A 57075-nucleotide genomic window follows, 5' to 3' on the forward strand; every position below is an offset into this window, starting at 1 on the left:
AGGTCACCCTCGGGCACCGACCAGGCCCCGGCGCCGACCTCGTCCAGGATGCGGCGCAGGCGGACTGATCCAGCGCGTCCGCGGGCATCGACCCAGAGCTCCAGGTCATCGAGCCGAACGAGCCGTCGTTCACCGCCTCGATGGCAATGGCACGAGCTGTGCGCTCGTCCACCGCCTCGGAGGCGGCATCGACGACCGCACGCGGAAGGCAGCCGAGCCTCGGGGGGGCCGCGAGACACCACTGCCTCGCCGACCAGGGTCGTGCTCCGGATGCGGACCCACGCGATGCGGCGCGACCGCCGGGACGCCGGTACCAGCACCTGGATGGGCACCGTCACCGAGCACGCCCGGATCCCGTGCAGCGCTGCCGCAGTGGAACCTGCGAGCCAGGCGCCTTCGCCGGCCATGAGCTGCGCCGCGACGAGCCGCAGCTGCAGCGGCGAAGTCCCGGTCTGCAGCGCGTAGACGCCGGGGAGCAGCAGCCGCCAGTCGCGGCCGACCCGCCACCGGAGGGTCTCTCGCGTGACGCCCGCATCGAGCCGCTGCCGTCGGGCGAGGACGCCCCCTGCGACTCGGCAAGAGCGGTTGCTGCCGGGGTGAGTGCCATGACTCAGCCTCACAGGGTCGCCGCAGGGGGTGCCGGCCGTGGCCCGTCCCGGTGGACGACCGGCCCCTCGCCGACCGCAGGTGTGGACACGCATGCCGGGGTCTCCCGAGTGCCCTGCTCCGTGATCGGGCACCCTGGTGGGGCGATCACCCCACGGAACGCCGGATCACGTGCGAATCCATGAAGTCAGCCTTCGGGGCCGGCAACCTCAGGGGCTGGGTCACGGGGGGTAGTCGCCGGTGGGTGAGGGCACGTAGCGCCAGAGCTCGTCGGTCCACCAGTACTGGCCGCCGACGAAGACGAGGAGCAGCGGGACGAACCGCCACAGCAGGCGCCTCCACGTGTTGCCGCGGCGGTCGGCCCAGCCGGCGCCGAGCACGACGACGAGCAGCGGGAACAGCGGGATCAGGTAGCGGAAGATGCTCGTGAAGGGGTCGAGCGTGGCAATGAGGTAGAAGGTGTAGCCCAGCGTCCACGTGCGCAGGTCGGCGCCGAGGTTGCGCGCCCACGGGCCGGCGACCATGAGCAGGATGACGATCGGGCCGCCGACGAGCCACGGCCCCCAGGTGGGGTCGTGCACGCGGTCGATCCACGGCACGAAGAGCTCGACGGTGTCGTAGCTGCGCCAGGCGGCCATCGTGTCGGTGTAGGCCGAGCTCGACCCCGTGCGCCACCAGGCGATCGCCGGCCACAGCAGCCCGGCGACCCCGCAGCCGACGAGCGAGGCGAGCATCGACGCGTACGTGCCGGTCGAGATCGGCCGCTCGCGGCGCCTGCGCCAGCGCATCACGACGACGACCAGGGTCACGAGCCCCAACGGCACCGCGATCGGGCGCGACAGGCCGATGAGCAGGGCGACCGCCGTCGCGACGAGCCAGCGCTCCCGCGAGAGCGCGTGGAGGTAGCCGACGAGCAGCAGCATCGCGAGCGACTCGGTGTAGGCGAGCTGGAGCGTGACCGAGGCCGGGAAGCTGGCCCACAGGGCGACCACGAGGTATGCCGCCGGGTCGCCGATGCGCTCGCGCAGCAGCAGCCCCATGAGCACGGCGGCGCCGACGCCGCAGAGCAGCGCGATCGTGGAGGCGACGGTCGGGAACCCGAGTCCCGTGACGGCCATGAGCAGCCGCGACAGCAGCGGGAACAGCGGGTAGAAGGCCCACGGGTTCTGGCCGACCCGGCCGGAGTCGGAGACCGGGAGGACTTCGGGGTAGCCGTCCTCGGCGATGCGGCCGTACCACTCGCCGTCCCACAGGGCGGTGAACGAGAAGTACGTGACCGGCACCCCGTCGCCGCCCGTCATGCTGCTCGGCACCTGGTGCGGCAGCACGAGCAGCAGGATCGTGGTCGACACGACGCGGGCGAGGGCGTACGCGGCGAGCACCCAGCCGATGAAGACGCGCCGTGGGCGCAGGGGTCGGACCTCGGTCATGGAGTGCGTTCGTGTCCGACCGTCGGAGCGGACGGCGTACGCGTGCCGCCCCCGTCGTCGGCCGGCGAGCCGTCCTCGACCACCGGGGCGTGGTCGCCTGCGGCCGGGGTGGAACGGGTGACCCGCTCAGGCCTCGGGTCCGGGTCCGGGTCGGGTTCGGCGGCCCGCTCGGGTGCCCTCTCGGACGCGCCTTCGGACACGTCTTCGGTCGCCGCCTCGGATGCCGCTTCGGTCGCTCCCACGGTCGCAGCTGCGGCACCCGGGAGCGGCTCGCCACGGAGCACGGCGATCTCCTCGTCCTTCTCGCGCAGCTCACGACGCAGCCGGTCGACGACCCCGTCGACCTGGCTCATGCGGTAGCCCCGCGCCCCGACGTCGAAGACGAGGTCGTCGAAGTCGGCGTCGGTGAGGGGCTCGTCGGGCAGCGGCTCGTGGCTCAGGCTCGAGCTCGCGCGCCCGAGCCCGCCGCCGGCGAGCCCGAGCAGGAGCGCGACGACGAGGCACAGGACGACGATGCCGACGAAGAGGATGAACCACTTCACGTGCGCGGCTCCTCGTAGGTGCGGATCAGCTTGACGGCCTCGTGCGGGTCGTCCGTGACGACGAGCCGGTCGAGGTCGGCCGAGCTGATCATGCCGTTGTCGAGCACCGTGCCGCGCAGCCAGTCCAGCAGGCCCTGCCAGTAGTCGACGCCCATGAGCACGACGGGGAACTCGGTGACCTTCTGTGTCTGCGCCAGGGTCAGCGCCTCGAAGAGCTCGTCGAGCGTGCCGAACCCGCCGGGCAGCACGATGAACCCGCGGGAGTACTTGAGGAACATGACCTTGCGGGCGAAGAAGTAGCGGAAGTTGATGCCGAGGTCGACGTACTCGTTGAGGCCGGTCTCGAACGGCAGCTCGATGCCGAGCCCGACGGACGTGCCCTTCGCCTCGAACGCGCCCTTGTTGGCGGCCTCCATCGCGCCGGGCCCGCCGCCCGTGATGACGGCGTAGCCCTCCTCGACGAGGAGGCGACCCACCTCGACACCCATGGCGTATGCCGGGTCGTCGGGTCGCGTGCGCGCGGAGCCGAACACCGCAACCGCCGGACCGAGCTCGGACAGCGCACCGAAGCCCTCGACGAACTCGGACTGGATGCGCATGACCCGCCACGGGTCGGCGTGCAGCCAGTCGGCGGGCTGGTGGCCCTCGAGCAGGCGCTGGTCGGTCGTGGTCCGGGGCACCTTGTGACGCCGCAGTGTGACCGGGCCGGTCTGGCGGCGGTCCTCTCGCGGCTCCCCCGGGAGACGGGTGTCGGGCTGTTCGTCGCTCACACCGACAACCCTAAGCGGCGCGCCTATGCGAGCCAGCGCAGCAGGGCGGCCTCGGCGTCGGCGTACTGCCCGACCGGGCAGCGTTCGTCGTCCATGTGGGCCAGGTTGGGGTCGCCCGGCCCGTAGTTGACGGCCGGGATGCCGAGCACCGAGAAGCGAGCCACGTCGGTCCAGCCCTCCTTGGCGTTCACCGGCACGCCGAGTGCGTCGATGAACGCCTTGGCCGCCGGCAGGAGCAGGCCGGGACGGGCGCCGTCGGCGGCGTCGGTGAGCACGACGTCGAACCCGTCGAAGACCTGGCGCACGTGGGCCAGTGCCTCGTCGGTGTTCTTGTCGGGCGCGTAGCGGTAGTTGACGGTGATGACGCACCGGTCGGGGATCACGTTGCCTGCGATGCCGCCCGTGATGCCCACGGCCTGGAGGGCCTCGTGGTAGTCGAGCCCGTCGACGGTGATCGTCTCGGCCTCGTAGGCGGAGAGGCGCGCGAGCACCACCGCCGCGTCGTGGATCGCGTTGTGGCCCTTCCACGGCCGGGCGGAGTGTGCCGCGACGCCCGTGGTCGTGATCTCGACCCGGAGCGTGCCCTTGCAGCCGCCCTCGATGGCGCCGTTGGTCGGCTCGAGCAGCACGGCGAAGTCGCCCGCCAGGAGGTCGGGCGAGGTCTCCGCGACCCGGGCGAGGCCGTTGTACCTGCCGTCGATCTCCTCGCACTCGTAGAAGAGGAACGTGAGGTCGCGGGCCGGCTCGGTGACCTCGGCCGCGATGCGGAGCATCACCGCGACCCCGCCCTTCATGTCGACCGTGCCCCGGCCCCACAGCTCGTCGTCGACGCGGCGGGTGGGCAGGTTGGGCACGTCGGTGAGCGGCACGGTGTCGATGTGGCCGGCAAGCACGACGCGCTCGTCGCGTCCCAGCGACGTGCGGGCGACGACGGTGTTGCCGTCACGCGTCACCTCGAGGTGCGAGAGCGGACGCAGCGCGGCCTCGATGGCGTCGGCGAGCGCCTCCTCGTCCTGGCTGACCGACTCGATGTCGCAGATCGCCGCGGTGAGCGTCGTGACGTCAGTGCCGAGGTCGAGGACCGGGCCGGGCGCGGGGGTCGGGTCGGCGGGCAGCGGGGTCGACGGCATACGGGGAAGGCTAGCGGCCGTACCCTCCGCCGGGGCGTCCGGTCCTCGGGTGCGTGTGCCGATCCGCTGCGCTGCCCCATATCCTTGCCCCCATGTCGGAGCGCAGCGCATGGGGTCACGGACTGACGACGATCACGGATGACGGGCAGGTGCTCGACACCTGGTTCCCGCAGCCGGCGCTGGGCACGGCGCCCGCCGACGCGGTGGCGCCCGAAGGCCTCGACGCGCTGGTCGGCGCCGACGACGCGCGACGCGTGCGCACCGAGGTGCGTCTGGTCGAGATCGACCTCGACGCCGCCCCCACGGACGCCCCCGACGCGTACCTGCGGCTGCACCTGCTCTCGCACTGCCTCGTGGCACCCAACACCGTCAACCTCGACGGCCTCTTCGGGGCACTGCCGAACATCGCGTGGACGAGCGCCGGCGCGTGCGCGGTCGAAGGCTTCGAGCAGACCCGGCTGCGGCTGCGCGCCCGCGGGCAGCACGTCGCGGTCTACGGCGTCGACAAGTTCCCGCGGATGACCGACTTCGTCGTGCCGCAGGGCGTGCGCATCGCCGACGCCGACCGGGTGCGCCTCGGGGCCCACCTCTCCCCCGGCACCACGGTGATGCACGAGGGCTTCTGCAACTTCAACGCCGGCACGCTCGGCACCTCGATGGTCGAGGGCCGCATCGTCCAGGGTGTCGTCGTCGGCGACGGCTCCGACATCGGCGCCGGGGCCTCGATCATGGGCACCCTCTCGGGCGGCGGCACGGAACGCGTCAGCATCGGCGAGCGTTGTCTGGTCGGAGCCAACGGAGGCATCGGCATCGCTCTCGGCGACGACTGCGTCGTCGAGGCCGGGCTCTACGTCACGGCGGGGACCAAGGTGACGCTTCCCGACGGGTCCGTGGTCAAGGCCAAGGAGCTGTCGGGCTCGAGCAACATCCTCTTCATCCGCAACAGCGTCAGCGGTGCCGTCGAGGCCCGCGACCGCAAGGGGACGGGCATCACCCTCAACGCCGCCCTGCACGCCAACGACTGACCGATCCACGACCAAAGCCCTTCGACCGGTTCGGACCAGAGCCGGACTACCTGAGGACCCCATGCCGACGACCCGAACGGGCCCCACCCTCGCCGAATCCCGCGGCCGCGGGCTCTCACGCGGGCGTGCGCCGGCGCGCCGGCGTCGTCGCTGGGTGACACTGCTGGTCGTGCTCGCCCTGGTGGGTGGCGCCGGCTGGTTCGGTGCACGCTTCCTCATCTCCAGCGTGGTCAACCCGCAGTGCACCATCAAGGCGTCGGGCATGACCGAGACCTTCGACCCCGACCAGACGGCGAACGCCGCGCTCATCTCGGCCCTGTCGGTCAAGCGCGAGATGCCGCCGCGGGCCGCGACCATCGCGCTGACGACGGCCTTCCAGGAGTCGAAGATCCGCAACCTGCGCTACGGCGACCGCGACTCCCTCGGGCTCTTCCAGCAGCGGCCGAGCCAGGGCTGGGGCACCGAGAAGGAGATCCTCGACCCCGTCCACTCGACGAACCGCTTCTACGACGCCCTCGAGCGGTTCAAGGGCTACGAGACGGCCGACATCACGAAGATCGCCCAGCGCGTGCAGAAGAGCGGCTTCCCGGAGGCCTACCGTGACCACGAGGGGCAGGGGCGTGTGCTCGCCTCCACCCTGACCGGGCACTCGCCGGCCGGGCTCACCTGCCGGCTCGACGCCGTCAAGCAGGCGGTGTCGCCGTCGCGGGTCATCGGTGACCTGTCGCAGCAGATGGGCGTCACCTCGGCGCGTGCGGGCGACGGCACCGTGACCGTCTCGGCCCGCAACGCGACGACAGCGTGGGCCGTCGCGCACTGGTCGGTGGCGCGTGCCGAGCTGTACGGCGTCACGTCCGTGTCGGTCGGACAGCGCGCCTGGGACCGCGACCGCGGCGACGAGGGCTGGTCGGGGGGCACGGCCGGGACGACGGTGACCGTCAAGCTCGGCTGACGGCATACTTCGGGCTGCCTGGCCGGGCCGCTCCCGCCGGGCACCCTCAGCCGGTGGCCTTGTCGAGGTGCTGGAGCAGGTCGTGCGCGGCCAGCTCGACGTCCTTGTGCCGCCACTCGGAGGCGCGGTACACGCACGCGATGAGGGCGGTCCGGTGCACGCGCCGCAGGTCTCCGTAGACGAAGGCGTAACGCGCCTTCGTGTCGTCGTTCGCGCCCTCGGTCAGGCCGAGGTGCCACGCGGCGTAGTCGTCCCACGAGTGCCTCTCCAGGTACGCGTTCTGCGCGGCCGCGTCGGGCTGCACCTGGCCCCAGTCGCTGTCGAGGACGTACTGCTGTGCGTCGATGAGCTCGCGGCACCGGGCGACGGCCGCATCGTTGACGATGTACTTGGCCACGCACCCATCATGCCGATGCCCCCGTCCCTTGCGGGGCGGGGGCATCGGGTGGATCCGCGGTCGAGCCGGCGTGCTACTCAGCCGGGGTAGCTGCGCTCGGCCTCGCCGGTGTAGATCTGGCGCGGGCGGCCGATCTTCGTCTCGGGGTCGTTCATCATCTCGCGCCACTGGGCGATCCAGCCCGGGAGGCGACCGATGGCGAAGAGCACCGTGAACATCTTCGACTCGAAGCCCATGGCCTTGTAGATGAGGCCGGTGTAGAAGTCGACGTTCGGGTAGAGCTTGCGCTCGACGAAGTAGTCGTCGGCCAGGGCGATCTCCTCGAGACCCTTGGCGATCTCGAGCAGCGGGTCGTTCTGGCCCAGCTTCTCGAGGATGTCGTCGGCGGCCTTCTTGATGATGGCCGCACGCGGGTCGTAGTTCTTGTAGACGCGGTGCCCGAAGCCCATGAGGCGGACACCCTGCTCCTTGGCCTTGACCTTCTCCATGAACTTCTTCGGGTCGTCGCCCGACGCGTGGAGCTTGCCGAGCATCTCGAGCACGGCCTGGTTGGCACCGCCGTGGAGCGGGCCGGAGAGGGCATGGATGCCGGCCGAAACGGAGTTGAAGAGGTTCGCGTGGGCCGAGCCGACCAGGCGCACCGTCGAGGTGGAGCAGTTCTGCTCGTGGTCGGCGTGCAGGATGAAGAGCAGGTCGAGGGCCTTGGCGACGGTCGGGTCGACCTCGTACGGCTCGACCGGGTAGCCGAACGTCATCCGCAGGAAGTTCTCGACGAACGACAGCGAGTTGTCGGGGTACATGTACGGCTGACCGACGCTCTTCTTGTGCGCCATGGCCGCGATGGTGGGCAGCTTCGCGAGGAGCCGGACGGTCGAGATCTCGACCTGCTCCTGGTCGAAGGGGTCGAGGCTGTCCTGGTAGAACGTGCCCAGCGCCGAGACGGCCGAGCTGAGCACCGGCATCGGGTGCGCGTCGCGCGGGAAGCCGTTGAAGAACGCGCGGAGGTCCTCGTGCAGCATCGTGTGCCGGCGGATGGAGTCCTCGAAGCGCGTCAGCTCCTCGGGGGTCGGCAGCTCGCCGTAGATGAGCAGGTAGGCGACCTCGACGAACGTCGACTTCTCCGCCAGCTCGGCGATCGGGTAGCCGCGGTAGCGCAGGATGCCCTGGTCGCCGTCGATGTAGGTGATCGCGCTCTTGCACGACGCGGTGTTGACGAAACCGACGTCGTAGGTGACGAGGCCGGTCTCCTTGAGCAGGGAGCCCACGGCGAGCCCGTCGTTGCCCTCCACGGCGTCGACTCCCGGGAACGTGAGTTCCTTGTCTGCGACCTTGAGTGTTGCGTCCACTGCCTTCGTCACTGTTCCTCGCCTCCTGTCACTCCGGCCCAGAGACGCCGGACGTATCCGCGAGCGACGTTACCCCAGCGTGCTCCCGGCCGAGAAAACAGGTCCACCACCGGACCGGCCGCACACGCCCGCCGTGACTGGCGTGACGCACGGGGTCAGAGTCGCTCGCAGGCGGCGGCGATGCGCTCGTCGGTGGCCGTCAGCGCGATGCGCACGTGGCGGGCGCCAGCGGCGCCGTAGAACGCGCCCGGAGCCACGAGGATGCCGCGGTCGGCGAGGTCGGAAACCGTTGCCCAGCAGTCTTCTTCGCGCGTGGCCCACAGGTAGAGGCCCGCTTCGGAGTGGTCGACCCGCAGGCCCGCCCGGGTGACCGCTGCGAGCAGCTGCTCACGCCTGCGGGCGTATGCCGTGCGCTGCGCCTGCACGTGGGTGTCGTCGCGCAGGGCGACCGCCATCGCGTGCTGCACCGGTGTGGGCATGATCATGCCGGCGTGCTTGCGCACCTCGAGGATCGTCCTGACGATCGCCGGGTCACCGGCCACGAAGGCCGCCCGGTAGCCGGCGAGGTTGGACTGCTTGGAGAGGGAGTAGACGGCCAGGAGACCCGTGTGGTCGCCTCCCGAGACGTCGGGGTGCAGGATGCTCGGCGTCGAGGTGCCGAACTGGCCCTCGCGCCAGTCGAGCTCGGCGTAGCACTCGTCGCTCGCGACCACCACGCCGTGCTGGCGGGCCCACTGGACGACCTTGCGCAGGTGGCCGACGCCGAGCACCTGGCCGTTGGGGTTGCCGGGACTGTTGATCCACAGCAGCTTCGGGGTGGTCGACGCCGTGAGCGGCCCCAGGCTCGTCAGCGACTGGGCGACGACGCTCGCCGCACCTGCGATGCGGGCGCCGATGTCGTAGGTCGGGTAGGCGACGGCCGGGATGCCGACGACGTCACCGGAGCCCAGGCCCAGGAGGGTCGGCAGCCAGGCGACGAGCTCCTTGCTCCCGATCGTCGGGAGCACGCAGTCGACGGTGAGGCCGGCGACGCCACGTCGGCGCTCGAACCACTCGACGACTGCCTGTCGCACGTCGGTGGTGCCCACGGTCAGCGGGTAGCCGGGGGCGTCGGCCGCCTCGGCCAGCGCCCGGCGTACGACCTCGGGGGTCGGGTCGACCGGCGTACCGACGGACAGGTCGACGATGCCCCCTGGATGCGCGACCGCCCGCGCCTTGTAGGGCGCGAGCGAGTCCCAGGGGAAGTCAGGAAGGTCGAGCCCTCTGACGGTGAGTGTCACTCGTCGTGCTCCTGCGGGGGCAGGGCCTCGATGAGCGGGTGGTCCTTGTCGATGACGCCGAGCTTCGCGGCGCCGCCGGGGCTGCCGAGGTCGTTGAAGAACTCGACGTTGGCGTTGTAGTAGTCAGCCCACTGCTCGGGGACGTCGTCCTCGTAGTAGATCGCCTCGACGGGGCACACGGGCTCGCAGGCGCCGCAGTCGACGCACTCGTCGGGGTGGATGTAGAGCGACCGCTTGCCCTCGTAGATGCAGTCGACCGGACACTCCTCGATGCAGGCACGGTCCTTCAGGTCGACGCAAGGCTGGGCGATGACGTAGGTCATGGGGAGCGGGACCTCCTGTGGAGCGTTCGGGAGCGGATGCTGCACCGCCTAGTATGCCGGACATGAACGGCGAGCCCACGCACGGCCCCACCGATGAGACCCACCCCGAGACGGGCTCCCAGACCGGCTCGGCGACGAGTGCTCCGGGCGGCACCGACACCCCCGGGCACCGCCTCACCGCGGGCCTGACCATCGGCAGCCGGGTCGTCGTGCGCTACCGCCTCGAGGAGGGCGAGGGCGCCGCCGCGACCGACTTCGTCGGCGAGCTCGTCGCACGCAACGCCGACTTCCTCGTCGTCGACACGAGGACCGAGCGGGTGAAGCTGATCCGCGCCGACGTGCTCGCCGCCAAGGACGTCCCGCCACCCGCGAGCCGCACCGGCCGGGCGCACGAGCGAGTCTCCGCCGACGACCTCGAGAAGCTGATGGCCAAGGGCTGGCAGGCGGTCGACCGCGGCGGCGTGGGCGACTGGGTGCTGCGCGCCTCCGACGGCTTCACCGGCCGCGCCAACTCGGCGCTCGTCGTCGGCGACCCGAGCCTCCCGGTCGCCAAGGCGATCGACTTCGCCGAGAGGTGGTACGCCGACCGCGGCCGTCCCGCGATCTTCCAGGTGCACGGCGCCAGCGGCTTCGACCCGGCGGAGCAGCCGGCCGTCGCAGAGCTTCTCGAGCGCGGCTACGTCGTCGGAGGAGGTCACGAGAGCTGGCAGCGCGTGCTCGTCATGACCGGCCTCTCGGCGGCGGTTCCCCCGCTCACCGAGCAGTCCGCACCCGTCACGGCCGATGCCCAGCTCCAGCTGGACTGGCTCACGACCTACGCCGAGCAGCGCCCGGTCGTGCCCGGCGCCACCGAGGCCGTCCTCACGGGCAGCGACGGCCAGCTCTTCCTGTCGGTGCGCGACCCCGGCACCAACGCGATCATCGGCCTGGCCCGACTCGCGATCCACCCCGGCTGGGCCGGGATCTTCGGCCTGTGGGTGCACCCCGACCACCGGCGTTCGGGCGTGGCCACGACGATCGTGTCGGCGGCTGCGATGGTCGCGCGCGAGAACAACATGCCGGCGATGTACATCCAGGTCTCGGGCGACAACGCGGCGGGCGTCGCGTTCTGGAGCGACCTCGGCTTCACGGTGCACCACGAGTACACCTACGTCGCGAAGGCGTCGGCCTGACCGGTCGTCACGGCGGGGTGGCCGCCGGGTTGGTGCAGACGATCCTGTCCTCGGGGATGTAGTGCGTGCGCACCCACTCGCTCTTGACCAGCGTGGGTGAGCCGGGTCGGAACCACTGCCGGGTGACCGTCACGTCGAAGCCCGGGTTGGGCTGCTGCGGGTAGCACTTGAGGCCGTCGATGCGAATCGTCTTGGGAGGCACGACGTTTCGTCGCGGACCCTTGACCGACTTGACGTCCCACGTCTTGGTGCTCCACACGCGTCCGTGGACGAAGCCGCCCTCGACCCACGTCTGGAGCAACATCCCGTATGCCGTGTCGTTCCTCCACCTGTTGTCGACGCTCGGCCAGTACACCGTCGCCTCGCGCCCCTCGGGGTAGCGCGGGATGAAGAAGGCGTGCGCGGTGAACTCCTGGATGTCGGCTCCGGCGAAGTAGGCCATGTTGTAGATCACCGTCGAGACCTGGCTGATGCCGCCGCCCGTGCCACGCGTCAGGCGGCCGTTGATGATGACGGTGCCGTCGGCGTACCCCTTGTCGGTGGTGCGCTCGCCGAGGATGCCGTTGAGGCTGAACGTGCCTCCCGGAGGCACGTAGGTGCCGTTGATGCGCTTCGTCGCCACGACCAGGTTGTTCGTCCGGGTCGTGTCGTTGGTCGGGAAGGGGCTCGTGAAGTCGGCGACCATCGTCGTCACGCCCGCCTTCTGGGCGTCCTGCGTGGTGAACGGCGGGACGGCGACCGACGGTCGGACGTCGACCGTGCGGTCGGTGCCCGAGATCGCGGCCACGACGCGCTTGCCGACGGCGTCCTCGTCGACAGCCAGACCGTCGACGGACGGCACCAGGCGCGGCTTGCCGTTGCCTGCCTCGAAGACCCAGCGGGCACTGCTCGCCGTGCGCGTCGTCGCCCGCACCTTGGTGGAGACGAGCTTCGTGAGGGCCTTCTCGTCGAAGGCCGGCTCGAGGCCGCCCGCGCCGTCGGGCACCACCGAGACCATCGAGGCGTACTCCGCGGGCGCGAGCAGTGCACGCGTGGCGCCGCTGACGAGAGTCAGAGGCCGCGACATCGCCGTGCTGCCGAACTCGTCGGCTGTCTGCTGGACCGTCTCGGCGCTGACCCGGGGGTCGGTCTCGCGGACTGCGGCCGTCGCCTCGGTCGACTCGGGGAACGCCTGGCGCAGGGCGAGCTTCGTGGCGGCGATGTCGAGCGTGCGGCCGGGCACCGGCAGGTCGACGGCCACGGAGCCGCCCGGGAACGTCACCCGCCCCTCGACGGGCTCCACGGCGACGCTGGGCGCGAGCTTCTCGAGGTAGGCGGTCAGGCGGTCGTCGTCGCCGTTCGTGAGCAGGGGCGCCTCGACAGACCCGGTGAGCTTGTCCCAGACCCGCCTCGGGTCGAGCGTGAAGCCGGTGAGCCCGTCGAGGGAGCGGTCGGCGTCGATGCGCAGCCCGGCGTCGCCCGGCACGACCTCGACGGGGTCTGCACGCCCGGGCACGGTCAGGGCGATCGGCGTGGCCAGCAGCGAGCGTGACCCCTTCTCGATGGACGCCCGCGCCGCCTCGGGCGTCATGCCCCCGACCTGGATGCCACCCACCGACATGGACGCCGGAACGTGCTGCGAGGACCAGGTGCACAGCCCGGCGTAGCCGCCACCGAGCACGACGACGGCGACGACGAGGCGCAGCACGGTGGAGCGGCGCTCACGGCGAGGGTCGAGGTACGGGTCGTCGGACATGGGGTCTCCGGTCAGCGGATCGGCTGCCACGAAGGTAATGCCCGAAGCCCTGCTTTTCGGCGAGGCGCGGCCCGAGTCGTGGGCCGTGGCGCGATCGTCGCCCCCGCGGGTCAGTCGAGGAGGTCGGTGCCGTGGCGGCCGGTGGGCTGCCAGGTGAGGGGGTCGACCTGACGGAAGCCCTCGCGCCCCGTGGTGCGCACCGCCACGAGGTTCGACAGGGCGTGCACGTCGTCGCTCGCCACGAGCACCTGCGTGGCATGGGCGCGCAGCGCGTCGTTCTTCACGGCCCGGGCGGCGTCGTCGTGCACGACGTGGCTCACGGCGTCGTCGTCGACCACCGAGGGTGGGACGGGGTGGTCCGCCGTCGGCACGACCAGCGCCGGGGCGTCGGGACCGGCCGCACCGACGACTCCCCCGAGCTCGGGGTCGTGCCACCACGCGTCGGTGGCCAGCAGGCCGGGGTCGGCGGCAGCGAGCCAGGCCCGGTCCTCGCGCACCCACCCGATCGGCGTGAGGATCTCGTACGTGCGGGCCGGCAGCTCCGACGCGTCGAGCTGCTGAAGGGCACGTCGGGTGACCCGGTGAGTCTGGATGTGGTCGGGGTGGCCGTAGCCCCCGTGCTCGTCGTAGGTGACGACGACGTCGGGACGCAGACGACGCATCACCTCGGCCACGAGGGCACCGGCCCCGTCGAGCTCCGCACGGGCGAAGGCGTCGGCGCGGGCAGCAGCCGGCGAGCCGGCCATGCCCGAGTCTCGGTAGCGGGACAGCCGCCCAGCGGATGCGTCGGCACCGAGGACGTGCATCGTCGCGCCGACGCGCGCCAGGGCCCGCGTGAGCTCACCGTGACGGTAGGGGCCCAGGCCATCGGCGGGGTCGCCCTCGAGGTGGGCGAGGGCCGGCGGGATGACCTCGCCCTCCTCGCCCAGCGTGCACGTCAGGACGTGCACGTCGTCACCGCGCGCCACGTGGTGCGCCATCGTGACGCCGCAGGTGAGCGTCTCGTCGTCGGGGTGGGCGTGGACGAGGAGCAGGCGCGCCACGGGTGTCCTCTCGTTGGGTCGTTCAGCGGACGTAGGGCGTCACGGCCGCGCCGCCGTCAGCGCACCGACACGGTGGCGATGTCGACGATGCCGCCCACGCTGTGGTCCTCGTAGGACCGCACGCCCGCCCCGTGCAGGTAGAGGGCCTTGGTCGCGGAGAGCGCGATGTAGCCGACCTGGCCGCGGATGGTGCTGTCGGCCTGCTCCCACACCTTCGCCCGGGCAGCAGGGTCGGCCGTCGCGTCGGCCCGGTCGATGAGCGCGTTCACGGCGCTGCTCGAGAAGTAGCCGACGTCCTGGCCGGGGCCGGACGAGTCGATGTTGATGCGCGGGTCGAAGAGCGCCGGCAGCACACCTCCGGCGGACGGCCAGTCGGGGGTCCACACACCGCGGAAGACGTCGTAGGAGTCGACTGAGGTCGGCTTCTCGATCTCCTCGTAGTACTCCTCGGGGGCCACGCCCTTCAGCTCGACCTCGAAGCCCGCGCGCTGCCACCCGGCGACCAGGGCGGCATACGCCTTGTCGGCGAGCACCGACCGCGCGTACACGAGGCGCAGCTTGACGGGCAGCCTGACCCCCGCCTGCTGGAGCAACCTCCGGGCTGCCTCCGGGTCGCCCTCGACGCCGTTGCCGGCCGAGGGTCTGACCGACTCCGGGTAGACGGCGGGCGACAGGATCGACCACGTGGGCGTGCCCGCGCCCTCGCCGCCCGTCGCGGCCACGTAGGTGGCGCGGTTGGTCGACGCGGCGAGCGCCTGGCGCACCGCGGGGTCGGACATCGCCTTGCTGCGCATGTTGATCGCGAGGTAGTCGACGTTGCCCGTGTACGGGAAGGTCAGCCGCGCCTGCAGGTCGGTGCCCGCCTGGTTGCGCAGCGTCGGGCTCGCCTGGACCCACGAAACCGCGTACGCGTCGTCGGCCTGCTGGTTGAGCAGCCGCTGGATGACCGTCGCCTCACCGAGCCCCGAGGTCACCTGGATCTCGTCGGGGTAGGCCCGCCTGATCGGGTCGGTGCGCGGGTCCCAGTGCTCGTTGCGCACGAACGTGCCGCCCTTGCCGACGACCCACGGCGCCTTGAGCCGGTAGGGCCCGCTCGACATCACGGCATACGAGGCCTTGTCGGTCTTCGTGTCGGCCGACGGCTTGCGGGGTGCGAACTCGGGCAGCGCCACGATGTGCGGGAAGTCCGGCTCGGCGTCGCGCAGCCTGAAGGTGACGGTGCGGCCCTTGCACGAGACGGCGCGGTCGAAGTCGGCCTGGTGGGCCGTGTCGGACGGCCCGGCGTACACCGGCTTCTCGAGGCCCTCGGCCGTGACCCGCGTCGGCATGTCGAGCAGGTAGCTCGCGTAGTTCGTGCCGCCGACGTGGGTGCGCCGGTCGAACGTGCGGGCGACGCCGTGACGCACGTCGTCGCACGTGATGGGTGTGCCGTCCTGCCACTCGAGGCCATCGCGGAGGGTGAAGCTCCACGTACGCGCCCCGTCGGACGGGGTGCCGGTGTCGGTCGCGAGGTCGCCCTGCACCTCGCGCTGCCGGGCCCCCGTGCCGTATGCCGTCAGGCCCCGAACGAACGTGCGCTGGGCGAAGAACGCCTCGGGGCCGACGTACATCAGCTGCGGGTCCCACGTCGCGATGGTCCCGGCGACGAGCACCTGAAGGGTGCCGCCGGCCTGCCCGCCCGTCGAGGCCGACGGCGCGGGCGGCACGGCGCTCTGCGTAGAGGTGTCGGCCGTGCCCGTGCACGCCGCGGCACCCCCTGCCAGGAGAGCAGCCCCGACCCCGACGGCCAGCGACCTCCTCAGCCCGCGTCCGACGCGCACCACGGCAGGCACCGGTCGGTCAGCCCTCGGCCTTCGCCGCCGACCGCGCGCGGGAGGCGGTGCGAGCACGCTCGCCGGCGTCCAGGACGACCTTGCGGATGCGGACGGTCTCGGGCGTCACCTCGACGCACTCGTCCTCACGGCAGAACTCGAGGCTCTGCTCGAGGCTGAGCTTGCGCGGCGGCACGATCTTCTCGAAGTTGTCGGAGGAGGAGGCGCGCACGTTGGTGAGCTTCTTCTCCTTCGTGATGTTGACGTCCATGTCGTCGGCGCGGGAGTTCTCGCCGACGATCATGCCCTCGTAGACCTCGGTGGTCGGCTCGACGAAGAGGACGCCGCGCTCCTGGAGGTTGACCATGGCGTACGAGGTGACGACGCCGGTGCGGTCGGAGACGAGCGATCCGCTCGTGCGGGTCGTGATGGCGCCGAACCACGGCTCGTAGTCCTCGAAGACGTGGTGCGCGATACCGGTGCCCCGGGTCTCGGTGAGGAACTCGGTGCGGAAGCCGATGAGGCCACGGCTGGGCACCAGGAACTCCATGCGGATCCAGCCGGTGCCGTGGTTGGTCATCTGCTCCATGCGGCCCTTGCGGGCGGCCATGATCTGCGTGATCGCGCCGAGGAACTCCTCGGGGGTGTCGATGGTGAGGCGCTCGACGGGCTCGTGGACCTTGCCGTCGACCTCCCGAGTGACGACCTGCGGCTTGCCGACGGTCAGCTCGTAGCCCTCGCGGCGCATCTGCTCGACGAGGATGGCGAGCGCGAGCTCACCACGACCCTGGACCTCCCAGGCGTCGGGACGCTCGGTCGGCAGGATGCGCAGCGACACGTTGCCGATGAGCTCCTTGTCGAGGCGGTCCTTGACCATGCGCGCGGTGACCTTCGAGCCGCGCACCTTGCCGACCATGGGGCTGGTGTTGGTGCCGATGGTCATCGAGATGGCCGGCTCGTCGACGGTGATGAGCGGCAGCGGGATCGGGTTCTCGGCGTCGGCGAGCGTCTCGCCGATGGTGATCTCGGGGATGCCCGCGACGGCGATGATGTCGCCCGGGCCGGCCTCCTCGGCGGGCTTGCGCTCGAGGGCCTCGGTCATGAGCAGCTCGGTGATCTTGACGCGCTGCTGCGAGCCGTCGTGGCGGCACCACGTGACCTGCTGGCCCTTGCGGATCGTGCCGTTGTGGACGCGGAGCAGGGCGAGGCGTCCGAGGAAGTTGGACGCGTCGAGGTTGGTGACGTGGGCCTGCAGCGGGGCCTCGTCGTCGTAGGTCGGCGCCGGGATGGTCTCGAGGATCGTCTCGAAGAGCGCCTCGAGGTCCTCGCCCTCCGGCAGGCCGCCGTCCTCGGGACGCTCGGTCGACGCGCGGCCCGCCTTGGCGGAGGCGTAGACGATCGGGAAGTCGATCTGCTCCTCGGTGGCGTCGAGGTCGAGGAAGAGCTCGTACGCCTCGTCGACGACCTCGGCGATGCGCGAGTCGGGGCGGTCGACCTTGTTGATGCAGAGGATGACCGGCATCTTCGCGGCGAGCGCCTTGCGCAGCACGAAACGGGTCTGCGGCAGCGGGCCCTCGGACGCGTCGACGAGGAGCACGACGCCGTCGACCATCGACAGGCCGCGCTCGACCTCGCCACCGAAGTCGGCGTGGCCGGGGGTGTCGATGATGTTGATCGTCACGCCGTCGGCGAGACCCCGGTCGGAGGCCGCCTTGCCCGTGTAGTGGATCGCGGTGTTCTTGGCGAGGATCGTGATGCCCTTCTCGCGCTCGAGGTCACCGGAGTCCATCGCGCGCTCGTCGACGTGCTGGTGCTCGCCGAACGCGCCGGCCTGCCAGAGCATCTTGTCGACGAGGGTGGTCTTGCCGTGGTCGACGTGGGCGACGATGGCGACGTTGCGGATGTCCGCGCGGGTCTTCATGGGCATGGGGAACAGTCTCTCAGGGTTTCGGGGGTGGTCCTGACCACGGCTGGGGGCGGTGACGGCGGTGACCGAGGGGCCTCAGGTGCTGCTGGTGCGACCGAGCACGGCCTCGAGCTGCTCGACGATGGGCAGGTCGGCAGGCAGCCAGGCCACGGCGCGCAGGTCGTCGACCTCCAGCCACCGCAGCTCGTCGTGGTCCTCGATGGGGGCCGGGGTGCCCTCGACGACCTCGGCGAGCCACACCAGCATCTCGTAGCGGTCGCCCAGTGGCCAGGTGCTCCCCGGCAGGGGTCCCGGCACGTGCGCACCCAGCTGCACGTGTACGCCGAGCTCCTCGAGCACCTCGCGGTGCAAGGCCGACAGGGGGGACTCGCCGTCGTCGACCTTTCCGCCGGGCAGCTCCCAGCCCCCGGCGAGCGTGGCGGGCTCGGTGCGTCGGGCGGAGAGCAGGCGGGTCGGCCGCACGAGGTCGTCGACGATGGCCGCCCCGACGACGAGGCGCACTGGTTGACGGTCTGCGGTGCTCATGGCGACGTCGATGGTGCCACACGGACCCGACGCATCGGCGGGCCACGACCCGAACACTCGGCATCGGTCCGGGGTTTACTGGAGGGCATGACACGACTGCTCACCGACGAGGAGATCGAGCGGCAGCTCGGCGACCTGCCGGGCTGGACGCGCGACGGCGACACCATCAGGGCCTCCTTCGAGGCGCCGGAGTTCCTCACCTGCATCGCCCTGGTGCAGGAGGTCGGTGCAGCCGCCGAGGCGATGGACCACCACCCCGACATCGACATCCGCTGGCGGACCGTGAGCTTCGCGCTGTCGACGCACTCCGAGGGCGGCCTGACCCAGATGGATGTCGAGCTCGCTCACCAGATCAGCCAGGAGGCCGCGCGCAAGGGCGCGACCGCGTCCGCGTGAGCGTGCGGCACACCGGACCACGCGCCCGCGTCACCTAGGATCGCCTCATGCGATCGCACTCACGCTCCGGCTCGCGCGCCGAGTCCCGGGAGGGCCATAGTCCCGGGCCGGACACCGTCCGGCCGTCCCCGCCACACCGCCCGCTCGTCCGGGCGGTGATCGCATGAGCACCGCCCCCGGCATCGGCCTGGGCATCCTGCTGATCCTCGCCCTCACCGCGGCGACCGGGTACTTCGTGGCCCAGGAGTTCGCGTACGTCGCCGTCGACCGCAACGCCCTCAGGCGGCTCGCCGACGACGGCGACGCCGCCGCCGAGCGCGCGATGCGCGTCACCTCACAGCTCTCGTTCACCCTGTCGGCCGCGCAGTTCGGCATCACCGTGACCGCGCTGCTCGTCGGCTACGTGTCCGAGCCCCTCGTCGGCGAGGGGCTCGCCGAGCTGCTCGACCCGTCGATGTCGTACGCCGCCCGGCTCAGCCTGTCCGTCACCGCCGTCCTCGTCTTCTCCACCATCGTGCAGATGGTCTTCGGCGAGCTCGCCCCGAAGAACCTCGCGATCGCGCGCACCGTGCCGCTGGCCCGCGCCCTCAGCCGCTCCACGCTCCTCTACCTCAAGGTGTCCGGCCCCGTCGTCCGCCTCTTCGACCGCGCGTCGACGACGCTGCTGCGCAAGGTGGGCATCGAGCCGGTCGAGGAGCTCGAGCACGGCGCCACCGCCGAGGACCTCACCCGCATCATCGACGAGTCCCACGCCGGCGGCCTGCTCGACGACGACCTCTCCGACGTTCTCGAGGGCGGGCTGCGGTTCACCGAGCTCGACGCCGGCGACGTCATGACCCCACGCGTACGCGTGACGACCGTCCGCGCCGACGCGTCGGTCTCGCAGCTCGTCGAGCTGCTCGACACCGGATGGTCGCGCTTTCCCGTCACGGGCCGCGACGGCGACGACATCGTGGGCGTGGCCGGCATCGCCGAGGTGCTCCAGGTCGAGCCCGGGCGTCGCTCGACGACGCTGGTGGGCTCCGTCGTGTCCGACCCGACGGTCGTGCCGACGAGCGCTCCGCTCCCTCGCGTGCTCGAGCAGATCCGGGCCGACCACCGGCAGCTGGCCGTCGTCGTCGACGAGCACGGCGGCTTCGCCGGCATCGTCACCTTCGAGGACATCGCGGAGGAGGTCGTCGGCGACATCCTCGACGAGGACGACGCGCCCCAGCCGGGCGTCGTCGAGACGGGCCCCGACACCTGGGTGGTGCCCGGCCACCTGCGCCTGGACGAGCTCGACGGCGCGAGCGAGCTGACGCTCCGCAGCGGCGACGAGTACTCCACGGTCAGCGGGCTCATCCTCGAGCACCTCGGTCGCACGGCCGTCGTCGGCGACGACGTCGTCGTGCAGGCGCGCCGCGAGGTCGTCACCGAACACCGCGGCCCCGCCGACCTCGAACGCCACGAGTCGGCCTCTGCCGCAGGTGATCCGGAGGGTGCCCAGACCGACCGCGCGACCGACCGCGCGACCGACCGCGCGACCGAGCGCACGACCGACGGCGGCCGCTCGGAGGACGAGCCCCGCCGCCTGCCCGTGTCGGTGCGCCTCACGGTCGAGGAGGTCGAGCGGCACGTGCCCTCATCGGTGCGGGTCGAGGTGCTCGACCTCATGTCCGACCTCGAGGCCCTGGGCGCCGAGCGGGACGCCAGGGGTGGCGCCGCGCGGGCCTCGTCGGCCGACGAGCGGACGGAGGCCGACCGGTGATCACCGCCCTGCTCGTGTCGGTCCTCCTGCTGGTGCTCAACGCCTTCTTCGTCGCGGCCGAGTTCGCCGTGGTCGCGAGCAAGAGACACCGGCTCGAGACGCTCGCCGAGCGCGGTAGCGTCGCGGCCCGCGCTGCCGTGCGCGCCAACCGCGAGCTGTCGCTCATGCTCGCCGGGGCCCAGCTCGGCATCACGCTGTGCACGCTGGGACTCGGCTCGCTCGCCAAGCCGGCCGTCGCCGAGCTGCTGACGCCCGTCTTCACCTTCGCCCGCGTCCCCGACGCGGCGGCATACGTCGTCTCGGTCGTGCTGGCGGTCGGCATCGTCGTGTTCCTGCACATGGTCGTGGGCGAGATGGCCCCCAAGTCGTGGGCCATCGCCCACCCCGAGCGCTCGGCCGTGCTCCTCGCGCTGCCGTTCCGCGGCTTCGCCCGGGTCGCGCGGCCGGCCCTCAGCCTGCTCAACGCCATGGCCAACGGGTGCCTCCGGCTCGTGGGAGTCACTCCCCAGGACGAGCTCGGCCAGGTGCACGGCCCCAAGGAGCTGCAGCTGCTCATCGCGAGCTCCAAGGATCACGGCATGCTCGCGGAGCCCGAGCACCGGGTGCTGGCAGGAGCCATCGACCTCGACACGACGCCGCTGACCGAGGTCGTCGTGCCCATGGACCGGGCCGTCGGGGTCCACACCTCCGCCACGTGCGCCGAGGCCGAGGCGGTCTCGCGCGACACGGGCCGGTCGCGGCTCGTCGTGCGCGAGGGCGACACCCCGGTCGGCATCGCCCACGTGCGCGACATCGTGCGAGCCTCGGGTCACGCCCCGGTCACGACGGTCACGACGCCGGCCCTCCACGTCGACGAGGCCCTGTCACTGCTCGACGCCGTCTCGCTGATGCGGGCCCGGCACGCGCAGCTCGTCATCGTCGACGGCCCTACGGGACCCGTCGGGCTGGTCACGATGGAGGACCTCCTCGAGCGTGTCCTCGGTACGTTCGAGGACGAGACGGACACCTCGACCGGCACCTAGCCGGACGCGTACGCGGACACACGAGGACACTCGGGGCAGACCGCCACCTGGTCGCACGACGCGACCCGGCGGCGGGCGATCTTCCGGCCGCACGGGCCAGATCGCCGGAAGATATCCACCGCGTCACGATTCGGCCACGTCGGTTGCTGCCGGTGGCGCGCCGTTGAAAGATGGGGCGCGCGGTCGCGGGGGACGGTAGGTTTCGGCTGCACATCAGCATGTTGGCGGCCGACCGGTCCCCGGCACACCGATCACGACCCGGAGGTGACGGCACGTGAGCACTCCCCTTGAGACCGAACCCGGAGCCGCGACAGCGGCACCAGAGTCGGTGCTCGTGGGCGAGAAGCGGATCGAGGGTCGCTCGCTCGGCCAGATCGCCTGGGCTCGTCTGAGGCGCGACAAGGTCGCCCTCGGCGGCGGCTTCCTCGTCATCTTCCTCGTCATCGTGGCGATCTTCGCCCCGCTCATCGTCGGTGTGCTCGGCCACCCGCCGAACGAGTTCCACCAGGAGCTCGTCGACCCCGACCTGCAGGTGCCGACGGCCCGCTTCGGCGGCGTGTCCTCGGACTTCCTCTTCGGCGTCGAGCCGATCAACGGGCGCGACCTCTTCAGCCGGGTCCTCTACGGCTCGCAGATCTCGCTGCTCATCGCGTTCCTCGCCACGCTGCTGTCGGTGGCCATCGGCACCACCATGGGCGTCATCGCCGGGTTCGTCGGCGGGGCCGTCGACGGCCTGATCAGCCGCCTCATGGACATCTTCCTGGCGTTCCCCCTCATCGTGTTCGCGCTCGCCCTCGTCGGTGTCATCCCCGACACGGCGTTCGGCCTGAGGGGCGACGCGCTGCGCATCGCCGTCATCGTCTTCATCATCGGCTTCTTCAACTGGCCGTACATCGGGCGCATCGTCCGCGGCCAGACCCTCTCGCTGCGCGAGCGCGAGTTCGTCGACGCGGCCCGCAGCATGGGAGCCCGCACCCCGTACATCCTCGTCAAGGAGCTGCTGCCCAACCTCGTCGCGCCGATCCTCGTGTACGCGACCCTGCTCATCCCGAGCAACATCCTCTTCGAGGCGGCTCTGTCCTACCTCGGAGTCGGCGTCCAGCCGCCCCGCGCCACGTGGGGAGGCATGCTCGCCGACGCGGCGCGCTGGTACCAGGTCGACCCCTGGTTCATGCTGCCGCCCGGCCTGGCCATCTTCGTGACGGTCCTCGCCTTCAACCTGTTCGGGGACGGCTTGCGTGACGCCCTCGACCCACGGTCTCGGTAACCTCCGCGACCCGCACTTCCGCTGTACCGAAAGCAAGGAGCGCAAACAACGATGAAGAACACACGCATCATGGCAGTCGCCGCGGCGGCGGCCCTGGCCCTGGGGCTGTCCGCCTGTGGCGGCAGCGCCAGCAACACGGGCGGAGGCTCCGGCACCGGCGGCAGCGGCGGAGGAGGCTCCGCGCAGCCCGCCGCCGACGCCGCGATCGGCAAGATCTTCAACGCCTCCGACAAGAAGGGCGGCACGCTCCGCTTCGGCATGGCCGGTGACTGGGACTCCGTCGACCCGGGTGACACCTACTACGGTCTGTCCTGGAACTTCCTGCGCAACTACGCGCGTACGCTCGTCGTCTTCAAGGCGGCGCCGGGTGCGGAGGGCGCCAAGCTCGTCCCCGACCTCGCGACCTCCCTCGGCAAGCCGAGCGACGGCAACAAGACGTGGACGTACACGCTGCGTGACGGGCTCAAGTACGAGGACGGCACGCCGATCACGAGCAAGGACGTCAAGTACGGCGTCGCCCGCTCGCTCGACAAGGACACGTTCCCGAACGGCCCGACGTACTTCAACGACTTCCTGGCAGGCGTCCCTGACGGCTACTCGGTCTACAAGGACAAGAACCTCGACAACCTGAAGTCGATCGAGACGCCTGACGACAAGACCATCGTCTTCAAGCTCAAGACCGGCTTCTCCGGCTTCGACTACTTCGCCCAGCTGCCCTCCACGGCACCCGTGCCGCAGGCCAAGGACACCGGCACGAAGTACAAGGAGCACGTGATCTCCAGCGGCCCGTACAAGTTCTCGGTCTACCAGCAGGGCAAGCGCATCGAGCTCGAGCGCAACACGAACTACGACCCGGCGACCGACCCCGACTCCGGCCGCAAGGCGCTGCCCGACAAGATCACCGTCGAGCTCGGCCTCAACGCCCCCGACATCGACAACCGCCTGCAGAGTGGCGGTCTCGACGTCGACATCGCCGGCACCGGCGTCCAGGCGGAGTCGCAGGGCAAGATCCTCGCCGACCCGACTCTCAAGGCCAAGACCGACAACGCGGCCGCGGCACGCACCTGGTTCTCGGTGCTCAACAGCGACGTCGCCCCGCTCGACAACATCGAGTGCCGCAAGGCCGTCGTGCTCGCCTACGACAAGACGGGCTACCAGCGCGCCTACGGTGGCAAGACCGGCGGTGACATCGCCACGAGCCTGATGCCGCCGAACGTCCCGGGTCACGCCGACTTCGACCTCTACGACTTCGCCAGCAAGCCCCAGGGCGACGTCGAGGGTGCCAAGGCCGCCCTCGCCAAGTGCGGTCAGCCGAACGGTTTCGAGACCAACATCTCCTACCGCTCGGAGCGCCCGAAGGAGAAGGCGACCGCCGAGTCGCTCCAGCAGTCGCTGGCCAAGGTCGGCATCAAGCTGACGATCAAGCCGTACCCGACCGCCGACTACACGAAGCTGTACGCCGGCAAGCCGGACTTCGCCAAGACGAACAAGCTCGGCATCATCATCTACGGCTGGGGCGCTGACTGGCCCGACGGCTTCGGCTTCCTGAGCCAGATCGTCGACAGCCGCGTCATCCGTCCGTCCGGCAACACGAACCTCGGCATCAAGGTGCCCGCGGTCGACGCCGGCATCGACAAGGCCATGGCCGAGAACGACCAGACGAAGCGTGAGGAGATCTGGGGCAGCGTCGACAAGTCGGTCATGGAGGCCGCCGCCGTCATCCCCGGTGTGTGGTCGAAGGGCCTGCTCTTCCGCCCCGACACGATCACGAACGTCTTCGTCAACGACGGCTTCACGATGTACGACTACGCCGCGATGGGTGTCAAGCAGTAACCGACCCCCTCGTCCGACACCGCACCACGCCCAACCCACCTGGAAGTAGGTGAAGGCGCAGACCCGGTGGCGGTGGGCTCGCAGGAGTCCACCGCCACCGCGTCCGGCCGCTCCCTTTGCTGACGTACATGATCCGGCGCATCCTCGGCGCCATCGTCCTGCTCTTCGTCGTGAGCGCGGTCACCTTCGCCATCTTCTTCCTCGTGCCCCGCATCGGTGGCGCGACGGCCGAGGACCTCGCTTCGCGCTACGTGGGCAAGAGCGCAGGCCCGGCGCAGATCCACGAGGCGGCCGTCCGTCTGGGGTTCACCGACCCGATCTACGTCCAGTACGGCCGTTTCGCCAAGGGCCTCGTGGCCGGCTCGGAGTACAACACCGGCGCCGGCATAGACCAGTGCCCGGCCCCGTGCCTGGGCTACTCCTTCATCACGCAGAACCCCGTGCTGCCCGACCTGCTCGACCGGCTCCCCGTCACCTTGTCGCTCGCTGCAGGTGCCGCGGTGCTGTGGCTCTTCGGCGGCGTCGCCACCGGCGTCGTCTCCGCCCTGCGCAGGGGCAGCGCCCTCGACCGCTCGGCGATGGGCATCGCCCTCGCCGGCGTCTCGCTCCCCATCTTCTTCACCGGCCTGCTGTCGCTGTCGATCTTCAGCTACGGACTCGGCTGGACGGCCCAGGGCGGCAGCTACACACCCCTGCAGGAGAACCCCGCCCAGTGGGCCTACAGCCTGATCCTGCCCTGGATCACCCTCTCCTTCCTGTACGCCGCCGCGTACGCCCGCCTGACCCGCGCCGGCATGCTCGAGACGATGAACGAGGACTACATCCGCACCGCCCGCGCCAAGGGCCTGCGTGAGCGCGACGTCGTCGTCAGGCACGGCCTGCGCGCGGCCCTCACCCCGATCCTCACGATCTTCGGTCTCGACCTCGGTCTGCTGCTCGGCGGCGCGATCCTCACCGAGACCACCTTCTCGCTCAACGGCATCGGCAAGTACGCCGTCGACGCCGTCAACAACAACGACCTCCCCAAGGTGCTGGGCGTGACCCTCCTCGGCGCCACGTTCATCATCGTGGCGAACCTGGTCGTGGACCTCCTGTACGCCGTCGTCGACCCGAGAGTGCGCACCGCATGAGCGAGCCCACCAAGCAGACCGCCCCGTCCACCACGTCCTCAGCAGCCTCGGGGTCAGCCCCTGCGGCTGCCGAGAAGCAGGACCGGCGCCGCAGCCGGCGAGCCGGCACGACCGTCACGTCCGACGGCATCGGCGGCCTGGGCGCCCCGGCCCCCGACAGCTTCCTGTCGGTGCGTGACCTGCGCGTGCACTTCCCCACCGACGACGGCGTCGTGAGGTCGGTCGACGGCCTGTCCTTCGACCTCGCCCGCGGCAAGACCCTCGGCATCGTCGGCGAGTCAGGCTCCGGCAAGAGCGTGACCAGCATGTCGATCATGGGCCTGCACAAGCCCGGCACGGTGCGCATGACCGGCTCGATCCGCCTCGGCGGCGAGGAGCTCATCGGCGCCGGCAGCGAGAAGGTGCGGTCGCTGCGCGGCAAGCGCATGGCGATGATCTTCCAGGACCCCCTGTCGGCGATGCACCCCTTCTACACGGTGGGCCACCAGATCGTCGAGGCCTACAAGGTGCACCACCAGGTGAGCAACCAGGTCGCGCGCAAGCACGCGATCGACATGCTCGACCGCGTCGGCATCCCGCAGCCCAACACGCGCGTCGACGACTACCCGCACCAGTTCTCCGGCGGCATGCGCCAGCGCGCCATGATCGCGATGGCCCTCTCGTGCGACCCCGACCTGCTCATCGCCGACGAGCCGACCACGGCCCTCGACGTGACGGTGCAGGCCCAGATCCTCGACCTGATCCGCGACCTGCAGTCCGAGTTCAACTCCGCGGTCATCATCATCACGCACGACCTCGGCGTCGTCGCCGAGCTCTCCGACGACATCATGGTCATGTACGCCGGTCGCGGCGTCGAGTACAGCAGCGCCGACGCGGTCTTCCGCGAGCCGCAGCACCCGTACACGTGGGGCCTGCTCAGCTCGATGCCCCGCCTCGACCGTGAGCGCACCGAGCGACTGCTCCCGATCAAGGGCGCGCCACCCAGCCTGATCAACGTCCCGTCAGGCTGCCCGTTCCACCCGCGCTGCGCGTACGCCGACCGCACCGGCGGCCTGAGCCAGAGCGAGCGGCCCCCCTTCGCCGAGGGGATCAAGGGGCACTACTCCGCCTGCCACCTCTCCCAGGAGGACAAGCAGTCCATCTGGGAGAACGAGATCCGGCCGACGCTGTGACCACCCAACCCTCCATCCACGCCCCGTCCGGTCGCGCGCCACGCGATCTCAGCACAGGAGCCACATCGTGACCAGCACCCACGTCGAGCCGACCGCGTCGAAGAAGGCGGGTGAGGCCCTGCTCCAGGTCCGGGGGCTGACGAAGCACTTCCCCATCCGGCGCGGTCTGCTCCAGCGCCAGGTCGGCGCGGTCCAAGCCGTGGACGGCCTCAACTTCGACGTCAGCCGCGGCGAGACGCTCGCGCTCGTCGGCGAGTCGGGCTGCGGCAAGACGACGACGGGTCGGATGCTGACCCGCCTCATCGAGCCGACGGACGGGCAGCTCCTCCTCGAGGGCGAGGACATCACCCACTGGTCCACGTCCAAGCTGCGGCCGCTGCGCCGCGACGTGCAGATGATCTTCCAGGACCCGTACAGCTCGCTGAACCCGCGCCACACGGTCGGCACCATCGTCGGTGCACCCTTCCACCTGCAGAACATCAAGACCGAGAAGGGCATCAAGGCCACGGTGCAGGAGCTGCTCGAGGTCGTCGGCCTGAGCCCGGAGCATTACAACCGCTACCCCCACGAGTTCTCCGGCGGCCAGCGCCAGCGCATCGGCATCGCCCGCTCGCTCGCCCTACGGCCCAAGCTCATCGTCGCCGACGAGCCGGTGTCGGCTCTCGACGTCTCGATCCAGGCGCAGGTCATCAACCTGCTCGAGGACCTCCAGGACGAGCTCGGCCTGACCTACGTCGTCATCGCGCACGACCTCTCCGTGGTGCGCCACATGTCCGACCGCGTCGCCGTCATGTACCTCGGCAAGCTGGTCGAGATCGCCGACTGCGACGAGCTCTACACGCGGCCGATGCACCCGTACACAACCGCCCTGCTCTCGGCCGTTCCGGTCCCCGACACCGGGCGGCGCACCAAGCGCGACCGCATCCGCCTCGAGGGCGACGTGCCGAGCCCGGTCAACCCACCGCCCGCCTGTCGGTTCCACACCCGGTGCTGGAAGGCACAGGAGATCTGCAAGACCCAGGAGCCACCGCTGGTCCAGCTGGCCCCGGGCCATGGGGTCGCCTGCCACTTCCCCGAGAACATCGAGCTGCCGAGTCCGACGCTGCGCCCCGGCGCCTCGTCACCGCTGGAGGCCGCGGACGGGGACCTCCTGCGGGGCGGCGAGGTGCCGCACGACGACGCCACCCGTGGCGGCCCGCGCCCCGAGCCGCGTGGCGAGGTCACCGACGACGTCTGAGGCACGACCACCCCGCGGCAGACTGGTCGTGGGGGTTCCCGACGGGGAAGCAATCGACGACGGCGTTGGTTGAAGGTCCATGAAGGTCGAGATCTGGTCTGACATCGCCTGCCCGTGGTGCTACATCGGCAAGCGCCGCTTCGAGAAGGCGCTGGCCGCGTTCCCCCACCGCGACGACGTGGACGTGCACTGGCGCAGTTACCAGCTCGACCCGACGTTGCCCGACCACCACGACGGTGGTGAGCTCGACTACCTCGTCGAGCGCAAGGGCATGTCCCGTGCCCAGGTCAGCCAGATGTTCGACCAGGTGACCGCCATCGCCGCCGACGAGGGCCTCGCCTACGACTTCGACTCGGTCGTCGTCGCCAACAGCTTCGCGGGTCACGAGCTGCTGCACCTGGCCGAGGCCCGCGGTGTCGACGACGTCGTCAAGGAGGCGCTCCTCTCGGCGCACTTCGAGCACGGTGAGGACATCGGCGACCGCGAGGTGCTGGTGCACATCGGCGTCGAGGCGGGCCTGGATGCCGACGAGGTGGTGCGCGACCTCGAGAGCCACACGTGGCGCAAGGACGTCGTCGCCGACATCACGGCAGCGCAGCAGCTCGGCATCCGCGGCGTCCCCTTCTTCGTGCTCGACGAGAAGTACGGCGTCTCCGGCGCCCAGCCCACCGAGCTCTTCGCGCAGGCGCTCGAGCAGGCCTGGCGTGAGTCGCACCCCCTGGTCATGCTCCAGCCGGCCGCGAGCGGCGTCGCTCTCGACGCGACGGACGCCGCGGCCTGCGGCCCCACCGGCTGCTGAGCCGAGTGGCGCCACGGGGCTGACGCGGGGGGCGGGCGGCCCCGACGCGTCAGGTGCTCACCCTGCCGACGGCGGCGAGCAACGCGGCATACGACGCAACGAGGGCGCGCCGTTCGGCCGCGAGCAGGGGGTCGTCGAGCGCACACCCGGCGCGCACCCAGCGGTCGGACAGGTCCATCGCCTCCACGCGGCGCTCTGCAGCGGGCCGCACGCGAGCAGGCTCTGCGGCATACACGTAGGTGTAGAGGTCCACCAGCGCGCCCACGAGCTGGTCGGTCGTGACGGCCCCGTCGTGCTGGTGCTCGCGATGCACGCGCCACCACTCGACCTCGAGGGCGGCCGCGCGACCCGGGTCGAGGTCGAGGTCGCTGGTGCTCTCGACGAGGGCGTAGAAGTCGCGCATGAGCGCCCGCGCCCGGACGGGGTCGTTGTCGGGGAACGGCGCCCACGCCTGGTTGGCACGCAGCACCAGCCACGCGCCGCGCAGCGTGTCGCGACGGTTCATGCCGAAGCCGGCCGCAACCATGCCGACCGACGCCCGCAGGAACGTCAGCCAGTCGTGCCGGTAGTAGGCGGCCCAGGCGTCGGTCTCGCGCTGCCCGACCTCGACCGCGTCGAAGGACCGTGGTCCGTGCCCGCGTGATCCCATCCGGTCTCCTCACCACCGGGCGGCCCCCACTCCGGTGGCTGTGGCGCACCGAATCCCCTGACGCCGTTCGACTCTCGTTCCAGACTAGGGACAGGAGCCGACCCGGGTGAGGAGAACGCGGATGACCGAGGCACCGGGCGAGCGGAGCATCAGTGACGTCGTCGACCGGATGTCCCGGCTGCTCGACGGGCTGCCGCCGCAGCTCGCGGCGCGCAGGGTCTTCCTGGCCACCTACCTGCGCACCACGCAGGCGGTCTCGAAGGCCATCGACGGCGCCTCCTTCGAGGACCCCGGGTGGGTCGCGGCCTGGGACGTCGTCTTCGCGGACCTCTATCTCGATGCCCTCGAGGCCGACCTGGCCCCGGACGGGCGGCCACCCCGACCGTGGGCCCTCGCCTTCGCGGCGCCCTCCGACCTCCCACCGCTGCGCCAGGTGCTGCTCGGGATCAACGCCCACATCAACTACGACCTCCCCCAGGCCCTGCTCGGCGTGATCACCGACGCGGACTTCGCCGACCCGGTCCTGCTGGACCGACGGCGCCGCGACCACGCGAGGATCGACGGCGTGCTCGCCGGCCGGGTCGCGGCCGAGGACGACGAGCTCTCGGCGCAGTCGGCCAAACGTCCACTCGATCGTGTGCTCACCCCGCTCAACCGCCGGGCGTCGGCGCGGTTCCTGCGAGAGGCGCGAAACAAGGTGTGGCACAACACGATCGAGCTCCAGCACGCCCGACTCGCCGGCCCCGACGCGTATGCCGTCCGGCTCGCCGAGCTCGAGCTACTCAGTGCCGCGCGCATCGCCGACCTGCTGGCGCCCGGACAGGTGCTGCTGCGGCTCGCGGTCGCCGGGTTCGGGGTGGTCCTGCCGCCGGTGGCCTGAGCGCCCCGCAGAGGGCACGAGCCGGGGCGTGGTGGCGGACGGTGCACCATGTTCGATTCGGGTCATGTCGACCGCCCTGCGGCGTTAACCTCGAAGCAGGGGGTTCGCGGACGCGAGGGGGTGTCGTGAGCGTGCTACAGCCGCAGGTGATCTCATTGCACGGACATGCCCTGTCGTTCGTCGACGGCGGGGCCGGTGAGACGGTCCTCTTCGTCCACGGTCTGCTCGGGTCGCACTCGAGCTGGGCGCATCTGGTCGACCGTCTCGACGACCGGCAACGCGTGGTCGTGCCCGACCTCTTCGGCCACGGCGCCTCGGCCAACACGAACGGCGACTACTCGCTCGCGACGCACGCCGCGACCCTGCGCGACCTCATCGACCGCCTCGGCATCGACCGGGTGACGCTGGTCGGGCACTCGCTCGGCGGCGGCATCTCGCTCGAGTTCTGCTACCTCTTCCCGGAGCGCGTCGAGCGCCTGGTGCTCGTCGGCAGCGGCGGGCTCGGCAGGGAGGTCAACCCGGCGCTCCGGGCCGCGACGCTGCCCGGCGCCGAGTGGGTTCTGCCGGCCCTCGCCTCGGGGTGGGTGCGTGGTCGCGTGGAAACCATCGGTCGCACGATGGCGCGCGCCGGCTGGCGGGCGAGCCATGACGTGCGAGCCGCCTGGGCCGGCTTCGCCAGGCTCAGCGACGCGGAGAGCCGCCGAGCCTTCCTCACGACCACACGGGCGGTCGTGGACGCCCGGGGCCAGAGCGTGACGGCCCGCGAGTACCTGCCCGACCTCGTCGGCCTGCCGGTGCTCGTCGTCTGGGGCACGAACGACACGGTCATCCCGTCGCGGCATGCCGCCCGGGCCAAGGAGGCCATTCCCGGCTGCAGGGTCGAGATGTTCGAGGGTGCCGGTCACTTCCCGCACCTCGACGACCCCGAACGGTTCGCAGAGCTCCTGCGCGACTTCATCGCGACCACGGGGCGCGGCCCAGACCTGAGCGAGTCTGCGAGCTGAGGGCTGTCGTCAGCACCGTTGCGGTTAGGACGTTCTCGGCTCCCGTGCTTGGTCGACGATGACGTCACGCAGTCGCTCGAGACCCACCGAACGAGCCCCCGCCAGCTGCGGGCGCAGGCCGAGGCCGGCGGGCACCACCGGCACCGCACGCGGCAGCTGGGCGGCCTGGCGCGACAGCTCCTCGACGAACGCGGCCTCGCCTCCCCACGCCCCGCCCACGACGACCACCTCGGGGTCGCTGAGCGCGACGGCGGCGGCCAGGACTCCGCAGACCGCGGCACCCAGGGCGGCGAGCGTCACCTGGTCGGCCGAGCGCACGCGCTCGACGTCGATCGCGGTGGAGCCCGCTCGACGCAGGCCCAGCCGCGCGAACACCTCGGTCAGGGGCATCGCCCGGCCACCGGGACCCGACGTGACGAGGTGGGCGATCTCGCCGGCGAGGCCCGAGTGGCCGCGGCGCACGTCGCCGTCGGCGACGACCGCGCAGCCGAGCCCCTCGTCGAGGTAGAGGTAGACGAAGTCGTGCCTCCCGCCGGTGGGACCGGCCGCTCCGGACGCCTGCTCCGCGCGGGCCGCCCAGTTCACGTCGTTGTCGACAAGCACCGGCCCGTCCACCGTCTCGCCGAGCAGCGACGCCGGATCGAGGTCGCCGACGAGGAAGGGCGAGTCGGGGAGGTGCACGAGGCGACCGGTCGCCCGGTCGACGGGGTCGGCGACGCTGACGGTGGCGAGGCGCAACGGAGCAACCGGAGCCACCGGTGCAACCGGAGCAACCGGAGCAACCGGAGCAACCGGAGCAACCGAGGCGACCGCATCGGTCACCGCGCGGGTCACCCCGCCCACGCCGCCGTCGAGCGCGACCTCTGCCGTGCCGGTCACGTCACCGAAGGCGTCCACGGTCTCGGCGACGACTCCTCGTGGCGTGATGCTGACGACGAGGGCAGCCCCGCAGGCCGGCGTGAGCGTGTAGTACGAGCCGGCCCGCCCGCGCCCCTGGCTGCGCTCCCCCGTGTCGACGACGACGCCGGCGTCCTCCAGCCGGCGGAACGCCTCTGAGATCGTCGGCTTGGAGATGCCGGTCAGCGCGGCGACCTCGGCGCGGGTGAGCCTCCGCCGGGCCATCAGGGCGCGCAGCACGTGCTCGTCGGTGAGCGACCTCAGCAGCTCGAGGCTAGGTTTGGCGGACGACATGCCCCCACTCTAGTTAGGACTCTTGCCCAAATGGCCTCCACACGCTACCGTCCTTGTTCGTAAGGAGTCCTCACCAAAGGAAGCGCCATGACCGCCACACCCGCCAGACCGACCGTCACCACCCTCCCGCACTGGGAGACCGCGCCGGACGACCTGCCCCGCGCCGTGCGAGAGGTCAAGCAGGCCATCCGCGCCCGCATCGAGGCCTCCGGCCGCACGGTGGAGGAGGTCTTCTCCGTCGTCGAGCAGAAGGTCGCCGAGCGCGTCTCCGAGATCCGGGCGGCGAAGGAGCGCGGCGAGGACGTCTGGCCGGTCATCGACTACGCCGACATCGCCGACGGCACCGTGACGCCCGAGCAGGTCGCCACGCTGCAGCGCCGGGGCTGCCTCGTCGTGCGTGGCCACTTCCCGCGCGAGCAGGCACTCGGCTGGGACGCCGGCATCGTCGACTACGTCGAGGCCAACGGGTTCTTCGACAGCTACCGCGGCCCGGGCGACGACTTCTTCGGCAGCGTGGGCTCCAAGCCCGAGATCTACCCCATCTACTGGTCACCCGCCCAGATGGAGGCCCGCCAGAGCGAACGCATGGCGACGGTGCAGTCCTTCCTCAACCACCAGTGGAAGCACGAGTCCGAGGGCACGACCTGGTTCGACCCCGAGCGCGACTCCCTCTACCCCGACCGCATCCGCCGCCGGCCGCCGGGCGCCGACTCGAACGGCTTGGGCGCCCACTGCGACCCGGGCACCCTCGACCTCTGGATGACCCAGGGCTACCAGCAGGCGTTCCGTCACCTCTTCGACGGCAGCGTCGAGGCGTACGACCCGTGGGACGCGGCCCACCGAACCGCAGGGTCGCAGTACCCCGGCACGACGATGTGCTCGGCGTTCCGCACCTTCCAGGGGTGGACCGCCCTGTCCGACATGGCGCACGACCAGGGCGTGCTGCACACCGTGCCGATCCCCGAGGCGATGGCGTACCTCATGCTCCGCCCGCTCCTCGACGACGTCGCCGACGACGACATGTGCGGCGTCACGACCAACCAGGTCTTCCCGGCCAGCGAGAAGTGGCACCCGCTCCTGCTCGAGGCGCTCAGCGGCATCCCCGACGTCAGCGCGGGCGACTCCGTCTGGTGGCACTGCGACATGATCCACAGCGTCGCGCCCGTGCAGGACCAGCAGGGGTGGGGCAACGTGATGTACATCCCCGCGGCCCCGTGGTGCGAGCGCAACGAGCGGTATGCCGCCGAGGTGCGTGAGGCGTTCCTCAGCGGTTCCAGCCCGAGCGACTTCCCCGAGGAGCACTACGAGCGCAGCTGGCCCGACCGGTTCACGGCCGACCAGCTCAACGACACCGGCCGTCGCGGCCTCGGCCTCGACTGACGGGTCCCCCTGTGTCGCAGTCGGACTGACCCGTCATAGACGGCGGCGGCTCAGTCCGCGAGGAAGGCGGCGACCCGGTCCTTGGGACGCCCGATGATGGCCCGGTCGCCCTTGACCAGGACGGGTCGCTGCATGAGCCGCGGGTGCTCGGCGAGCACGGCAATGACCTGCTCGCGCGTCGCGACGTCGGCATCGGTGAGACCGAGCTCGGTGAAGTGGGGGTCGCGGCGCACGAGGTCGCTGGGCGAGTCCTCGAGCTTGTCGAGCAGCGCACCGAGGGCCGCCGCGTCGAGAGGCTGGCGCAGGTAGTCGACGACCTCGGCCTGCACGCGCGCCTCGTCGATGCGCTCCATCGCCGCCCGCGAGGTCGAACAGCGGTTGTTGTGCAGGATCGTCAGGTCGTCGCTCATGAGCCCGACCCTAGTGGCCGGTCCGGGAAGGTGGACCGCGGCTGCGCGAACCGGGGTTCGCCCCGTGTCCGAGGGCGACCCGGGGCGCACACTGGGAGCAGGCGGTTCCGACCCCTGCGGGGCCGGACGAGCTGTGCAGGAGGCACCGTGGCCGGTAGGGCGATCGTCGGGCTGGTCCTGGGCCTCGTCGTGGGCCTCAGCGGCTGCACCGGGTCGCCGGGAGGCGGCGCCGACGACACCGGCGCCCGACCCGATGGCTCGGTCGCCGCGACCGGCGGTGCAGGGGTGCCCGCCGTTCCCCGGACTGCTCCCCCGAGCGAGGTTGTCCCCGAGTCGCCGCACCTGCTCACTCGCGACGCCTACGCCTTCCGCACCGCGAGCGCCCTGCGGAGCGGAGCCACCTATCGCCTCCGCATGCCGGGCAACCTCACCCCGGCGGCACCCCGCTCCGGGCTGGCGGTGGAGCTCACGCCCACCGGCGCGACGTGGTGGCTCTTCGAGCAGGGCATCGTGGTGCAGGCGCCGAGCTTCGTGAAGGAGGACGCCGGCATCCGCGTGATGGAACCCGACGGGCTGCCGTACGGCCCCTGCCAGGCGCAGTCGAGCGCGCCACCGGAACCCGGGCCGAGTCCCGCCGACCTCGCTCGCGAGATCCTCTCGAGGTATCCGTTCACCGTGATCGACCCGATCACCCCGACGACCCGCTTCGGCGGGTCCGGCGTGCACCTCACGGCGCAGCTCGACGACCCGGACGCGAGCCTCTGCGACAACGGCGGCGTCATGACCTACCGGCCCATGGCGGCCCAGCACCAGCGCGTCGAGCTGTGGGTCGTCGTCGTCCACGGCGAACGGGTCGTCGTCGAGCGGTCCTGGTTCCCCGACACCAGCCAGAAGGTCCTGGCAGCCCAGCAGCGCACGCTCGACTCGCTCCGCCTGGTGCCCGCCTGACGGCAAGCTCGCTCGTCAGCGCCCTTCTGCTGCAAGCGAGTCCAGGTCACGCACGGCATACCGGTGGTGCTCCCACTCCTCCTCGAGGATCGTCCGCACGCACGAGAGCACCGTCTCGTCGTGCTCGTGGTCGTGCGGGTTGCTGCGCGACTCCTCGAGCCCTCGCGAGGTGACCCCGGCGAGGAAGTCACGCACCATCGCCTGTCGGCCCGCGCGCGCCTCGAGGACCTGCCCGAAGGTCGGCACGCCGGCGGCGCAGGCAGACGCGTCGTAGGCCTCGCTGTCGTGGTCGTCGTTGGGCAGCCCCGCCGGGTGGTAGGGCTGCTCCAGCCGGAGGACCGCCCTGCCGAGCCACGTGTCGGTCGCCATCACGAGGTGGCGCAACGTCTGGGCGAGAGACCACTCGCCGTCGACCGTCGCGTCGACGGTGCCGTCGGGCATCGCCGAGGCCCGGTCGAGCGTCGCCGCCCAGGCCGCCTCTACCGCCGACCACGCCTCTCTCAGTCCCTCGGGGCTCGTCGCGGCGCGCAGCTCACGGCCAGGAAAGCGTCGGTTGAGCTCTGCGTCGACCAGCGGCACGACGTCGACGCCGTTCACGAGGAGCCGGGCGTCGCCCTCCATCAGCCACGGCGAGTCGATCTCCATGCCGGCCACGTCGCTGCCGCGCACCACCACGCCGCTCAGGTCGCACCCGACGAACCTGGCCCGGCGCACGTCCCGGTCACGGAACGTGCGGTCGCGGAGGGCTTCAGCCGGACTGTCGCTCACGGGGACGACGATGGCACACGTCGCCGACACCGGCCGCGCGAACGTGGAGCCCCGACGTCAGACGTTGAAGCGGAACTCCACGACGTCGCCGTCGGCCATGACGTAGTCCTTGCCCTCGATGCGCACCTTGCCTGCGGACTTCGCCGCGTTCATCGAGCCGGCCGCCACCAGGTCGTCGAAGCTGACGACCTCGGCCTTGATGAAGCCGCGCTGGAAGTCGGTGTGGATGACGCCGGCCGCCTGCGGGGCCGTCCAGCCCTTGCCGATCGTCCAGGCGCGCGACTCCTTGGGCCCGGCCGTGAGGTAGGTCTGCAGGCCGAGCGTGTGGAAGCCGGTGCGGGCCAGCTGGTCGAGGCCCGACTCCTCGGCGCCGAAGCTCTGGAGCAGCTCGAGCGCCTCGTCGGGCTCCATCTCCATGAGGTCCATCTCGAGCTTCGCGTTGAGGAAGACCGAGTCCGCCGGGGCCGCCAGCTCGCGCAGCGACTCCTGCAGCTCGGCGTCGGCGAGCTGGTCCTCGTCGAGGTTGAAGACGTAGATGAACGGCTTGGTGGTGAGCAGCCCCAGCTGCTTCGCCTCGGTGAGGTCGACTCCGGCGGCCGGCCCGGCGGCATACAAGGTGTGGCCCTGCTCAAGCACCTTCTGCGCGGCCTGCGCGAGGTCGAGTGCGGCCTTCTTGTCCTTGTTGATCCGCGCCTCCTTCTCGAGACGCGGCACCGCCTTCTCGAGGGTCTGGAGGTCGGCGAGGATGAGCTCGGTGTGGATCGTCTCGATGTCGCTGGCGGGACTCACCTTGCCGTCCACGTGCACGACGTCGCCGTCCTCGAACGCGCGCACGACCTGGCAGATCGCGTCGGCCTCGCGGATGTTGGCGAGGAACTTGTTGCCGAGCCCCTCCCCCTCGCTCGCGCCGCGCACGATGCCGGCGATGTCGACGAAGCTCACCGTGGCGGGGAGGATCTTCTCCGAGCCGAAGATCCCGGCGAGCGCGCCGAGCCGCGGGTCGGGCAGCGGCACGACGCCGACGTTGGGCTCGATCGTCGCGAACGGGTAGTTCGCGGCGAGCACGTTGTTCTTGGTCAGCGCGTTGAAGAGCGTCGACTTGCCGACGTTGGGGAGACCGACGATTCCGATGGTGAGTGCCACGGGGACAAGAGTCTAGTGGCGCTCGGGCAGGCGTCCGACCACGAGGCCGTATGCCGGCGCCCCGGCCTCACGCGAGCGTCCACTCCCAGCCGGGCCGGCACCCGAACGGGGGCCCGGGACGGGCGGGACAGAGCGGTCACGGTCGACCGGTCACCGCGGCATCCGCACGCCGCAGAGCTGGCGGGACTGGGCCACGAGGTTGCCGGCGGAGTCCCAGATCATGGCGTCCTCCTCCATCATCCCGCCGCCGAGGGTCTCGCTCGAGAGCGAGACGCGCAGCCAGCCCGGCGCGGGCCGGCGGCGGATGTGGCCGGTGAACTCGAGCGTCGGGGTCCAGCCGAGGAGGCCGAGGTCGAAGGCCACCGGAGGCAGCGCGTCGAGCGCCATCATGAGCATCGTCGTGTCGGGCTCACGACCGTCGCGCAGTCGCAGCCATCCGCGCATGACGCCCCGCATCGACGGCTTGCCGAGGGCCCACCCCGCCGTCGCCGGGTCGAGCCGCAGGTCGAGGCGCTCGAGGAACTTCGCGTTGGCGAGGAAGTCGGGTGGGGCCTGCTCGGCCGAGAGGCACCGGTCGGGCGGCGGCAGGTCTGGCGGGGCCGCCTGCCGTTGCACCTCGAGGTCGGTGAGGTTGCCGAAGGAGCCGATGGCGCGCATGCGCTCGACCGGCTGCCCGTCGTCGCCGTCCTGGTGGATCGTCATCTGGCCGGTCGACAGCTTGCGGCCGCAGCGCATCACCTCGGTGGCGACCGAGAAAGGCCCGGGCTGCGACGCGGTCATGAAGTAGGCCGAGAGCACCACCGGGTCGACGTGCTCGGTGGTCTCGGTCGGGTCGGCGACGAGGTGCTCCCCGAGCGCCCGCAGCGCGGTCGCCATGACGAGGCCACCGTTGACGGCGTTGCCGATCATCCCCTGCTCGTGGAAGGTTCCGTGTCTCAGCGTCGGGTCGTCGCCGGACTCGAGCCGGGTCGCGTCGTCGTACTCGCTCACGGGTCAAGGTCTAACAGACACCCGCGACGCCGGATGCCGGGGTGTCGGCTCCGTCACTGTCGGCGCCCTCTGCGACGGTGTGGCCATGGACACCACCGCGCTGCTCGTCGGGCTCCTCGTCGGAGGGCTGGCCGGCGCCGTCGTCGCCTGGCTCTCGGCGCGGTCGGCACTGCTCGCCCGCTCGGCCGCCGCCGAGGCCGAGCGCGACGTGCTGCGTGAGCGGGTCGGTGACCTCGAGGCGGCTCGTGCGGCCGACGACACCACGACAGCCCTGCTCGGCCCCCTGCGCGACTCCATCGGCCGTGTCGAGCGCCAGGTCGGTTCCCTCGAGCGCGACCGCTCCGTGCAGTTCGGGCAGCTCGGCGAGCGCCTCACCGAGGTGAGCCGCTCCACCGAGTCGCTGCGATCCGAGACGGCCACGCTCGCCAGCGCGCTCAACGCCTCCACGGTGCGCGGCGCCTGGGGCGAGGTGCAGCTGCGCCGGGTCCTCGAGCTGTCAGGGCTCATCCCCCGCTGCGACTTCGACGAACAGGTCACGCGGATCAGCCGGCACGGCGCCACCGTGCGACCCGACGCCGTCATCAACCTCCCGGGGTCGCGTCACGTGGTCGTCGACTCCAAGGCCCCGATGGCGCACTTCCTCCAGGCCCACGGCGACACCGTGTCCGAGATCGAGCGCGCCGAGCTGCTCGCCGCGCACGCCACGTCCCTCCGGCGGCACGTCGAGAGCCTGGCCGCCAAGGCCTACTGGACCGCCTTCACCCGCTCGCCCGAGGTCGTGGTCTGCTTCGTGCCCGGCGAGGCGATCCTCGCGACCGCGCTGGCCGACGACCCCGGCCTCTACGAGCACGCCCTCACGCGCAAGGTCGTGCTCGCCTCCCCCGGCACCCTCTTCGCGGTGCTCCGCACCATCGGCGCGATCTGGCAGCAGGACGCCCTCGAGCAGAACGCCCGCGAGCTGCTCGCCATCGGCCAGGACCTCTACGCCCGGCTCTCCACCCTCGGCGGGCACGTGACGACGATGGGCCAGTCGCTCTCGCGGTCGGTCGAGCAGTACAACAAGTTCGTCGGCACGCTCGAGTCGCGCGTGCTCGTCACAGCGCGGCGCATGCACGAGCTGCACCTGACGAGCGAGCGACCGCCGGCCCTCGAGCCCCTCGAGGTCGCGCCCCGCTCGCTGAGCGCAGCCGAGCTGACCGACGACCTGGGCCGCACCGCCCGCGACGACGCCTTTCTGGAGCGGGCGACCGGTGAGCCCGGCAGCATGCGCGACGAGAGCACGAGGGCCGACGGCCGCAGCGACGAACGGTCTGCCTGACGACGGGGCACGTACGCGTGTCCGGTTTGTCCGGAAGATGGACACCCCGGGGGAGGCACCGCAAAATACGCGCGTGGGAAGTGGTGGAGCGTGACCGGGGTGGGGGGCCCGGGTCCTGGAGAGTCCGGAAGTCCGGGTCGCCGCATCGGCCCGTACGAGCAGAGCCTTCGTGAGTCGCGCGAGCGGGTCGAGGCCGCTGCGCGCCGGCGCGACCGGCACCGCCGGCGAGTCCGAGTCGCTGGCGCTGCCGCCATCGCCGTCGTCGTCGCGGGCCTCGGCGTGGCCGCCTACCGGTTCCTCGGGTCGTCCGAGGTCCCGACTGCGCTGCCGACGACGGCCGCCCAGCCCACGTCGTGCTCCGACCCGGTCAAGGTCCGGGTCTCGGCTGCGCCCGCCATCGCACCCGCACTCGCCGCTGTCGCCGAGAACCTCGCGAAGCGTCCCGACGGCCCGTGCGCCGCCTTCACGATCGACTCGGACGAGCCCTACGCCGTGGCCGGATCGCTCGTCGGTGCCGGACGCCCGGACGCCTGGGTCACCGACTCCGCGGCCTGGTCGAACCGGGCGAGCAGCATCTCGGGCGCGGCCCTCGACGCCGGCGAGCCCTTCGCCTCGAGCGCTGTCGTCCTCGCCATGAAGGACTCCCGGGCGTCTGCCCTCGGCACCCGGTTGGGCTGGGCCGACCTGCTGGGCGGGCCCGTCCAGGTCCGCATCCCCGACCCGCGCCGGTCCGCCACCGGTCGGGCGGCCGTGACGGTCGCGACCCCCCTCGTGCCCGAGTCTCGCCTTCGGACCATCGCGTCCGCCGGGCCTCCGCCGCCGGGCGACGGAGCGCTCGGCGAGGTGGCCGGCTCGGACGGCCGCATCGGCGCCGCGGTCACCCAGGCCGAGCTCGTCGCCTGGAACACCGAGCACCCCGACCGGTCGCTGGCAGCAGTGGCACCCGCCGAGGGTGCCCCCGCGGTGGACTATTCCCTCGTCTCGCTCACCACGGATGCCGCCAAGAAGCCGCTGGTGGCAGCGCTCGCGAAGCACCTTGCATCCGACGACTCACGGAAGCTTTTGCAGGACAGCGGTTTCCGCACCACAGGTGGCGAACCGGCCAACCCGTCCCCGCTCTACGGCACGATCTCGGTCGCCGGCAGGGCAGAGGGCGCACCGCTCGCCAAGGCGACCGCGCTCTGGACGGCGGTGTCGAAGCGCACCCGGGCGCTGCTGGCCGTCGACGTCTCGGGGTCGATGCTCGAGCGCGACACGGAAGGCAAACGGCTCGACGTCCTCCAGCGCGCCACCGTGCGCGCGGTCGGCGGCGCGAACCCCGACACCCTCGCGTCGCTGTGGATCTACTCGCAGCACATCGGGTCACGGGGCGACGACGTCCGCCAGCTCATCGACTACGCACCGCTCGGCGACGCCAAGCGGGTCGCCGACTTCGACAAGGCCGTGGCCGGTCTCGACTCCTTCGCCGGCGGCGGCAGCGGCCTGTACGACACGATCGCGTCGAGCTACGACCGCGCCAGGAGCACGTGGCGCGCCGGCTACACCAACACGGTGGTCGTCGTCGCCGACGGTCCCAACGATGACGACTACGGCCTGACCCTCGACCTGCTCGAGAAGCGGCTCAACGCCGCCAAGGACGCTTCGCGCCCCGTGCCGGTGGTCGTCCTCGGCCTGGGTGACCGAGTCGATGCGGCTGCCCTGCGCCGGGTCGTGGCCATCACGGGCGGGCAGTACGTCGCCTCTCCGTCGCTCGACCGGCTGCAGCCCGCCCTCGTCACCGCCCTCGGCGGCTGACGGCGGCTGCTCTCGCCGTCAGTGAAGCGAGCCGGCATCCTCGAACGCGGCGTCGTGGCGCACGGTGCCGGACTCCTCGCCCTTACGGGCCTTGAGGTCTCGGCGCAGCTCGTTCGGGAGCGAGAAGAGCAGCGACTCCTCGGCCGCAACGACGGCCTCGACCTCGCCGTAGCCGCGCTCGGCGAGCCAGCTCAGCACGTCGCGCACCAGCACCTCGGGCACGCTCGCACCGGACGTGACGCCGACGGTACTGACCCCGTCGAGCCACTCCTCCTGGATCTCGTCGGCGAAGTCGACGAGGTGGCCGTCTCGCGCGCCGTGCTCGATGGCGACCTCGACGAGGCGTACGGAGTTGGAGGAGTTGCGCGACCCCACGACGATCATCAGGTCGGTGTCCTCGGCCATCTGCTTGACGGCCAGCTGGCGGTTCTGGGTGGCGTAGCAGATGTCGTCGGAGGGCGGGCTCTGCAGCGCGGGGAACTTCTCCTTGAGGCGCGCGACCGTCTGCATCGTCTCGTCGACCGACAGGGTCGTCTGCGAGAGCCACACGACCTTCTCGGGGTCGCGGACAGTGACGTTGTCGACGTCGTCGGGGCCGTCGACGAGAGTGATGTGCTCGGGCGCCTCGCCGGCGGTGCCGACGACCTCCTCGTGCCCCTCGTGGCCGATGAGGAGGATGTCGAAGTCGTCGTCGGCGAACCGCACCGCCTCGCGGTGCACCTTCGTCACGAGCGGGCACGTGGCATCGATCGTCTTGAGGCTGCGGGCCTTCGCCTCCTCGTGGACGACCGGCGCGACACCGTGCGCCGAGAAGATGACGGTCGCGCCCTCCGGCACCTCGTCGGTCTCGTCGACGAAGATGGCGCCGCGCTTCTCGAGGGTGTTGACCACGTGCTTGTTGTGCACGATCTGCTTGCGCACGTAGACGGGCGGACCGTAGAGCTCGAGGGCCTTCTCGACGGTCACGACGGCCCGGTCGACGCCGGCGCAGTAGCCACGCGGCGCCGCGAGGAGAACCTTCTTGGCGGACGGTTGGTCGGCGGGCTGGCTCATGGCCCCATCGTAAGGGGACGCCCGCACCCCGATCCGCCGGCCCGCGGCCCCTCCTCCCTTAGGGTGACGCGGGTGAGCATGACGAGCCCGCTGCCCGACAGGGCCGCCGACACGACGGCCGAGCAGCCGTGGCCGGTGCGCGTGCTCAGCCTCAAGATCTCCGACTACGTCGACCGGATGAGCCAGCTCTGGGTCGAGGGGCAGGTCGTGCAGTTCAACCCGCGGGGCGGCACGGCGTTCCTCACGCTGCGCGACCCCGACGTCGACATGTCGCTCTCGGTGTCGGTTCCGATGAACGCCGTCAACGCGATGCCCATCCCGCTCGCCCAGGGCGCCCGGGTCGTGCTCCAGGCCAAGCCGACCTTCTGGACCAAGCGCGGCACCCTTCAGCTCGAGGCGCGGCAGATCCGTCCCGTGGGCATCGGCGACCTGCTCGCGCGCGTCGAGATCCTCAAGCGGACGCTGGCGGCGGAGGGCGTCTTCGACGCCGAGCGCAAGCGACCGATACCGTTCCTGCCGCGCCGTGTCGGGCTCGTCACGGGGCGCAGCTCGGCGGCCGAGAAGGACGTGGTCGAGAACGCCCGGCGCCGCTGGCCCGCGGTGGTGTTCGAGATCCGCGAGGTGGCCGTCCAGGGCGCGTCCGCGGTCACCGAGGTGGTCGCGGCGCTGCGTGAGCTCGACGCCCTGCCGATGGTCGACGTCATCGTCGTCGCACGCGGTGGCGGCGCCCTCGAGGAGCTGCTCCCCTTCTCCAACGAGGCGATGATCCGCGCGGTGGCCGAGGCGCGCACCCCCGTGATCAGCGCCATCGGCCATGACGTCGACCAGCCGCTGCTCGACCTCGTGGCCGACTGGCGCGCCTCGACCCCCACCGACGCGGGCAAGAAGGTCGTGCCCGACGCCGCCCGCGAACGCGGCACCGTCGACGGCGCCCGCGACCGGCTGCGGCGCGCCATCGTGCGCCGTGTCGAGTCCGAGCGGTCGGGGCTGCGCGCGCTCGTCTCGCGGCCGGTCATGGCCGACCCCGTCGCGCTCGTGCGGGCCCGCCGGCAGGAGGTCGACGCCCTTCGCACCAGGGCCACGACACGCATCGAGGCGCGCCTGCACCGGGCCGCCGACCAGACGGAGCACCTGCGCCGACAGGTCGTCGCGCTCTCACCCCAGTCGACCCTCGAGCGCGGGTATGCCGTCGTGCAGCATCGCGACGGACGCATCGTCATGGACCAGGACGACGTGGGCGTGGGCGAGCTGCTCCGTGTCCGGGTCGCCCGCGGCGACTTCGGGGTGCGGCCCGTCAGCGACGGAGCCGAGGAGGCCCCGGAGCGCGGTGGCGCGACGCGTACGGGGTCGCTGGGCGACGGCACGTCCGCGGCGCGGAAGACGGCACGCACCACGACCCGGGCGACGCGAACCGCGACCGAGGCCGCCGTCAAGCGGGGCGTGAAGAAGGCAGCCGCCAAGGCGACGACGACGGCAACCAGCAAGGCAAGCAGCAAGGCAAGCAGCAAGGCGGCGAGCGGAAGTGACGCGCACCAGGCTGCCTCGCCACCGGTCGAGCCCCTGCCCCTGGACCGCGACGGCGCCCCCGACCGCAGCCATGGCGACGCCCCCGGTCACGGCGGCCACGGCGACGGGACGTCGTAGGGTGACGCCCATGGCTGACGCGACCTCGACCGAAGGCATGTTCCCCGACATCGCCGAGATGCGCTACGAGGACGCCCGCGAGGAGCTCATCGGCATCGTCGCCAAGCTCGAGGCGGGGCAGGCACCGCTCGAGGACTCGATGCACCTCTGGCGCCGCGGCGAGGCTCTCGCCGCGCACTGCAGCACGTGGCTCGACGGCGCGCAGGCCGAGATCGAGCGCGCGACCCGGCCCACCCCCGCAGCGGCCGACGCGTCCGCGGCGGTCCACGCCGACGACGGCGTCTTCGACGACGACGACGCCTGACGACGAGCTCCGCTGACGGGCCGCGAGCTCGGCCCCCGGCCTCAGCTCGCGGGCCTCAGCTCGCGGGTCTCAGCTCGATGGCGACGGGGCGGGGGTGACGCCCGGGGCCGGCGCCACGGGTGCGAGCGCCGCGACGAACGCCTTGAGCTCGTCCTCGGGAGCGGTGCCGCTCGCGACGAGCGTGAACCCCTTGGCCCCGCTGCCGCGCGCGACGTAGGCGAGCTGCCCGAGGTCCTGGGCGACGAACCGCTCGAACCCGCGACCTGACACCTGCGCGCTGCCCGACGGCGCACCGTCGTTGACCGACCGGCGCACCCAGCCGTCCGTCACGCCGACCGCCTCCTTGAGTGCGATGTCCTTGCCGCTCGGCGTCGTCCAGACCGTCGTGAAGGTCGGCACTCCCTCGGTGCCGGGAGCGTACGTCGCGACGGTGGGCACCCAGCCCTCGCCGAGGCCCTTCGGCAGCAGGACGGGCCACGTCGTCAGGGCCGCGACCTGGCCGGCCTTGCCCGCCGCGTCGACGGCGGGCCGCTGCACCGACGTGATGCGCGGGACGATGGCCACGAGCGCGAGCACGAACAGGCCGATGACGACCATCGACCGCAGCATGTTCGGCAGGGTCCCCATCGAGTAGCGGCTCTTCACCGGCGCGGGCGTCGAGGCCGCCTCGGGGGCCGGGACGCCGGGCTCCGGCGGTGTCGGAGGAGCCGCGGGCGTCGGTGGTGTCGACGGCGTCGACGGGGTGCTCATGCGTCAATGGTCCCCGACCTGCGGACGCCGTCCAAACCCGGGTGCGCCCACCGCTAGGCTGGCGCCGACTCGTTCTGCGCCGACGGAGGACCTTGATGAAGCACAGCCAGCCGGATCGCAACCTCGCTCTCGAGCTGGTTCGTGTCACCGAGGCAGCCGCCATGGCCGGCGGACGCTGGGTGGGGCGCGGGGAGAAGAACAAGGCCGACGGTGCCGCCGTCGAGGCCATGCGGGCCATGATCTCGACCGTCAGCATGCGCGGGGTCGTCGTCATCGGCGAGGGCGAGAAGGACAACGCCCCGATGCTCTTCAACGGCGAGCAGGTCGGCGACGGCACCGGCCCCGAGGTCGATGTCGCCGTCGACCCCATCGACGGCACGACGCTCACGGCCAAGGGCATGAACAACGCGGTCGCCGTCATGGCAGTCGCCAACCGCGGCGCCATGTACGACCCGTCGGCGGTCTTCTACATGGACAAGCTCGCCACCGGACCCGAGGCGGCCGATGTCGTCGACATCCGCCTCCCCGTCTCCGAGAACATCCGGCGCGTGGCCAAGGCGAAGAACGAGACTCCGGCCGACGTCACGGTCGTCATGCTCGACCGCCCGCGCCACGAGGCCCTGGCCCAGGAGATCCGCGACACCGGCGCCCGCATCCGCTACATCGTCGACGGCGACGTCGCAGGTGCCGTCATGGCCGCCCGGCCCGGCACGGGTGTCGACCTGCTGCTCGGCATCGGCGGCACCCCGGAGGGCATCATCGCCGCGTGTGCCATCAAGTGCACCGGCGGCGTCATCCAGGGGCGGCTCTGGCCGAAGGACGACGACGAGCGGCAGAAGGCCCTCGACGCGGGCCACGACCTCGAGCGGGTTCTGGCCACCGACGACCTCGTCACCGGCGAGTGCTTCTTCGTGGCCACCGGCATCACCGACGGTGAGCTGCTGCGCGGCGTGCGCTACGGCGCCAAGTCGGCGCGCACCAACTCCCTCGTCATGCGATCGCGCAGCGGCACGATCCGCACCATCGACAGCGAGCACCGCTTCGACCGTCCGGGCTGGTTCGGCAGCGCCGAGATGATCGAGGACTGAGCGGCGCCATGACCCAGACCTCAAGCGTCCGCACCCTCGTCCTCGGCGAGGCCCTCGTCGACGCGGTCACGACACCGGGAGGCGGCACCGAGGAGCACGTCGGCGGCAGCCCCGCCAACGTCGCGTTCGGCCTCGCCGCCCTCGACCACGCCGTCGACCTCGCCACCTGGATCGCCACCGACGAGCGCGGGCGACGCATCGAGCAGGTATGCCGTGAGCGCGGGGTCGCGCTGACCGCCGGCTCGCAGGGCGCCCCCTTCACGTCGGTCGCGTACGCGACGCTCGACCCGACCGGCGCAGCCACCTACGTCTTCGACCTCGAGTGGCAGGTGGCATCGGTCCCCGGCCTCACGGCATACGGCCACGTGCACACCGGCAGCATCGGCGCCGTGCTCGAGCCCGGCGGCAGCCAGGTGCGCGAGATCCTCGCGGTCGCCCGCGGGCTCGGGGCCACCGTGTCCTACGACCCCAACGCGCGACCCGCCCTGATGGGCCTGCCCGACCAGGCCCGGCGCACCATCGAGGACTCCGTCCGGCTCTCCGACCTGGTGAAGGTCAGCGACGAGGACATCGCCTGGCTGTGCCCGGGTGAGTCCGAGGACGACGTCCTGCGAGCCTGGGGCGAGCTCGGTCCCGCCGTCGTCGTCATGACCCGCGGGGGCGATGGAGCTGTCGTGCGGCTCACACGCACCGGCGAGCAGCAGGCCCTGCCGGCGCCACGTGTCGAGGTGGTCGACACCGTCGGTGCCGGCGACTCGTTCATGGCCGGCCTCGTCTCGGGACTCGTCGACGCCGGTCTGCTCGGGGGCCCCGACTCGCGGGCACGGCTGCAGGCGGCCCGGCTCGCCGACGTGCTGCCTGCCGTGGAGCGCGCGCTGGTGACCGGCGCGCTCACCGTGGGGCGTGCCGGCGCGCACGCTCCGACCCGTTCCGACCTGCACTGACGGGCCGGGACGAGCCTCCTGAAAGGAACGTCCGAGGACAACTCGGACATTCGACAAGATGCCTCGGGGTCGGGCACCATTCTGCGCGAGCCGCTGGGTAGTTTCGGCCGGTGGTTCACCCTGACGCCCCGGTGCCGGGGCGTCCTCATGTGAGGAAACCTCGTGTCCAACCCCACCCCTCCACAACGCCCGATGGGACCGTACGAGAAGAGCCTCGTCGAGAGTCGAGCCAACCGTAAGGCCCTCGAGGCAAAGATCGCCGCAGCCCGGCGCCGCCGCGTCATCGCGGCCGTGCTGGGCGTCGTACTGCTCGCCGGCGCCGGCCTCGGCGGCTACGTCTGGTGGAAGGGCCGCGAGTCCACGCCCCTGGCCGCCCTCACCGCGGCGCCCGGCAAGAACTGTCCCGACCGCACCCCTGTGTCGCTGTGGGTCTCGGAGGCCGCGCAGCCCGCCGTGCTCGCGCTGGCCAAGGAGTACCAGGCCGACCCGCAGTCCCCGTGCGTCGACTACGTCGTGCGCGGCAAGGCACCCATCGAGGCCATGATCGGCCTCGGACAGGGCCAGCCCGACCGCCCCGACGGCTGGATCCCCGACTCGCCGCGCTGGGTCGAGCGCGTCAACGAGACGGCCAAGCTCAACGCCAAGCCCGCCGGCGCCTTCGCCAAGAGCCCGCTCGTCATCGCGATGGACCCCAAGCAGGCCGGCACGCTCGACGGCCAGCCCAAGTGGCTCGACCTCGTCGCGTCCGACAGCCCGATCCGCATGAGCGACCCCCGGTCGACGACCGCGGGCATGCTGACCCTCGCTTCCGCGCTGCCGAAGCTGTCGGCCGAGCAGGGGCGGGTCGTCATCCCCACACTGGCCAAGGGAGCCGCCCCCTCGATCGACGACCTCTTCGGCGTCTACAACGCCACTCCCGGGAAGGCTGCTGCGTTCCCGGTGTCGGAGGCCGACCTCATCGACCACAACCGCCTGTACCCGGACCACCGGATGGTCTCGGTGACCCCGAGCGAGGGCACGCCCGCCTTCGAGTTCTCCCTCGTCAACGTCGCCACCGACCCGGTGCGCGACCAGGCGGTCGAGCTGCTGCGCGCGTACCTCATGACGCCGAAGGCGGCGAAGATCTTCGCCGAGTACGGCATCCGCTCGACGGCCGTGCCCGTGACCATGCCCACGCCGCAGGGCAGCGTCGGCGAGGTGAAGATCGGCGACTCCCCCGACGCGGCCGCCGTGACCGCAGCCACCGACGTGTGGCAGTCGGCCACGACCGACTTCTCGATCCTCTCCGTGTTCGACGTCTCGGGGTCGATGAAGGACAAGGTCGGCGACACCACCCGCGTCGCCATCACGCAGGAGGCGGCCGGCATCGCCCTCGCCGCCCTGCCCAAGACGACGAAGCTCGGCCTCTGGGTGTTCTCCATCGGCATCGGCGGCGGGGGTGTCGACTACAAGGAGCTGGCCCCGATCGGTCGCCTCGACGACGACAGCCACCGGACGCAGGTGGCCACGGCCGCCGCGACGCTGTCCAAGAACGTCGGCGGTGGCACCGGCCTCTACGACACCATCTGGGCCGCCTACCAGAAGGCGAAGACGCAGTACGACCCCGAGCGGGTCAACGCCGTCGTCATCCTCACCGACGGCCGCAACGAGGACCCGAACGGCATCTCGCTCGAACAGCTCAAGGCCAACCTGCGCGCCGCGAACGACCCGGACAAGCCGATCGCCATCACCACGATCGGCATCGGTCCCGACGTCGACCCGAACGCGCTGTCGCAGATCTCGAAGATGACCTTCTCCGACTTCTACGCAGCCCCCTCACCCGCCGACATGACGACGGTCCTGGCCCGGGCCCTGTTCGACCACGAGTGCAAGAACGGCCGCTGCGTCTGACGTCACAAGAGCCCCGGCTCCCGGTTCGGCCGGCGGCCGGGGCTCCCCCGTGCTCTGGACCTGCGCCGACGAGGTGGGTTGGATGAGTCGTGGCGTCGACCCGACGGGAGGAGCACGCAGATGACCCAGCCGAGCACGCCGGCGACGGGGGCGGACTGGTGGCGGCAGGCTGTCGTCTACCAGATCTACCCGCGCAGCTTCGCCGACCACAACGGTGACGGGATCGGTGACCTCGCCGGCGTCCGTTCCAGGATCCCCTACCTCGCGGACCTCGGCGTCGACGCCGTCTGGCTCAGTCCGTTCTACCCGTCCGCCCTCGCCGACGGAGGCTACGACGTCGACGACTACCGCGACGTCGACCCCGCGATCGGCACCCTGGACGAGTTCGACAGGCTCTCCGACGTCGTCCACGAGCACGGGCTCCGGTTGATCATCGACATCGTCCCGAACCACACGTCCAACCGGCACGCGTGGTTCCGTGCCGCCCTCGCGTCCGGGCCGGGGTCGCCCGAGAGGGCGAGATACCACTTCGTCGATGGCGAGGGTCCCCACGGCTCCCGACCGCCGTCCGACTGGCAGGCGTCGTTCGGGGGCCCGGCGTGGAGCCAGGTCGCCGACGGCCAGTGGTACCTGCACCTGTTCACACCGCAGCAGCCGGACCTGAACTGGGACAACCCCGAGGTGAGGCAGGAGTTCCTCACCACACTCGGATTCTGGGCCGACCGGGGCGTGGACGGTTTCCGGATCGACGTGGCGCACATGCTGGCCAAGGACCTGAGCCGCCCCCTGCCGAGTCATCTGGAGGTCACGGCCGACATCCCGATGGACGGCAGCCACCGGTTCTACGACCGCGACGAGGTCCACCAGATCTACGCATCGTGGCGCAAGCTCTTCGACACCCACGACCCTCCCAGGATGGCGGTCGCCGAGGCCTGGGTCCCGGCACAGCGGCGGCGCCGGTACGCCTCACCCGAAGGCCTCGGGCAGGCATTCAACTTCGACCTCCTCCAGGCTCCCTGGGAGGCCGGGACCTTCCGACGGGTGATCGAGCAGAACCTCGCCGAGGCCCGCGCGACCGCCAGCCCCCAGACCTGGGTGCTCTCCAACCACGACGTGGTCCGGCACGCCACCCGGTACGGCCTCCCCGACGGGACCGATCTGGCCTCGTGGCTCATGAGCGACGGCGCCGACCCACGCGAGGACGTCGCCGCCGGTCTGCGCCGAGCCCGTGCCGCGACCCTGCTGACCCTGGCCCTGCCGGGCTCGGCCTACGTGTACCAGGGCGAGGAGCTCGGTCTGCGTGAGGTCGCCGCGCTCCCTCGTGACCGGCTCCAGGACCCGACGTGGGAGCGGACGGGTCACCAGGCCAAGGGACGTGACGGCTGCCGGGTCCCGATCCCGTGGACCGCCGACGGTCCGTCCTTCGAATTCGGGCCGGGCCCCGCGCACCTCCCGCAGCCCGAGTGGTTCGCCGACCACGCCGTCGCGGCACAGCAGGGCGACCCCTCCTCGACCCTGAGCCTCTACCGCGCGGCGCTGCGCGTTCGGCGACGGCTGCTCGCCGCGGAGCCCGGTGACGACCTGTCCTGGGTCGACGTGGACGGGCATGACGGCCTGCACTTCAACCGGGGAAGCTGGTCGGTGGTGACGAACTTCGCGACCGCGCCGTTGGCGCCTCCTCCGGGAGAGGTGGTGCTCTCCTCGGCACCGTTGCTCGACGACGGCCGCCTCGGTCCGGACACCACGGCGTGGGTCGTCAGCGAGCGCACCTGAGGTGTCGGACGCACCCGCGGGTCGGGCGCGGACGAGGAGCGGCCGGCACACTGCCGGCCCGGAGCTCGCGAGCTCCGGGCCGGCAGTGTCGGTGGACGCCTCGCCGAGGTCAGCCCTTGACGGCGCCCGAGGTCATGCCGCGGATGAAGTACCGCTGCAGCGCGAGGAACACGATGATCGGCACGATGATCGTGACGTAGCCAGCCGCGGGTATGAGCTCTCGCCCTGCGCCCGTCTGTCCCTGGAGGCCCTGCAGGGCCACCGTGGCCACGGTGTTGTCGCCGCGTCCGAGGAAGATCAGGGCGACGAGCAGGTCGTTCCAGACCCAGAGGAACTGGAAGATCGCGAACGACGCGAGGGCCGGCGTCGACATCGGCATGATCAGACGCCAGAAGGTCGTGAAATGGCTGGCGCCGTCGATCTTCGCCGACTCGATGACGGCCGTCGGCAGACCCGACATGTAGCTGCGGAGGATGTACACCGCGAGCGGCATGCCGAAGCCGACGTGCGCAAGCCACACCGCGATGAACGTGCCGTTGAGCCCGAGCCCGGAGTACAGCTTCACCAGCGGCACGAACGCCACCTGGTTGGGCACCACGAGCAGCGCCACGATGATGATGAAGACGACGTCGCGCCCCTTCCACTGCATGAAGGTGAACGCGTATGCCGCAAAGGCGGCGATCAGGATCGGGATGACCGTCGCGGGCAACGCCACGATCAGGCTGTTGACGAAGGCCTGCGCCATCGGGATGCCCGCGGTGTCGGACGTCAGCACGTTGCTGTAGTTCTGGATCGTCCACGACGACCCGAACGGGTTGAAGAACGCCGTCCACCAGCCCGAGGCGAACTGCTCGTCGCGCGGCCGGAACGAGTTGACGAGCATGCCGAGCGCGGGCACCATCCACGCGATGCAGAGGATGAGCAGTCCGATGCGCACCGGCCAGGTGGCCGACCCCGTGCCGGTGCCCAGCTTGCTCTGCCTGAGGACCTGCGGCTCGTCGGCAGGGGTGCCGGTGCCGGGTTGGATCGTCGTGGTCATCGTGCTGCCTCCTCGGCCCTGAAGTGCCGGACCTGGTAGATGAGGATCGGGATGACGGCGATCAGCAGGATGACGACGATCGCGGCCGCATAGCCGTTGTTGCCCTGGGTGTAGAGCTCGTCGTAGAAGCGTCGTGCGATCACGTCGGTGTTGTAGGCGCCGTTGGTCGTCACGTAGACGACGTCGAACACCTTCATGACCCCGATGAGGACCGTGATGAAGACGGTGATCACCGTCGGCCAGATCTGGGGGACGATGATGCTGAAGAAGATCCGCCGTTCACCTGCACCGTCGATGCGACCGGCCTCGACGGTGTCCTCGGGCACGCCCTTGATCGCCGCCGACAGCAGCACCATCGAGTAGCCGACCTGCGTCCAGATCAGGATGATCATGAGCATCAGGCTGTTGAGGTGCAGGGTGTCGGTGCCGTACCAGAAGTTCGGTCCCTTGTTGAAGAGGCCGAGGAAGGCGTTGAGCAGACCCGTCTGGGGCGTGCCTTCGGGCTGGTAGTCGTAGATGGTCCGCCAGATGGTGGCGGCGCCGACCATGCTGATGGCCATCGGCAGGAAGATGAAGGTCTTCGCCGTCTTCTCGCCCTGTGGCCGGAGGCGGTCGGCGAGCACCGCCACACCGAGTCCGAGCACCACCGTCAGGGCCGGCACGATGATGATCCACAGGACGTTGTTGAAGAGCACCTGCAGGAACGTCTTGTCGGTCAGCACGTCGGTGTAGTTCTTGAAGCCGACGTAGGCCGTCGAGTCCTCGTTGGCGAAGCTGTACTGGATGGTGACGATGGCCGGGTAGATGAGGTAGACGGCGATCGCGAGGATCGCCGGGCCGGCGAACATCCAGGGCTTGACCCGGTCCTCCCACCGCCCCTTCAACGACTCCGCGAGCTTGTTGAGGATCCAGAAGATGATCACGGCGCCGCCGATACCGCCCAGGATCGCGATCACCGCGTTGGCAATCTTGATTGCCATGGCACTTCCTCTCTCGAGTGGGAGAACGCGCTGTCGACCGCGGGGGCAACCAGGTGGTCACCCCCGCGGTCAGGCGGCGTCAGCTACCGGTCTTCGGGAAGCTGTCGTCGATGTTGTTGAGCGTGGTGTCGAGGTCCTGCTGACCCGAGAGCCACTTGACCGGCTCGGTCCAGAACGTTCCCGCGCCGACCTTGGCGGGCATCGCGTCGGACCCGTCGAAGCGGGCCGCGGTCGCCTTGTAGAGGACGTCGGAGGCGATCGTCTGGAGCGTCTTGTTGGGCAGGAGCGTCACGTCGGCCGTCTTGTGCGGCGAGAACGCGCCGTTCTTGGCCTGCTGGGTGCCGTTCTCCTTGCTGGCGATGAAGTTGCGCAGCTTGAGGGTGTTCGGGTCGTTGTTGAACGCCGCCGCGAGGTCGCCACCGACGAGAACCGGCTTGTCGCCCTCGGTCTTGGCCGGGAAGGCGAGCGGCTTGGTCTCGGTGTCGAGCTTGGAGATCACGGCGTCGGGGAAGCCACCCTTGTTGGCCACGAAGGTCGCCTGCTTGAAGAGGTAGCAGCCGGGAGGCTGGGCGAAGAGTGCGTTGCCGCCGGTCTGGAAGTTCGTCGCCACGATGGACTTGGTGCCGCCGCGCACGAAGCCCTCACCGAAGGCGATCTTCTGGAGGTACTCCCACGCCGGCTTGATCTCGGGGCTGTTGAACTTCAGCTGGCCCTTGACCCACTTGTCGTAGTTGTCGGGGCCGGCGAAGCGCAGGACGAGGTCCTCGATCCAGTCGGTGATCGGCCAGCCGGTCGCCGCTCCGGACTCGGCGGCGATGCACCACGGGGTCTTGCCCTGGGACTTGATGTTCTGCGTGAGCGTCAGCAGCTCGTCGAGAGTCTTGGGGTCCTGGTAGCCGGCCGCCTTGAAGGCGGGGCCGTCGGTCCACAGGATGCTCTTGACGCTCACCTCGTTCGGCAGGCCGTAGACCTTGCTGTCGGCGCACGTTCCGGCCTCGACGAAGCCCGGGACGAGCGTCTCCTTGTCGGTGGCCACGGTCGCGTCGTCGAAAGGCACGAGCTTCTTCTGCTTGGCCAGGTCACACATCAGGCCGGGTTGCGGGAAGAGTCCCACGTCGGGCGCGTTGCCGCCCTGCACGCGGGTGCGGATCTCGGTGTCCCACGATGCGGCCTTGGTGAACTTCACCGTGATGTTGTTCTGCTTCGCCCAGTTCTGCACGTCGACCTTGAAGCCCGGCTCGGTGTCCGGTCCGAGGCCGTACATGACCTCGATGGTGCTCTTCCCCGGCCCACCCGCCGTGCCGGCGTTGGTCGAGGACCCCGAGTTAGACGACAAGCAGCCTGACGCGAGTCCCGCGACGGTGATGCCGATCAGGGCCGTGAGCCCCGCTTTTCGGTTCAACATTCCTGCTCCTCCTCAGAGGGTTGGGGGCTTCTTTGGCCCCAGGCTGACCAGCCACGCCAAGGTGACCGGCTTCCACAGGAGCCCGACCGTCGGGCCGGGTGTCGTGCAGACGAGGCGGCGAAGCCCCGTCGTGTGTCCGTCACTCTCACCCAACACCAGAAGTGTGACCTCCGCCATAGCGCTGCAAATATTTGCGGAGTTGTGACCGCGCCTGTCCGAGGTTGCGGCACAGGAGGGCCCACGTCCGTTGTCGGTCGGGTTGTCCGTATCGGTGCTCTACCCACTCGTGCGCCGTCCCGGACGGGCTCACCTGCTGGGCCGTGTCGCACCGGGGCCAGCCGACCGAATAGGCTCTCTGCGGCGTCAGGTTCGCGACGGCGTGACCTCGGAGCGCCGGAAGGACGAACGAGGACATGGCGGAATTCAGCTACGAGGACCTGCTGCCGATCGGCGCCGACGACACGCCCTACCGGCTGCTGACGACCGAGGGGGTGCACGCCGTCGAGGGCCCCGGGGGCCGCACCTTTCTCGAGGTCGAGCCCGAGGCGCTCCGGCTGCTCACCGAGACGGCGATGCACGACATCGCCCACTACCTGCGCCCCGCGCACCTCCAGCAGCTGCGCAACATCCTCGACGATCCCGAGGCGAGCAACAACGACAAGTTCGTCGCGCTCGACCTGCTGAAGAACGCCAACATCGCCGCCGGTGGCGTGCTGCCGATGTGCCAGGACACCGGCACCGCGATCGTCATGGGCAAGCGCGGCCAGCACGTTCTCACCGCCGGCACCGACGAGAGGGCCGTCAGCGAGGGTGTCTACGACGCGTACACCCGGCTCAACCTGCGCTACTCGCAGATGGCGCCGATCACCACGTGGGACGAGAAGAACACCGGCTCCAACCTGCCCGCGCAGGTCGAGCTGTACGCCGACACGGCGCCGGGCCATGAGGCGCAGTACAAGTTCCTCTTCATGGCCAAGGGCGGCGGATCCGCCAACAAGAGCTACCTCTACCAGGAGACGAAGGCGATCCTCAACGAGGAGGCCATGATGCGCTTCCTCGACGAGAAGCTCCGCTCCCTCGGTACGGCAGCCTGCCCGCCATATCACCTCGCGATCGTCATCGGCGGCACGAGCGCCGAGTTCGCCCTCAAGACGGCCAAGTACGCGTCGGCGAAGTACCTCGACTCGCTGCCCACGTCGGGGTCGCTCACGGCGCACGGCTTCCGCGACACCGAGCTCGAGGAGAAGGTGCTCGAGCTGACGCGGCAGTTCGGCATCGGCGCGCAGTTCGGCGGCAAGTACTTCTGCCACGACGTACGCGTCGTGCGCCTCCCCCGCCACGGCGCGAGCCTGCCTGTGGCCATTGCGGTCTCGTGCTCCGCAGACCGGCAGTGTCTCGGCAAGATCACGTCCGAGGGCGTGTTCATCGAGCAGCTCGAGACCGACCCCGCACGCTTCCTGCCCGACGCTGGTGCGGTCGACCTCGGCGAGCACGAGGACGACGCCGTCGGGGTCAGCTCGACCAGCAGGAACGTCGTCGTCAGGATCGACCTCAACCAGCCGATGGACGACATCCTCGCCGAGCTGGGCAAGCACCCCGTCAAGACGCGCCTCTCGCTCACCGGGCCGCTCGTCGTCGCCCGCGACATCGCCCACGCGAAGATCAAGGAGCGGCTCGACGCCGGCGAGGAGATGCCGCAGTACCTCAAGGACCACCCCGTCTACTACGCCGGCCCGGCCAAGACCCCCGAAGGTATGCCGTCCGGCTCGTTCGGCCCGACGACCGCAGGGCGCATGGACTCCTACGTCGACCAGTTCCAGGCCGCCGGCGGCTCGAAGGTGATGCTCGCCAAGGGCAACCGGAGCAAGCAGGTCACCGACGCGTGCGACGCGCACGGCGGTTTCTACCTCGGCTCGATCGGTGGACCGGCAGCCCGCCTCGCGCAGGACTGCATCAAGCACGTCGAGGTGCTCGAGTACGAGGAGCTCGGCATGGAGGCGGTGTGGAAGATCGACGTCGAGGACTTCCCGGCCTTCATCGTCGTCGACGACAAGGGCAACGACTTCTTCGCCGAGGTCGGCAAGCCCATGGCCTTCACCATCACCAAGCGACCCGGACTGGAGTGACAACGTGACCGAGAACGTCTCTACCGCAAAGGGTTTCGACGACCTGATCGCGGCCAACCGTGCCTATGCCGAAAGCTTCGACATGGCGGGCTTCGATGGAATCGCCCGAGCCGGCGTCGCCATCGTGACGTGCATGGACTCCCGCATCGACCCGCTGGGACTCGTCGGCCTGCGGCCCGGTGACGCCAAGATCTTCCGCAACCCCGGCGGGCGTGTCGGCAGCGACGCCCTCGAGGCGCTCGTCCTCGCGACCCATCTGCTCGGTGTGGAGCGCATCCTCGTCGTGCCGCACACGCGCTGCGCGATGGCCTCCAACACCGAGGCCGAGCTGCGCGAGCGCGTGGGCGCCAGCGCCGGCGAGGACGCCTCGTGGATGACCTTCCACGCGATCGCCGACCAGGAGCGCGCGCTGCGCGAGGACCTCGCCCGGGTGCGCACCCACCCGCTCATCGCCAGGGGTGTCGAGACGGCCGGCTTCATCTACGACGTCGACACGGGCCTCCTCCGCCGGGTCGACTGACCGTCTCCCTCCGAGCTGATCACGTGGTGGGCCACGGCGGCCGCGAGCGCGAGCCCGGTGGTGAGCACCGTGACGCCGACCGGGGGCGCCAGTGCCGCGACGCCGACCACGAACAGCCCGACAACGACCCCGACCCGCCGCTCGACCGCCGGCGCTCCCGCCAGAGAGTGCATGACGGTCAGGCACCACACGTAGACGGCGACGGCTCCGGCGAGGGCCAGGCCGACCACGCGCGGCGACGTGTGCGCCGCACCCTGGACGAGGTCGACGGCGGCCGCGAGCCCGACACCCGTCGCGGCGACGGACGCGAACACGAGGTAGTGGCCGTAGCCCGTGAGGAAGATGCTGCCGATGGAGCCTTCGAAGAGGCTCGCGTGCTCGCGCTTGAAGTAGAGCCACCACATCGAGAAGACGATGAGCAGCCCGCCCACCACCAGCGCGACCAGCCCCGTCCGCGCGCCCGCGAC

The 57075-nt window shown here is 71.0% G+C and carries 51 protein-coding genes (1 of these 51 cut by a window edge); 26 read left to right on the forward strand and 25 right to left on the reverse strand.

Annotated features, from left to right (window positions below):
* Positions 1-827: 827 nt before the first annotated feature.
* From ACFQ2V_RS02630 to dapE, 4 genes are read right to left on the reverse strand one after another with little or no spacing between them, the layout of a single operon-like run.
* On the reverse strand, positions 828-2036 hold the full coding sequence (locus ACFQ2V_RS02630; protein ID WP_386050484.1) for a hypothetical protein: 1209 nt from the start codon (positions 2034-2036) through the stop codon (positions 828-830).
* Positions 2033-2578 carry a cell division protein DivIVA gene (locus ACFQ2V_RS02635; protein ID WP_386050485.1) on the reverse strand — a complete coding sequence of 182 codons (546 nt, stop codon included), beginning with the start codon at positions 2576-2578 and terminating at the stop codon, positions 2033-2035. The genes ACFQ2V_RS02630 and ACFQ2V_RS02635 overlap by 4 nt, the downstream gene beginning before the upstream one ends.
* Positions 2575-3348, reverse strand: coding sequence for an LOG family protein (locus ACFQ2V_RS02640; protein ID WP_386050487.1), 774 nt, complete (start codon positions 3346-3348; stop codon positions 2575-2577). The genes ACFQ2V_RS02635 and ACFQ2V_RS02640 overlap by 4 nt, the downstream gene beginning before the upstream one ends.
* A 23-nt stretch (positions 3349-3371) precedes the next feature.
* Positions 3372-4478 carry a succinyl-diaminopimelate desuccinylase gene (gene dapE / locus ACFQ2V_RS02645; protein WP_386050489.1) on the reverse strand — a complete coding sequence of 369 codons (1107 nt, stop codon included), beginning with the start codon at positions 4476-4478 and terminating at the stop codon, positions 3372-3374.
* A gap of 92 nt (positions 4479-4570) precedes the next feature.
* On the opposite strand from dapE, the gene dapD reads away from it, so the two are divergent.
* Together dapD and ACFQ2V_RS02655 are read left to right on the forward strand one after the other, a co-directional pair.
* Positions 4571-5503, forward strand: coding sequence for a 2,3,4,5-tetrahydropyridine-2,6-dicarboxylate N-succinyltransferase (gene dapD, locus ACFQ2V_RS02650; protein ID WP_386050490.1), 933 nt, complete (start codon positions 4571-4573; stop codon positions 5501-5503).
* Between the two features lie 169 nt (positions 5504-5672).
* A complete protein-coding gene (locus tag ACFQ2V_RS02655) occupies positions 5673-6455 on the forward strand; it encodes a hypothetical protein (protein ID WP_386050491.1) in 783 nt (260 codons plus the stop codon).
* Positions 6456-6501: 46 nt separating this feature from the next.
* Here the strand turns inward: ACFQ2V_RS02655 and ACFQ2V_RS02660 are convergent, their stop codons facing one another.
* From ACFQ2V_RS02660 to fdxA, 4 genes are all read right to left on the reverse strand, one after another.
* A complete protein-coding gene (locus ACFQ2V_RS02660) occupies positions 6502-6852 on the reverse strand; it encodes a hypothetical protein (RefSeq protein WP_386050492.1) in 351 nt (116 codons plus the stop codon).
* 77 nt (positions 6853-6929) lie between these two features.
* A complete protein-coding gene (locus ACFQ2V_RS02665) occupies positions 6930-8198 on the reverse strand; it encodes a citrate synthase (protein WP_386050494.1) in 1269 nt (422 codons plus the stop codon).
* Between the two features lie 155 nt (positions 8199-8353).
* Positions 8354-9478, reverse strand: coding sequence for a succinyldiaminopimelate transaminase (dapC, locus tag ACFQ2V_RS02670; RefSeq protein WP_386050496.1), 1125 nt, complete (start codon positions 9476-9478; stop codon positions 8354-8356).
* A complete protein-coding gene (gene fdxA / locus ACFQ2V_RS02675) occupies positions 9475-9801 on the reverse strand; it encodes a ferredoxin (RefSeq protein WP_020143133.1) in 327 nt (108 codons plus the stop codon). The genes dapC and fdxA overlap by 4 nt, the downstream gene beginning before the upstream one ends.
* A 62-nt stretch (positions 9802-9863) precedes the next feature.
* On the opposite strand from fdxA, the gene ACFQ2V_RS02680 reads away from it, so the two are divergent.
* Entirely contained in the window at positions 9864-10973 is a 1110-nt protein-coding gene (locus ACFQ2V_RS02680) for a GNAT family N-acetyltransferase (RefSeq protein ID WP_386050497.1), read from the forward strand.
* A 7-nt stretch (positions 10974-10980) separates the two neighbouring features.
* Here ACFQ2V_RS02680 and ACFQ2V_RS02685 read toward each other — a convergent pair whose 3' ends face one another.
* The 5 genes from ACFQ2V_RS02685 to ACFQ2V_RS02705 form a co-directional block, all read right to left on the reverse strand.
* On the reverse strand, positions 10981-12708 hold the full coding sequence (locus ACFQ2V_RS02685) for a VanW family protein (RefSeq protein ID WP_386050499.1): 1728 nt from the start codon (positions 12706-12708) through the stop codon (positions 10981-10983).
* A gap of 110 nt (positions 12709-12818) precedes the next feature.
* Positions 12819-13751: an N-acetyl-1-D-myo-inositol-2-amino-2-deoxy-alpha-D-glucopyranoside deacetylase gene (mshB, locus tag ACFQ2V_RS02690; protein WP_386050501.1), complete on the reverse strand. Its 933-nt coding sequence runs from the start codon at positions 13749-13751 to the stop codon at positions 12819-12821.
* 56 nt (positions 13752-13807) lie between these two features.
* Complete coding sequence (locus tag ACFQ2V_RS02695) at positions 13808-15457, reverse strand: ABC transporter substrate-binding protein (protein ID WP_386050502.1); 1650 nt, start codon at positions 15455-15457, stop codon at positions 13808-13810.
* Between the two features lie 133 nt (positions 15458-15590).
* Positions 15591-17489, reverse strand: a complete 1899-nt coding sequence (gene typA / locus ACFQ2V_RS02700) for a translational GTPase TypA (RefSeq protein WP_386050504.1) — start codon at positions 17487-17489, stop codon at positions 15591-15593.
* 75 nt (positions 17490-17564) lie between these two features.
* On the reverse strand, positions 17565-18014 hold the full coding sequence (locus ACFQ2V_RS02705; RefSeq protein WP_386050505.1) for a (deoxy)nucleoside triphosphate pyrophosphohydrolase: 450 nt from the start codon (positions 18012-18014) through the stop codon (positions 17565-17567).
* Between the two features lie 87 nt (positions 18015-18101).
* On the opposite strand from ACFQ2V_RS02705, the gene ACFQ2V_RS02710 reads away from it, so the two are divergent.
* From ACFQ2V_RS02710 to ACFQ2V_RS02750, 9 genes are all read left to right on the forward strand, one after another.
* Complete coding sequence (locus ACFQ2V_RS02710) at positions 18102-18410, forward strand: 4a-hydroxytetrahydrobiopterin dehydratase (protein WP_386050507.1); 309 nt, start codon at positions 18102-18104, stop codon at positions 18408-18410.
* Positions 18411-18573: 163 nt separating this feature from the next.
* A complete protein-coding gene (locus tag ACFQ2V_RS02715; protein ID WP_386050508.1) occupies positions 18574-20157 on the forward strand; it encodes a hemolysin family protein in 1584 nt (527 codons plus the stop codon).
* Positions 20154-21179 carry a hemolysin family protein gene (locus ACFQ2V_RS02720; protein ID WP_386050510.1) on the forward strand — a complete coding sequence of 342 codons (1026 nt, stop codon included), beginning with the start codon at positions 20154-20156 and terminating at the stop codon, positions 21177-21179. The genes ACFQ2V_RS02715 and ACFQ2V_RS02720 overlap by 4 nt, the downstream gene beginning before the upstream one ends.
* A gap of 274 nt (positions 21180-21453) precedes the next feature.
* Positions 21454-22446: an ABC transporter permease gene (locus tag ACFQ2V_RS02725; protein WP_386050512.1), complete on the forward strand. Its 993-nt coding sequence runs from the start codon at positions 21454-21456 to the stop codon at positions 22444-22446.
* A gap of 51 nt (positions 22447-22497) precedes the next feature.
* Positions 22498-24279 (forward strand): ABC transporter substrate-binding protein, encoded by a 1782-nt coding sequence (locus ACFQ2V_RS02730; protein WP_386050513.1) that lies wholly within the window; start codon positions 22498-22500, stop codon positions 24277-24279.
* A 128-nt stretch (positions 24280-24407) separates the two neighbouring features.
* Positions 24408-25409 (forward strand): ABC transporter permease, encoded by a 1002-nt coding sequence (locus tag ACFQ2V_RS02735; RefSeq protein WP_386050514.1) that lies wholly within the window; start codon positions 24408-24410, stop codon positions 25407-25409.
* On the forward strand, positions 25406-26581 hold the full coding sequence (locus ACFQ2V_RS02740) for an ABC transporter ATP-binding protein (protein WP_386050515.1): 1176 nt from the start codon (positions 25406-25408) through the stop codon (positions 26579-26581). The genes ACFQ2V_RS02735 and ACFQ2V_RS02740 overlap by 4 nt, the downstream gene beginning before the upstream one ends.
* Positions 26582-26648: 67 nt before the next feature.
* Entirely contained in the window at positions 26649-27818 is a 1170-nt protein-coding gene (locus ACFQ2V_RS02745) for an ABC transporter ATP-binding protein (RefSeq protein ID WP_386050517.1), read from the forward strand.
* Positions 27819-27897: 79 nt separating this feature from the next.
* Entirely contained in the window at positions 27898-28617 is a 720-nt protein-coding gene (locus tag ACFQ2V_RS02750) for a DsbA family oxidoreductase (RefSeq protein WP_386050519.1), read from the forward strand.
* 49 nt (positions 28618-28666) lie between these two features.
* Here ACFQ2V_RS02750 and ACFQ2V_RS02755 read toward each other — a convergent pair whose 3' ends face one another.
* A complete protein-coding gene (locus tag ACFQ2V_RS02755) occupies positions 28667-29266 on the reverse strand; it encodes a hypothetical protein (RefSeq protein WP_386050521.1) in 600 nt (199 codons plus the stop codon).
* 121 nt (positions 29267-29387) lie between these two features.
* Between ACFQ2V_RS02755 and ACFQ2V_RS02760 the strand changes: the two genes are divergently transcribed.
* Entirely contained in the window at positions 29388-30146 is a 759-nt protein-coding gene (locus ACFQ2V_RS02760) for a DUF5995 family protein (protein ID WP_386050523.1), read from the forward strand.
* 125 nt (positions 30147-30271) lie between these two features.
* Positions 30272-31150 (forward strand): alpha/beta fold hydrolase, encoded by an 879-nt coding sequence (locus ACFQ2V_RS02765; RefSeq protein WP_386050525.1) that lies wholly within the window; start codon positions 30272-30274, stop codon positions 31148-31150.
* Between the two features lie 24 nt (positions 31151-31174).
* On the opposite strand, the gene ACFQ2V_RS02770 is transcribed toward ACFQ2V_RS02765, so the two are convergent.
* Entirely contained in the window at positions 31175-32341 is a 1167-nt protein-coding gene (locus tag ACFQ2V_RS02770; RefSeq protein WP_386050526.1) for an ROK family transcriptional regulator, read from the reverse strand.
* 87 nt (positions 32342-32428) lie between these two features.
* Here ACFQ2V_RS02770 and ACFQ2V_RS02775 point away from each other — a divergent pair, with 87 nt between their 5' ends.
* A complete protein-coding gene (locus tag ACFQ2V_RS02775; RefSeq protein WP_386050528.1) occupies positions 32429-33721 on the forward strand; it encodes a DUF1479 domain-containing protein in 1293 nt (430 codons plus the stop codon).
* 50 nt (positions 33722-33771) lie between these two features.
* On the opposite strand, the gene ACFQ2V_RS02780 is transcribed toward ACFQ2V_RS02775, so the two are convergent.
* The gene (locus ACFQ2V_RS02780) at positions 33772-34131 is read right to left on the reverse strand and encodes an ArsC/Spx/MgsR family protein (protein ID WP_386050530.1); all 360 of its coding nucleotides are present in this window, start codon (positions 34129-34131) and stop codon (positions 33772-33774) included.
* A 147-nt stretch (positions 34132-34278) separates the two neighbouring features.
* On the opposite strand from ACFQ2V_RS02780, the gene ACFQ2V_RS02785 reads away from it, so the two are divergent.
* Complete coding sequence (locus tag ACFQ2V_RS02785; protein WP_386050531.1) at positions 34279-35079, forward strand: hypothetical protein; 801 nt, start codon at positions 34279-34281, stop codon at positions 35077-35079.
* A 15-nt stretch (positions 35080-35094) separates the two neighbouring features.
* On the opposite strand, the gene ACFQ2V_RS02790 is transcribed toward ACFQ2V_RS02785, so the two are convergent.
* The 3 genes from ACFQ2V_RS02790 to ACFQ2V_RS02800 all read right to left on the reverse strand — a co-directional run bounded on the left by ACFQ2V_RS02790 (position 35095) and on the right by ACFQ2V_RS02800 (position 37980).
* Positions 35095-35847, reverse strand: a complete 753-nt coding sequence (locus ACFQ2V_RS02790; protein ID WP_386050532.1) for a DinB family protein — start codon at positions 35845-35847, stop codon at positions 35095-35097.
* A 57-nt stretch (positions 35848-35904) separates the two neighbouring features.
* Positions 35905-36990 carry a redox-regulated ATPase YchF gene (gene ychF, locus ACFQ2V_RS02795; RefSeq protein ID WP_386050533.1) on the reverse strand — a complete coding sequence of 362 codons (1086 nt, stop codon included), beginning with the start codon at positions 36988-36990 and terminating at the stop codon, positions 35905-35907.
* 150 nt (positions 36991-37140) lie between these two features.
* On the reverse strand, positions 37141-37980 hold the full coding sequence (locus ACFQ2V_RS02800) for a thioesterase family protein (protein ID WP_386050535.1): 840 nt from the start codon (positions 37978-37980) through the stop codon (positions 37141-37143).
* An 85-nt stretch (positions 37981-38065) separates the two neighbouring features.
* Between ACFQ2V_RS02800 and ACFQ2V_RS02805 the strand changes: the two genes are divergently transcribed.
* Together ACFQ2V_RS02805 and ACFQ2V_RS02810 are read left to right on the forward strand one after the other, a co-directional pair.
* Positions 38066-39298, forward strand: coding sequence for a DNA recombination protein RmuC (locus tag ACFQ2V_RS02805; protein ID WP_386050536.1), 1233 nt, complete (start codon positions 38066-38068; stop codon positions 39296-39298).
* A 90-nt stretch (positions 39299-39388) separates the two neighbouring features.
* A complete protein-coding gene (locus ACFQ2V_RS02810; protein ID WP_386050538.1) occupies positions 39389-41092 on the forward strand; it encodes a substrate-binding and VWA domain-containing protein in 1704 nt (567 codons plus the stop codon).
* Positions 41093-41110: 18 nt separating this feature from the next.
* On the opposite strand, the gene ACFQ2V_RS02815 is transcribed toward ACFQ2V_RS02810, so the two are convergent.
* The gene (locus ACFQ2V_RS02815) at positions 41111-42145 is read right to left on the reverse strand and encodes a 4-hydroxy-3-methylbut-2-enyl diphosphate reductase (RefSeq protein WP_386050540.1); all 1035 of its coding nucleotides are present in this window, start codon (positions 42143-42145) and stop codon (positions 41111-41113) included.
* Positions 42146-42223: 78 nt separating this feature from the next.
* Here ACFQ2V_RS02815 and xseA point away from each other — a divergent pair, with 78 nt between their 5' ends.
* Both xseA and ACFQ2V_RS02825 read left to right on the forward strand, forming a co-directional pair.
* Positions 42224-43789 carry an exodeoxyribonuclease VII large subunit gene (gene xseA / locus ACFQ2V_RS02820; protein WP_386051039.1) on the forward strand — a complete coding sequence of 522 codons (1566 nt, stop codon included), beginning with the start codon at positions 42224-42226 and terminating at the stop codon, positions 43787-43789.
* Between the two features lie 10 nt (positions 43790-43799).
* Positions 43800-44093 carry an exodeoxyribonuclease VII small subunit gene (locus ACFQ2V_RS02825; RefSeq protein WP_386050542.1) on the forward strand — a complete coding sequence of 98 codons (294 nt, stop codon included), beginning with the start codon at positions 43800-43802 and terminating at the stop codon, positions 44091-44093.
* 69 nt (positions 44094-44162) lie between these two features.
* Here the strand turns inward: ACFQ2V_RS02825 and ACFQ2V_RS02830 are convergent, their stop codons facing one another.
* Complete coding sequence (locus ACFQ2V_RS02830) at positions 44163-44843, reverse strand: DUF4245 domain-containing protein (RefSeq protein ID WP_386050543.1); 681 nt, start codon at positions 44841-44843, stop codon at positions 44163-44165.
* A 95-nt stretch (positions 44844-44938) separates the two neighbouring features.
* Here ACFQ2V_RS02830 and glpX point away from each other — a divergent pair, with 95 nt between their 5' ends.
* The 4 genes from glpX (at position 44939) to ACFQ2V_RS02850 (ending at position 50538) form a co-directional block, all read left to right on the forward strand.
* Complete coding sequence (gene glpX / locus ACFQ2V_RS02835) at positions 44939-45931, forward strand: class II fructose-bisphosphatase (RefSeq protein ID WP_386050545.1); 993 nt, start codon at positions 44939-44941, stop codon at positions 45929-45931.
* 8 nt (positions 45932-45939) lie between these two features.
* Positions 45940-46875 (forward strand): carbohydrate kinase family protein, encoded by a 936-nt coding sequence (locus tag ACFQ2V_RS02840; RefSeq protein WP_386050546.1) that lies wholly within the window; start codon positions 45940-45942, stop codon positions 46873-46875.
* A 192-nt stretch (positions 46876-47067) separates the two neighbouring features.
* Positions 47068-48765 carry a substrate-binding and VWA domain-containing protein gene (locus ACFQ2V_RS02845; protein WP_386050548.1) on the forward strand — a complete coding sequence of 566 codons (1698 nt, stop codon included), beginning with the start codon at positions 47068-47070 and terminating at the stop codon, positions 48763-48765.
* Positions 48766-48885: 120 nt separating this feature from the next.
* Positions 48886-50538 carry a glycoside hydrolase family 13 protein gene (locus ACFQ2V_RS02850; RefSeq protein WP_386050549.1) on the forward strand — a complete coding sequence of 551 codons (1653 nt, stop codon included), beginning with the start codon at positions 48886-48888 and terminating at the stop codon, positions 50536-50538.
* A 109-nt stretch (positions 50539-50647) separates the two neighbouring features.
* Here ACFQ2V_RS02850 and ACFQ2V_RS02855 read toward each other — a convergent pair whose 3' ends face one another.
* The 3 genes from ACFQ2V_RS02855 to ACFQ2V_RS02865 form a co-directional block, all read right to left on the reverse strand.
* The gene (locus ACFQ2V_RS02855) at positions 50648-51577 is read right to left on the reverse strand and encodes a carbohydrate ABC transporter permease (RefSeq protein WP_386050551.1); all 930 of its coding nucleotides are present in this window, start codon (positions 51575-51577) and stop codon (positions 50648-50650) included.
* A complete protein-coding gene (locus ACFQ2V_RS02860) occupies positions 51574-52557 on the reverse strand; it encodes a carbohydrate ABC transporter permease (protein ID WP_386050553.1) in 984 nt (327 codons plus the stop codon). The genes ACFQ2V_RS02855 and ACFQ2V_RS02860 overlap by 4 nt, the downstream gene beginning before the upstream one ends.
* Positions 52558-52636: 79 nt before the next feature.
* On the reverse strand, positions 52637-53962 hold the full coding sequence (locus ACFQ2V_RS02865; protein ID WP_386050555.1) for an ABC transporter substrate-binding protein: 1326 nt from the start codon (positions 53960-53962) through the stop codon (positions 52637-52639).
* Between the two features lie 413 nt (positions 53963-54375).
* On the opposite strand from ACFQ2V_RS02865, the gene ACFQ2V_RS02870 reads away from it, so the two are divergent.
* Both ACFQ2V_RS02870 and ACFQ2V_RS02875 read left to right on the forward strand, forming a co-directional pair.
* Positions 54376-56088 carry a fumarate hydratase gene (locus tag ACFQ2V_RS02870; RefSeq protein ID WP_386050556.1) on the forward strand — a complete coding sequence of 571 codons (1713 nt, stop codon included), beginning with the start codon at positions 54376-54378 and terminating at the stop codon, positions 56086-56088.
* Positions 56089-56092: 4 nt separating this feature from the next.
* A complete protein-coding gene (locus ACFQ2V_RS02875) occupies positions 56093-56608 on the forward strand; it encodes a beta-class carbonic anhydrase (RefSeq protein WP_386050558.1) in 516 nt (171 codons plus the stop codon).
* On the opposite strand, the gene ACFQ2V_RS02880 is transcribed toward ACFQ2V_RS02875, so the two are convergent.
* Positions 56569-57075, reverse strand: partial view of a low temperature requirement protein A gene (locus ACFQ2V_RS02880; protein WP_386050560.1) — the final stretch only. The gene runs 699 nt beyond the window's last position; only the last 507 of its 1206 coding nucleotides appear in the window; its start codon lies off the right edge, out of view; it ends in the stop codon at positions 56569-56571. The two genes, ACFQ2V_RS02875 and ACFQ2V_RS02880, sit on opposite strands and share 40 nt — an antisense overlap.

The organism is Terrabacter terrigena, from assembly GCF_042676085.1.
Lineage (GTDB): Bacteria > Actinomycetota > Actinomycetes > Actinomycetales > Dermatophilaceae > Terrabacter > Terrabacter terrigena.

What these genes read in the sequence shown, in the direction of transcription:
- ACFQ2V_RS02630 (WP_386050484.1), bottom strand. Translation starts at nt 2,036, where the DNA reads ATGACCGAGGTCCGACCCCTGCGCCCACGGCGCGTCTTCATCGGCTGG.
- dapE (WP_386050489.1), bottom strand. Translation starts at nt 4,478, where the DNA reads ATGCCGTCGACCCCGCTGCCCGCCGACCCGACCCCCGCGCCCGGCCCG.
- dapD (WP_386050490.1), top strand. Translation starts at nt 4,571, where the DNA reads ATGTCGGAGCGCAGCGCATGGGGTCACGGACTGACGACGATCACGGAT.
- fdxA (WP_020143133.1), bottom strand. Translation starts at nt 9,801, where the DNA reads ATGACCTACGTCATCGCCCAGCCTTGCGTCGACCTGAAGGACCGTGCC.
- ACFQ2V_RS02680 (WP_386050497.1), top strand. Translation starts at nt 9,864, where the DNA reads ATGAACGGCGAGCCCACGCACGGCCCCACCGATGAGACCCACCCCGAG.
- ACFQ2V_RS02685 (WP_386050499.1), bottom strand. Translation starts at nt 12,708, where the DNA reads ATGTCCGACGACCCGTACCTCGACCCTCGCCGTGAGCGCCGCTCCACC.
- typA (WP_386050504.1), bottom strand. Translation starts at nt 17,489, where the DNA reads ATGCCCATGAAGACCCGCGCGGACATCCGCAACGTCGCCATCGTCGCC.
- ACFQ2V_RS02705 (WP_386050505.1), bottom strand. Translation starts at nt 18,014, where the DNA reads ATGAGCACCGCAGACCGTCAACCAGTGCGCCTCGTCGTCGGGGCGGCC.
- ACFQ2V_RS02710 (WP_386050507.1), top strand. Translation starts at nt 18,102, where the DNA reads ATGACACGACTGCTCACCGACGAGGAGATCGAGCGGCAGCTCGGCGAC.
- ACFQ2V_RS02715 (WP_386050508.1), top strand. Translation starts at nt 18,574, where the DNA reads ATGAGCACCGCCCCCGGCATCGGCCTGGGCATCCTGCTGATCCTCGCC.
- ACFQ2V_RS02730 (WP_386050513.1), top strand. Translation starts at nt 22,498, where the DNA reads ATGAAGAACACACGCATCATGGCAGTCGCCGCGGCGGCGGCCCTGGCC.
- ACFQ2V_RS02735 (WP_386050514.1), top strand. Translation starts at nt 24,408, where the DNA reads ATGATCCGGCGCATCCTCGGCGCCATCGTCCTGCTCTTCGTCGTGAGC.
- ACFQ2V_RS02740 (WP_386050515.1), top strand. Translation starts at nt 25,406, where the DNA reads ATGAGCGAGCCCACCAAGCAGACCGCCCCGTCCACCACGTCCTCAGCA.
- ACFQ2V_RS02750 (WP_386050519.1), top strand. Translation starts at nt 27,898, where the DNA reads ATGAAGGTCGAGATCTGGTCTGACATCGCCTGCCCGTGGTGCTACATC.
- ACFQ2V_RS02755 (WP_386050521.1), bottom strand. Translation starts at nt 29,266, where the DNA reads ATGGGATCACGCGGGCACGGACCACGGTCCTTCGACGCGGTCGAGGTC.
- ACFQ2V_RS02760 (WP_386050523.1), top strand. Translation starts at nt 29,388, where the DNA reads ATGACCGAGGCACCGGGCGAGCGGAGCATCAGTGACGTCGTCGACCGG.
- ACFQ2V_RS02770 (WP_386050526.1), bottom strand. Translation starts at nt 32,341, where the DNA reads ATGTCGTCCGCCAAACCTAGCCTCGAGCTGCTGAGGTCGCTCACCGAC.
- ACFQ2V_RS02775 (WP_386050528.1), top strand. Translation starts at nt 32,429, where the DNA reads ATGACCGCCACACCCGCCAGACCGACCGTCACCACCCTCCCGCACTGG.
- ACFQ2V_RS02780 (WP_386050530.1), bottom strand. Translation starts at nt 34,131, where the DNA reads ATGAGCGACGACCTGACGATCCTGCACAACAACCGCTGTTCGACCTCG.
- ACFQ2V_RS02805 (WP_386050536.1), top strand. Translation starts at nt 38,066, where the DNA reads ATGGACACCACCGCGCTGCTCGTCGGGCTCCTCGTCGGAGGGCTGGCC.
- ACFQ2V_RS02815 (WP_386050540.1), bottom strand. Translation starts at nt 42,145, where the DNA reads ATGAGCCAGCCCGCCGACCAACCGTCCGCCAAGAAGGTTCTCCTCGCG.
- xseA (WP_386051039.1), top strand. Translation starts at nt 42,224, where the DNA reads ATGACGAGCCCGCTGCCCGACAGGGCCGCCGACACGACGGCCGAGCAG.
- ACFQ2V_RS02825 (WP_386050542.1), top strand. Translation starts at nt 43,800, where the DNA reads ATGGCTGACGCGACCTCGACCGAAGGCATGTTCCCCGACATCGCCGAG.
- ACFQ2V_RS02830 (WP_386050543.1), bottom strand. Translation starts at nt 44,843, where the DNA reads ATGAGCACCCCGTCGACGCCGTCGACACCACCGACGCCCGCGGCTCCT.
- glpX (WP_386050545.1), top strand. Translation starts at nt 44,939, where the DNA reads ATGAAGCACAGCCAGCCGGATCGCAACCTCGCTCTCGAGCTGGTTCGT.
- ACFQ2V_RS02840 (WP_386050546.1), top strand. Translation starts at nt 45,940, where the DNA reads ATGACCCAGACCTCAAGCGTCCGCACCCTCGTCCTCGGCGAGGCCCTC.
- ACFQ2V_RS02845 (WP_386050548.1), top strand. Translation starts at nt 47,068, where the DNA reads ATGGGACCGTACGAGAAGAGCCTCGTCGAGAGTCGAGCCAACCGTAAG.
- ACFQ2V_RS02850 (WP_386050549.1), top strand. Translation starts at nt 48,886, where the DNA reads ATGACCCAGCCGAGCACGCCGGCGACGGGGGCGGACTGGTGGCGGCAG.
- ACFQ2V_RS02855 (WP_386050551.1), bottom strand. Translation starts at nt 51,577, where the DNA reads ATGACCACGACGATCCAACCCGGCACCGGCACCCCTGCCGACGAGCCG.
- ACFQ2V_RS02860 (WP_386050553.1), bottom strand. Translation starts at nt 52,557, where the DNA reads ATGGCAATCAAGATTGCCAACGCGGTGATCGCGATCCTGGGCGGTATC.
- ACFQ2V_RS02865 (WP_386050555.1), bottom strand. Translation starts at nt 53,962, where the DNA reads ATGTTGAACCGAAAAGCGGGGCTCACGGCCCTGATCGGCATCACCGTC.
- ACFQ2V_RS02870 (WP_386050556.1), top strand. Translation starts at nt 54,376, where the DNA reads ATGGCGGAATTCAGCTACGAGGACCTGCTGCCGATCGGCGCCGACGAC.